Origin of the sequence: Vibrio sp. Sgm 5 (assembly GCF_026241575.1) — a bacterium.
In the GTDB taxonomy this organism is placed as follows: domain Bacteria; phylum Pseudomonadota; class Gammaproteobacteria; order Enterobacterales; family Vibrionaceae; genus Vibrio; species Vibrio jasicida.
The window spans coordinates 1-50686 of the sequence record NZ_JAPHPY010000043.1 but is presented as its reverse complement, the minus strand read 5'-3'; the positions used below and the strand labels follow the sequence as shown (position 1 = coordinate 50686).

Annotated in this window: 44 protein-coding genes and 1 tRNA gene; 22 read left to right on the top strand and 23 right to left on the bottom strand. The window is 45.8% G+C overall.

Annotated elements, in window-relative coordinates; translation table 11 throughout:
- Positions 1-120: 120 nt before the first annotated feature.
- Positions 121-795 carry a pyrimidine 5'-nucleotidase gene (gene yjjG, locus OQJ86_RS20235; RefSeq protein WP_041054186.1) on the bottom strand — a complete coding sequence of 225 codons (675 nt, stop codon included), beginning with the start codon at positions 793-795 and terminating at the stop codon, positions 121-123.
- Positions 796-932: 137 nt separating this feature from the next.
- Between yjjG and OQJ86_RS20230 the strand changes: the two genes are divergently transcribed.
- Entirely contained in the window at positions 933-1841 is a 909-nt protein-coding gene (locus OQJ86_RS20230; RefSeq protein ID WP_265989753.1) for a LysR family transcriptional regulator, read from the top strand.
- A gap of 131 nt (positions 1842-1972) precedes the next feature.
- Complete coding sequence (locus tag OQJ86_RS20225; RefSeq protein ID WP_005445428.1) at positions 1973-2155, top strand: hypothetical protein; 183 nt, start codon at positions 1973-1975, stop codon at positions 2153-2155.
- 67 nt (positions 2156-2222) lie between these two features.
- Here the strand turns inward: OQJ86_RS20225 and OQJ86_RS20220 are convergent, their stop codons facing one another.
- The 3 genes from OQJ86_RS20220 to OQJ86_RS20210 form a co-directional block, all read right to left on the bottom strand.
- Positions 2223-2456, bottom strand: coding sequence for a hypothetical protein (locus OQJ86_RS20220; RefSeq protein ID WP_038868564.1), 234 nt, complete (start codon positions 2454-2456; stop codon positions 2223-2225).
- Positions 2457-2607: 151 nt separating this feature from the next.
- Complete coding sequence (locus OQJ86_RS20215; protein ID WP_265989744.1) at positions 2608-3159, bottom strand: sugar O-acetyltransferase; 552 nt, start codon at positions 3157-3159, stop codon at positions 2608-2610.
- 111 nt (positions 3160-3270) lie between these two features.
- Complete coding sequence (locus OQJ86_RS20210) at positions 3271-3669, bottom strand: OsmC family protein (RefSeq protein ID WP_038868562.1); 399 nt, start codon at positions 3667-3669, stop codon at positions 3271-3273.
- Positions 3670-3854: 185 nt separating this feature from the next.
- On the opposite strand from OQJ86_RS20210, the gene msrB reads away from it, so the two are divergent.
- Positions 3855-4997, top strand: coding sequence for a peptide-methionine (R)-S-oxide reductase MsrB (gene msrB, locus OQJ86_RS20205; RefSeq protein WP_265989741.1), 1143 nt, complete (start codon positions 3855-3857; stop codon positions 4995-4997).
- A 37-nt stretch (positions 4998-5034) separates the two neighbouring features.
- Positions 5035-5181 carry a DUF2256 domain-containing protein gene (locus OQJ86_RS20200; RefSeq protein ID WP_005374142.1) on the top strand — a complete coding sequence of 49 codons (147 nt, stop codon included), beginning with the start codon at positions 5035-5037 and terminating at the stop codon, positions 5179-5181.
- A gap of 61 nt (positions 5182-5242) precedes the next feature.
- Here the strand turns inward: OQJ86_RS20200 and OQJ86_RS20195 are convergent, their stop codons facing one another.
- From OQJ86_RS20195 to OQJ86_RS20185, 3 genes are read right to left on the bottom strand one after another with little or no spacing between them, the layout of a single operon-like run.
- Positions 5243-5950 (bottom strand): SDR family oxidoreductase, encoded by a 708-nt coding sequence (locus OQJ86_RS20195; RefSeq protein ID WP_265989733.1) that lies wholly within the window; start codon positions 5948-5950, stop codon positions 5243-5245.
- Positions 5950-7494 carry a cryptochrome/photolyase family protein gene (locus OQJ86_RS20190; RefSeq protein WP_265989731.1) on the bottom strand — a complete coding sequence of 515 codons (1545 nt, stop codon included), beginning with the start codon at positions 7492-7494 and terminating at the stop codon, positions 5950-5952. Before OQJ86_RS20190 ends, OQJ86_RS20195 begins: the two co-directional genes overlap by 1 nt.
- Complete coding sequence (locus OQJ86_RS20185; RefSeq protein WP_265989705.1) at positions 7494-8846, bottom strand: DASH family cryptochrome; 1353 nt, start codon at positions 8844-8846, stop codon at positions 7494-7496. The genes OQJ86_RS20190 and OQJ86_RS20185 overlap by 1 nt, the downstream gene beginning before the upstream one ends.
- Before the next feature lie 298 nt (positions 8847-9144).
- Between OQJ86_RS20185 and OQJ86_RS20180 the strand changes: the two genes are divergently transcribed.
- The gene (locus OQJ86_RS20180; RefSeq protein WP_038868575.1) at positions 9145-10158 is read left to right on the top strand and encodes a GGDEF domain-containing protein; all 1014 of its coding nucleotides are present in this window, start codon (positions 9145-9147) and stop codon (positions 10156-10158) included.
- 102 nt (positions 10159-10260) lie between these two features.
- Here OQJ86_RS20180 and OQJ86_RS20175 read toward each other — a convergent pair whose 3' ends face one another.
- On the bottom strand, positions 10261-10839 hold the full coding sequence (locus tag OQJ86_RS20175; RefSeq protein WP_038868558.1) for a malate synthase: 579 nt from the start codon (positions 10837-10839) through the stop codon (positions 10261-10263).
- Positions 10840-11013: 174 nt separating this feature from the next.
- Here OQJ86_RS20175 and OQJ86_RS20170 point away from each other — a divergent pair, with 174 nt between their 5' ends.
- The gene (locus tag OQJ86_RS20170; protein WP_080774276.1) at positions 11014-12570 is read left to right on the top strand and encodes a DUF3612 domain-containing protein; all 1557 of its coding nucleotides are present in this window, start codon (positions 11014-11016) and stop codon (positions 12568-12570) included.
- A gap of 372 nt (positions 12571-12942) precedes the next feature.
- Here OQJ86_RS20170 and OQJ86_RS20165 read toward each other — a convergent pair whose 3' ends face one another.
- Complete coding sequence (locus OQJ86_RS20165) at positions 12943-14301, bottom strand: diguanylate cyclase (RefSeq protein WP_038868556.1); 1359 nt, start codon at positions 14299-14301, stop codon at positions 12943-12945.
- 140 nt (positions 14302-14441) lie between these two features.
- On the opposite strand from OQJ86_RS20165, the gene OQJ86_RS20160 reads away from it, so the two are divergent.
- On the top strand, positions 14442-15050 hold the full coding sequence (locus OQJ86_RS20160) for an alpha-ketoglutarate-dependent dioxygenase AlkB family protein (protein ID WP_265989700.1): 609 nt from the start codon (positions 14442-14444) through the stop codon (positions 15048-15050).
- A 69-nt stretch (positions 15051-15119) separates the two neighbouring features.
- Positions 15120-16205 carry a DUF3541 domain-containing protein gene (locus tag OQJ86_RS20155; protein WP_265989698.1) on the top strand — a complete coding sequence of 362 codons (1086 nt, stop codon included), beginning with the start codon at positions 15120-15122 and terminating at the stop codon, positions 16203-16205.
- A gap of 29 nt (positions 16206-16234) precedes the next feature.
- Here the strand turns inward: OQJ86_RS20155 and OQJ86_RS20150 are convergent, their stop codons facing one another.
- From OQJ86_RS20150 to OQJ86_RS20140, 3 genes are all read right to left on the bottom strand, one after another.
- Positions 16235-17032 carry a helix-turn-helix domain-containing protein gene (locus tag OQJ86_RS20150; RefSeq protein WP_265989696.1) on the bottom strand — a complete coding sequence of 266 codons (798 nt, stop codon included), beginning with the start codon at positions 17030-17032 and terminating at the stop codon, positions 16235-16237.
- Between the two features lie 111 nt (positions 17033-17143).
- A complete protein-coding gene (locus OQJ86_RS20145) occupies positions 17144-18418 on the bottom strand; it encodes a sugar phosphate nucleotidyltransferase (protein ID WP_063344395.1) in 1275 nt (424 codons plus the stop codon).
- 207 nt (positions 18419-18625) lie between these two features.
- Positions 18626-19834 carry a NupC/NupG family nucleoside CNT transporter gene (locus OQJ86_RS20140; RefSeq protein WP_038875278.1) on the bottom strand — a complete coding sequence of 403 codons (1209 nt, stop codon included), beginning with the start codon at positions 19832-19834 and terminating at the stop codon, positions 18626-18628.
- 561 nt (positions 19835-20395) lie between these two features.
- On the opposite strand from OQJ86_RS20140, the gene OQJ86_RS20135 reads away from it, so the two are divergent.
- Positions 20396-20479: transfer RNA gene (locus OQJ86_RS20135), tRNA-Leu, on the top strand.
- A 30-nt stretch (positions 20480-20509) separates the two neighbouring features.
- Positions 20510-21121: a DUF2913 family protein gene (locus tag OQJ86_RS20130; protein ID WP_038868549.1), complete on the top strand. Its 612-nt coding sequence runs from the start codon at positions 20510-20512 to the stop codon at positions 21119-21121.
- A gap of 99 nt (positions 21122-21220) precedes the next feature.
- On the opposite strand, the gene OQJ86_RS20125 is transcribed toward OQJ86_RS20130, so the two are convergent.
- The gene (locus tag OQJ86_RS20125; protein ID WP_265989691.1) at positions 21221-22621 is read right to left on the bottom strand and encodes a tryptophanase; all 1401 of its coding nucleotides are present in this window, start codon (positions 22619-22621) and stop codon (positions 21221-21223) included.
- A 294-nt stretch (positions 22622-22915) separates the two neighbouring features.
- Positions 22916-24160: an NADH:ubiquinone reductase (Na(+)-transporting) subunit B gene (locus OQJ86_RS20120; RefSeq protein ID WP_039976045.1), complete on the bottom strand. Its 1245-nt coding sequence runs from the start codon at positions 24158-24160 to the stop codon at positions 22916-22918.
- 169 nt (positions 24161-24329) lie between these two features.
- Between OQJ86_RS20120 and OQJ86_RS20115 the strand changes: the two genes are divergently transcribed.
- Complete coding sequence (locus OQJ86_RS20115; protein ID WP_032802191.1) at positions 24330-24737, top strand: cystatin; 408 nt, start codon at positions 24330-24332, stop codon at positions 24735-24737.
- A 47-nt stretch (positions 24738-24784) separates the two neighbouring features.
- On the opposite strand, the gene lhgO is transcribed toward OQJ86_RS20115, so the two are convergent.
- The 3 genes from lhgO to OQJ86_RS20100 form a co-directional block, all read right to left on the bottom strand.
- On the bottom strand, positions 24785-26011 hold the full coding sequence (gene lhgO / locus OQJ86_RS20110) for an L-2-hydroxyglutarate oxidase (protein ID WP_063344397.1): 1227 nt from the start codon (positions 26009-26011) through the stop codon (positions 24785-24787).
- Between the two features lie 8 nt (positions 26012-26019).
- Positions 26020-28143, bottom strand: coding sequence for a TRAP transporter permease (locus tag OQJ86_RS20105; RefSeq protein WP_042606201.1), 2124 nt, complete (start codon positions 28141-28143; stop codon positions 26020-26022).
- A gap of 88 nt (positions 28144-28231) precedes the next feature.
- Positions 28232-29242, bottom strand: a complete 1011-nt coding sequence (locus OQJ86_RS20100) for a TAXI family TRAP transporter solute-binding subunit (RefSeq protein WP_005374185.1) — start codon at positions 29240-29242, stop codon at positions 28232-28234.
- Between the two features lie 836 nt (positions 29243-30078).
- On the opposite strand from OQJ86_RS20100, the gene brnQ reads away from it, so the two are divergent.
- Complete coding sequence (brnQ, locus tag OQJ86_RS20095; protein WP_265989674.1) at positions 30079-31389, top strand: branched-chain amino acid transport system II carrier protein; 1311 nt, start codon at positions 30079-30081, stop codon at positions 31387-31389.
- 64 nt (positions 31390-31453) lie between these two features.
- On the opposite strand, the gene OQJ86_RS20090 is transcribed toward brnQ, so the two are convergent.
- Positions 31454-32803 (bottom strand): sigma-54-dependent transcriptional regulator, encoded by a 1350-nt coding sequence (locus tag OQJ86_RS20090; RefSeq protein ID WP_265989672.1) that lies wholly within the window; start codon positions 32801-32803, stop codon positions 31454-31456.
- Between the two features lie 178 nt (positions 32804-32981).
- Here OQJ86_RS20090 and OQJ86_RS20085 point away from each other — a divergent pair, with 178 nt between their 5' ends.
- Together OQJ86_RS20085 and OQJ86_RS20080 are read left to right on the top strand one after the other, a co-directional pair.
- Positions 32982-35042, top strand: a complete 2061-nt coding sequence (locus tag OQJ86_RS20085) for a sensor histidine kinase (RefSeq protein WP_265989670.1) — start codon at positions 32982-32984, stop codon at positions 35040-35042.
- Positions 35043-35189: 147 nt separating this feature from the next.
- A complete protein-coding gene (locus OQJ86_RS20080) occupies positions 35190-36581 on the top strand; it encodes a glycoside hydrolase family 1 protein (protein ID WP_265989668.1) in 1392 nt (463 codons plus the stop codon).
- Between the two features lie 106 nt (positions 36582-36687).
- On the opposite strand, the gene OQJ86_RS20075 is transcribed toward OQJ86_RS20080, so the two are convergent.
- Positions 36688-38724 carry a PhoX family protein gene (locus OQJ86_RS20075; RefSeq protein ID WP_265989666.1) on the bottom strand — a complete coding sequence of 679 codons (2037 nt, stop codon included), beginning with the start codon at positions 38722-38724 and terminating at the stop codon, positions 36688-36690.
- Positions 38725-38943: 219 nt separating this feature from the next.
- Here OQJ86_RS20075 and OQJ86_RS20070 point away from each other — a divergent pair, with 219 nt between their 5' ends.
- A complete protein-coding gene (locus tag OQJ86_RS20070) occupies positions 38944-39282 on the top strand; it encodes a YggL family protein (RefSeq protein ID WP_010453251.1) in 339 nt (112 codons plus the stop codon).
- Positions 39283-39970: 688 nt separating this feature from the next.
- Here the strand turns inward: OQJ86_RS20070 and OQJ86_RS20065 are convergent.
- Entirely contained in the window at positions 39971-40837 is an 867-nt protein-coding gene (locus OQJ86_RS20065; RefSeq protein ID WP_265989663.1) for a helix-turn-helix domain-containing protein, read from the bottom strand.
- Positions 40838-41004: 167 nt separating this feature from the next.
- Between OQJ86_RS20065 and OQJ86_RS20060 the strand changes: the two genes are divergently transcribed.
- Positions 41005-41250: a hypothetical protein gene (locus tag OQJ86_RS20060; protein WP_265989661.1), complete on the top strand. Its 246-nt coding sequence runs from the start codon at positions 41005-41007 to the stop codon at positions 41248-41250.
- A 527-nt stretch (positions 41251-41777) separates the two neighbouring features.
- Entirely contained in the window at positions 41778-42677 is a 900-nt protein-coding gene (locus tag OQJ86_RS20055; protein ID WP_038896566.1) for a LysR family transcriptional regulator, read from the top strand.
- On the opposite strand, the gene OQJ86_RS20050 is transcribed toward OQJ86_RS20055, so the two are convergent.
- Together OQJ86_RS20050 and OQJ86_RS20045 are read right to left on the bottom strand one after the other, a co-directional pair.
- Positions 42645-42989, bottom strand: a complete 345-nt coding sequence (locus tag OQJ86_RS20050; protein WP_265989658.1) for a DUF5329 family protein — start codon at positions 42987-42989, stop codon at positions 42645-42647. The two genes, OQJ86_RS20055 and OQJ86_RS20050, sit on opposite strands and share 33 nt — an antisense overlap.
- Positions 42990-43085: 96 nt before the next feature.
- Positions 43086-44099 (bottom strand): MBL fold metallo-hydrolase, encoded by a 1014-nt coding sequence (locus tag OQJ86_RS20045; RefSeq protein ID WP_265989758.1) that lies wholly within the window; start codon positions 44097-44099, stop codon positions 43086-43088.
- A gap of 155 nt (positions 44100-44254) precedes the next feature.
- Here OQJ86_RS20045 and OQJ86_RS20040 point away from each other — a divergent pair, with 155 nt between their 5' ends.
- From OQJ86_RS20040 to OQJ86_RS20030, 3 genes are all read left to right on the top strand, one after another.
- The gene (locus tag OQJ86_RS20040) at positions 44255-44869 is read left to right on the top strand and encodes a TetR/AcrR family transcriptional regulator (protein WP_265989656.1); all 615 of its coding nucleotides are present in this window, start codon (positions 44255-44257) and stop codon (positions 44867-44869) included.
- Positions 44870-45192: 323 nt separating this feature from the next.
- Positions 45193-46098, top strand: coding sequence for a 30S ribosomal protein S6--L-glutamate ligase (rimK, locus tag OQJ86_RS20035; RefSeq protein WP_005438260.1), 906 nt, complete (start codon positions 45193-45195; stop codon positions 46096-46098).
- A 61-nt stretch (positions 46099-46159) separates the two neighbouring features.
- Positions 46160-46588 carry an ATP-dependent zinc protease gene (locus OQJ86_RS20030; protein WP_005432588.1) on the top strand — a complete coding sequence of 143 codons (429 nt, stop codon included), beginning with the start codon at positions 46160-46162 and terminating at the stop codon, positions 46586-46588.
- Between the two features lie 59 nt (positions 46589-46647).
- Here the strand turns inward: OQJ86_RS20030 and OQJ86_RS20025 are convergent, their stop codons facing one another.
- On the bottom strand, positions 46648-47397 hold the full coding sequence (locus OQJ86_RS20025) for an MBL fold metallo-hydrolase (RefSeq protein ID WP_265989756.1): 750 nt from the start codon (positions 47395-47397) through the stop codon (positions 46648-46650).
- Between the two features lie 336 nt (positions 47398-47733).
- On the opposite strand from OQJ86_RS20025, the gene speA reads away from it, so the two are divergent.
- The gene (gene speA / locus OQJ86_RS20020) at positions 47734-49644 is read left to right on the top strand and encodes an arginine decarboxylase (RefSeq protein WP_265989649.1); all 1911 of its coding nucleotides are present in this window, start codon (positions 47734-47736) and stop codon (positions 49642-49644) included.
- Between the two features lies 1 nt (position 49645).
- Positions 49646-50566 carry an agmatinase gene (speB, locus tag OQJ86_RS20015; protein ID WP_039976066.1) on the top strand — a complete coding sequence of 307 codons (921 nt, stop codon included), beginning with the start codon at positions 49646-49648 and terminating at the stop codon, positions 50564-50566.
- Positions 50567-50686: the final 120 nt, after the last annotated feature.

Sequence of the window (50686 nt, the reverse complement as noted above, 5' to 3'; positions counted from 1 at the left end):
TAGACATATGGTTCACCTCGTTCTGAGAGCCTACTCTAAGCGTAGGGCTTGAGAGTGAGGCGGACCATATAATTAGCGCTGATAAATCGGCGCTTTTTTCGTTTGTTTGTTCACTAAAGCTTAAGCGACGAGGATGTTCTTGAGTTCGTTCAACGATTCCACCGTGTAGCTTGGCGCAATACGCTCATCCACACTTGCGCCTGTGGTGTTCAACCAACACGTTTCAATGCCAAAGTTGTTGCCACCCAAGATATCGGAATGCAGGTTGTCACCCACCATCAATACGCGCGTCTTACATGGGTTACCCATTTGCGTCATCGCGTATTCAAAGATACCCAGATCCGGCTTAGCAATACCAACTTGTTCAGAAATCACCACGTGCTCGAAGTAATCACTCATGCCAGTGCGCTCTAGGCGAATCGCTTGCAGCTCAGTAAAACCATTAGTAATGATGCCCATCTTCGCTTTACCTTGCAGCGCTTCCATCAACTCTTTCGCACCCGGCAGCAAAGTACAGATGTCAGCCATCGCTTCTAAGAATGCGCTGTTAAGATCCGCCGTTGTGGTATTGAGCTTTTCAGCCCACTCAGTAAAGCGTTTGTGCTTGAGTTCATCTGCCGTCACTTTACCATCTTGGTAATCTACCCAAAGTGGTTTGTTGACCGTTTGGTAGTGCGCAAAATCTTGCTCGGTGAAATCTACGCCTTTGCGAGAAAACATCAGCTGCAAACCTTTGAAGGCATCAAAGTGAAACAAGGTTTCGTCAGCGTCAAACAAGATCCAATCGTATTTCATTTTCTTCTTTCCAATATCCAGGTCGTTTTCTTCCGCATAGTCTAATTGTTTTCTTCTTGAAGATAATCTCTATAATTGGAAAATAATTGTATCGTTTTTCTCAACAATAGATAACCCCAATAACCTAGGAGCACGCCGTGAATGCCATTGCGTCACTGCCAGTATTTGTCGCTGTCGTAGAATGCGGCAGCTTTTCCCTTGCCGCCAAGCAGTTAAACCTCACCAAATCGGCGATAAGCAAACGCATTAACCAACTCGAAGATGACCTCGGCATTCGCTTGCTTAACCGCACCACAAGAAAGCTCAGCCTAACCGAAGCTGGACGTCGATACTTCGAGTACGCTTCTCAAGCAGTGAATCTTGCTCAACAAGGCGTCGATGCCGTTTCTGAGCTGCAAGGCTCACCGCAAGGTCGGCTCAAAATCACAGCTCCCATGTCTTTCGGCATATTACACGTTGCGCCACTTATCAGCGAATTTCTCGCACGTTACCCGAAAATTGAGGTCGATTTACAGCTAGAAGACGCCATGGTGGATTTGGTCGAACAAGGCTTTGATTTGGGGATTCGCATTGGCGAACTTGCGACTTCTAACCTTGTTGCCAAACGCCTTGCTCCGTGTAAAAGCGTACTGTGCGCCTCTCCAGAATACTTAGAGGAGTTTGGCGTACCGACCAAACCAAGCGATTTGGTAACGCACAACTGTTTGCGTTATTCGTATTTCCGAGGTGGCGTCGAGTGGATGTTTATCAACAGCGGCAACGAATACAAGGTACTGCCGAAGGGCAACTTTGTGGTCAACAACAGTGAAGCGATTCGCCAGTTGCTATTACGAGGGTCTGGCATCGCACAATTACCGACTTTTATCGCCGCGAAAGACTTTGCAGCCGGTAACTTAAAACCGCTAATGGAAGAGTTCTCCCTTCCTGAGCATGCCATCTATGCAGTGTTTCCAGAACGCAAACACATGCCATTGAAAGTACGTGTGTTTATTGACTTCATCAGCGAAAAGCTCGGCACCGATACACCGTACTGGGATCGCTATTGATAGGTTCTAATGCTCCATCACATTTGATGCAATAACATTTGGTTAATCTAATGTTTCATTTTTAACAGGTGCGCAACCAGCATTGGAGCGCTAACTTAAGTAGCACGTCAACCACACCGGAGTGTGAAGCTATGAAAGTACTGATTCAATACACCCAAGCGGGTAAATATCGTGACCAAGCGTGGGAATCGCTGACGCTAAAAGCAAAAGGCGAGATTCAAGCCGTAACGCCCTCTTACGCAGCTCAGCTTATCGAGCAAAACAAAGCGACGCTTGTAATGACAGAAGACGAGCAAGTGATCTTCCATTCTTAAAAAACATCGATAAAAATGAGCTCTACACCCGAGCTCATTTTTTTGATTAGTAGGAGAGTTGCTACGCTCAATCTTGAATGATTTTATTTCCGCAGTTTTCGCAGATTAGATGACGAGAGAAGTCATCCATAGAAGCAAGGAAAGCACCAAATACTGTGCTTTTTAGAAAGCCAGAAATGAACTCCTTCTTACTGCGATTCTTATCTCCCTCAAAAGCACTTTTCTTTCTGACCAACACCACAACATGATGCGTTTCCACACCACACGAAGGACACATAACAACTTCCGTCTTATTTGACATATCAGCTCCTGAACTCGCTCTGGTGAATTCATTTTTGTTAAAAACATCATAGCTTTCGATATAAGCACATGAAATTTATAAATTAATGAAACCGATATGTAAACAAGCGCTTATTGATTATGAGAATAAGCGCCGTGAGTATGTGTGATTACTAGTTTTCGTTTAAGCGACGAATCAATTTGGCAGGCGTACCGCCATATAGACAATCTGGTGGAACATCGCTGTTTACCACTGAGTTAGCGGCAATGACTGAGCGAGCACCAATGGTTACCCCTTGGTTGATCACCGAGTTGCCACCAATCCAAACACTATCTTCAATGGTGATTGGTTTACAAAACGTTTCCCACTTAAGTCGGCTACGGTAATCCAACGAATGTGATGCCGTGTAAAGTTGCACACTAGGACCGATAAGTACGTGGCTACCAATGGTGATTTTGGCCCCATCAAGCATGACGACATTCATATTGATGAAGGTCTCTTCACCGATTTCAATCGTCTTACCAAACTCACAATGGAATGGCGCTCGGATCATACTCATCCCAACTTTACCAAACAGATCCTTTTGCAAAGCATCACGTTGAGATTCATCGGTATTGTTATTGAAGGCCTTCAACGCATGAGTTGCGTGAGTACGGATCGCTTCGATCTCTTCGTCTGTACCGTTAAACACTTGGCCAGACATCATTTTTTCTAATTCGGTCACTGGATCATTCCTACAACTTTTGACCACGATAGATTAGCGTAAAAGAGGAATAAAAAAAGAGAAAAGCACGGGCTTTTCTCTTTCCTATTTTGTCGTTGTATCACGTCGGGGTTATACGATTTCCCAGCTGTGAGTCATCTCAACGCCTTCGCCCAACATCAGACATACTGAGCAGTATTTTTCTAATGAGTCCGCCGCTACTTTAGCTACGATTTCTGGGTCCAGTGTTTCACCAGAGACTTCAAAGTGAATGTTCACCTGAGTGAAGATACGTGGAGCCGTTTCACGACGTTCCGTGGTGAGTTTCGCGTTGACAGAAGCCACTTTCTGACCTGCTGTTTTTAGACCATCAACAACGTCCACAGAGCTACAACCACCAGCAGCCATCAATACCATTTCCATTGGGCTTGGTGCCGTTGCACCGCCATTGCCATCCATCACGACTGAGTGACCAGATTGAGACTGACCGAGGAATTTAAAGTCTTCGACCCATTTTACTTCTGCTTGCATGGTTTCCCTCATTATTGCTTTTGCCTCATCGGAAACCTTCTACCAATGAGCGCTTGTTTCGTGCCGTTACTGTAGCCCTGTTGTGAGAAAGGGCAAAGAATTTTTCGTAATCACTGCAATTTTTTCGCTCTTACTTCTGTCTTCTTACGTAACATTCATTGAGAAAAATGACGTTTGAGGAAGTTATGAAGAAAGTATCTAAGCTATTGGTGGGATTCTCATTCACACTCCCTGTACTGTTCATCTTGCTAAGTAAAACAGGTACGGCCGATACCATGGATAAGATGAACGCATCTGGTAAAACTGACATCACAACACTCGCAGGTGGCTGCTTCTGGTGTACGGAATCAGATTTAGAACAATTGCCCGGCGTGTTAGACGTTGTCTCTGGTTACTCAGGCGGTGATTTAGAAAACCCAACTTATCGACAAGTCTCTTCTGGTAAATCAGGCCATATTGAAGTGATTGAGGTGAAGTACGATCCTGCTGTCGTGAACTACGAACAAGTGCTGGACTACTTCTTCCGCCATATCGACCCGACTGACGACAAAGGCTCATTCGTCGACCGTGGTCCTCAATATCGCCCGGCGATCTTCTATCATAATGCGGAGCAAAAGCAGATAGCTGAGCAGTTTATGATGGAAATCGACAAGGCGATGATCTATCCAAAACCGTTGAAAACAGAACTGATCGAGTTTGAAAAGTTCTACCCTGCGGAGTCGTACCATCAGGATTACTACAAAAAGAGTAGCCTGAAGTACAAATACTACCGCTACGCATCAGGTCGCGATAAGTACCTCGACGAAGTGTTTGGTGAAGATCGTAAAGACAACCCAAAAACACTGCGTGAACTTATCAACGAAAAAGAGTTGGTGACGAAAGTGAAGGTATACGAGAAACCTTCAGACAAAGAAATCAAAGCTAAATTGACTGAGCTTCAATACTACGTGACACAAGAAGAAGGTACAGAGCGCCCTTTCAACAACAAGTATTGGGACAACAAAGAAGCAGGCATTTACGTTGATATCGTCACTGGTGAGCCTTTGTTCTCGTCAACGGATAAGTACAAATCGGGTACAGGTTGGCCAAGCTTTACGAGACCAATTAACCCAGGCTACATCGTAGAGAAAACCGACTTTAAACTGGTTTATCCACGCACAGAGATCCGCAGTAAGTTTGGTGATTCGCATATTGGCCATGTATTTAAAGATGGTCCTAAGCCAACAGGATTACGTTACTGCATGAACTCAGCCGCAATGGAGTTTGTACCAGCGAACAAGATGGCGAGTTTAGGCTACGGCGATTATCTGTACCTATTTGATAAGTAGCTAGTTGTAACCAAATTAGGAGTGAACATTCAGCGCAATGAAAGGTTTTAAATCCAACCTTCCCATGAAAGTCTGTCCGGTCTGTCAGCGCCCATTTTCTTGGAGAAAGAAGTGGGCGCGAAATTGGGAGGAAATCGTTTATTGTTCTGAGCGTTGCCGAAGAAATAAATCAACGAAAACGTAGGTCACTCCAACCCTCTATAGAAAACGCTATTTCCTTTGTAATAACGTTTGTACGTGTTCTTTTACCAAGGCAATAACGTCCCATCATAAGCCCAAAACGCCCCGTTATCTTGCGGGGTCGCTTTTTCTATCAAGCCTAATAAATCCTTTGCGACTCGCTCCGGTGTAAACAGCTTTCCCTCTGGCACATTGGTTTGAAAAGGTGCCGACAAAGCAGTGTCCGTAGTACCTGGGTGAAGTGACAGCACCGTGCCATGTTTGACCATTCTTTGCCATTCGATCGACATGGTTTTGAGGAACATGTTTAATGCGGCTTTCGATGCACGATAGCTGTACCAACCACCGAGCTGGTTATCGCTAATGCTGCCAACTTTGGCCGAAATGGTCGCAAATTTAGGTGCAGTACTGCGTTTTAGCTTGGGCGTGAAGTATTTCGCCAACAGTAAACTTGGCAAAGTATTAACCGTGATGGTTTGCTGAAAAAAGTCTGCGTCGAGCGAATTAAGATTCTTCTCAGGGCCTTTCTCTTGGGTGTGCAACATACCAACACAGTTGACCAACCAATCGACGTGTTCAATCTGCTCACTGAGCGCTTTTACCTGCTCGTCTTGCGATACATCCACTTGATGCCAAACGACATTTGGGTGTTGCCAATCTGGTTGCTGCTTACGATAAGTGGCATGCACGCGAGCTTGAGGGAACCGAGCTGCGGCTTCTTGCACCATCGCCAAACCAATGCCACCGTTGCCACCAACAATCAGGATGTCCATCACAAGCTCTCCAATTTTTTCATATAATGCTCTGCGGTTTGTAATATCGCATTCCGCTTTTCTTCTTCCATATTGTCCCAAGAACGAAAAATCATTCCGATACGTGGATTGGTTGCGAGACGTTTATCGTGTTTGTTCATAAAGCGCCAATACAAGCTGTTAAACGGGCACGATCCTTCCCCGCTCCTCGCCTTATTGTCGTAATGGCATCCCTTACAGTAATCGCTCATTTTGTTGATGTAAGAACCACTCGCCGCGTAAGGTTTGGTGCCAACAATGCCGCCATCCGCAAACAATGCCATGCCGCGTGTGTTAGGCATCTCTACCCATTCAATCGCATCGACATAGATACCGAGATACCACTCATCCACTTGGTCTGGGGCGATTTCGGTTAGCAAACAAAAATTGCCAGTGACCATCAAGCGTTGGATGTGGTGTGCGTAGGCATAATCGAGGGACTGACCAATCGCATTGCGCATACAGGCCATTTTGGTTTCACCATTCCAAAAGAAGTCCGGCAAATTTATTTCTGCGTCCAACTCGTTCTTTTTCGGGTAATGAGGCATGTTCGCCCAATAGACGCCTCGGATGTATTCTCGCCATCCTAAGATTTGGCGAATAAACCCTTCGACTTGAGAAATGTCGATGTCCGCGTTGGAATGAAATGCCTTGAGTGATGCATCAATGACTTCTCTCGGGTGCAGCAATTTGCTGTTGAGCGAGAATGAAATTCGGCTGTGATACAAGCTCCACTTAGCATCGTGCTGACCTGTCATGGCGTCTTGAAAACGGCCGAACAACGGTAGACAGACTTGGCAGAAATGCGCGAGTAAAGACAAGCTTTGCGCGCGATTAATCGGCCACAACAAGTCCCCTTCAAGATTTCCGATGGTTTTGATGTCATGTTCTGCCAACCGCTCAACAATGCCGCGGACGTCGGTACTGAACATCAAAGGTTGTGGCAGTTGTTCAATGTCTTTGGCTTTGAGCTTATTACGGTTGTTGGCATCGTAATTCCATTTTCCGCCTACAGGCTTTCCGTCTTGCATCAAGATGTCGAAGCGCTTTCGCATCCGGCGGTAGAAGTGCTCCATCATAATGTGTTTGCCTTGAGGAAACTGCGATTCTATTTCTTCAAACGGCAACAAAAAGTGTTCCGAATCGACACAACGCGTCACAACCCCATCAAGCTTTAGTTTGGCTAACTGCTCTAGTAAACGGTATTCATCGGGGCGTTGATATTCAAACTTACTTGCACCAACCTCGCTCACGTAGTGTTGCAAGACTTGCTCAAGATCGTCGAAGGATTGTGTGTCACCCAACGTGAGATGCAAAACTTGATGCCCCTCGCTCTGACGCTCTTTCGCAAACTGTTCCATTGCAGAAAAGAACGCACAAACTTTCTGAATATGGTGCGTGACGTAAGTATTCTCTTGCTTGAGCTCCGCAATCAGGTAAAGCACTTGCTCATCCGGTTGCTGAAACCAAGAGTGCTCACTGTTGAGTTGATCGCCCAAGATCAATCGTACGGTTTCAAATTGCATTACGGTTTCTCCGATGACGAAGCTTTGTCACTGCTGCCCATCATAATCGGCCAATCGACCATGTCTACACTATCCAAATGCGCGCCAGCGCAACGACCTTGCCACCTATCGATGAACTCCATGTGCGGATCGTACATTTCGGTTTGCTTTTCGAGGTTGAATTGTCGTGAACCACGCGGATCCGCACCGACACCCGCTAGGTATTGCCAATTTCCCCAGTTTGATGCCACATCGTAATCGACCAGTTGTGACTCAAAGTACGCCGCGCCATAACGCCAATCAAGGCCAAGCTCATGCACCAAACAACTGGCGACTAACTGTCTACCACGATTCGACATATAACCGGTTTCATTAAGCTGGTGCATACACGCGTTCACGATAGGAAATGGCGTTTCACCTTTCTTCCATTGCTGGAAACGGTGCGTGTAAAAGCTGGTGAGTGGTGCTTGATTTTGGATGCCACCGAATCGGAAGAGCTGCCGCTTGTATCGACGGGCATACCAATAAAAGTACTCACGCCAAAGCAGTTCGAAGTAAATCCAATAGGTTGAATCATTTGCACCATTCGCGGCTTCATAACGTTTAAGCATGGCATAAATGGTTTTCGGAGAAAGACACCCATGAGCTAACCAAGGAGAGAACTTGGTGGAGTAATCCATACCATCTAAACCGTTGCGCGTTTGTTTGTATTCACTTGCTAATGTTGAGGCAAAATACTGACGACAATGTTCAAGCCCTGCTCGCTCACCACCATTAAACAGGCTTCGCTGGACATCTCGGGTCAAACTCAACGTCGGCAGTACGAGTTCGTCTGGCAGTGAAGGCAACGTTGTTACTGCTTCTACAGGTTCAGCTAGAGCAAGGTTCTCAACCTTTTTTCGGAACTTGGTGAAGGTGTCAGGAAGCGCTTCAAGCTCAAACGGTAAATCTTCGACACAGAACAAGCTGCGAACTTCACTTTGGACAACAGCCAAATGCGGCGCTTCTGCTTGAATCTTATCGACCACATCTTGCTCATCTGATCCAGAGACCGCATCTACAAAGAGATGGGTCACATCAAGCTTGTCAGTAACATATTTGATTGCTTGGTAAGGAGGTAAGTCAACGACCTGTAAACGTTGATTAAGTGCATTCAAAGACAAGCTAAGGCAATGCACTGACTCGTCCAAAAACTGTTGTTTGGCGGACCCAAATTCCGGAGTTTGTGCGTATTGCTTTAGGTAGGGCGACATTTTTGGATAGCAGTATATACAAATGAGCTCTTCGACCTCAGCAGAGGCTCGGAGCAGGAGCGGATTGTCATGCAATCTCAAATCGTTGGTAAACCAATACAATCCTATAGTCTTGTTCAAGTGACGCTCCTTACTACTCTATTCTGGTATGTGCATGCCAAGTTTTACGCATCACCATTGGTCACGATCATCGCATCATTTAGATTGCTGAAATCTTCATCAAACAAACTTCTTTAGTAAACAAAATGTTATAGATAAATTTATAAGTTATGAAAGATTAAGTAAGAATTCATGAAACCGTTTGATTGTTCGCTCAAGTTTTTTAAAAAAACCGTACAAAAATGACAAAAATTAAAGCGATATTGTTTTATATCCGTTACCCTTAGCCCAATTGCATTTTGCTTGTAACACCGCAGAAATGACCGACGAATTTAAAAAATCGACCGCTAATTTAAAAAAAGCGGTGCCCTTAATGATCAAAAACCACGTAGCGGCAACACCAGCCAACTACGCGCTTTGGTATACCTACGTAGATAAGACCATTCCAGAGTTGAACCAAGAAATGGATATGGTTCTGGAAAATTACGACGTATGCCCTCCTGCTATGCACAAACTGCTCTACAACAACTATGTAGCAAGCAAAGCAGAGACCAGCATAGAAGATCTTAAAACCAACGTAGAAGTGCTGTTGGGTGAGGTCTCCAGCTCTATGACAGACACCATCACTGATACGTCCTCCTTTTCTGACATGGTCGACAAAAGCTTTAATAAGCTAGAGAAAGTCGAAGACAGCAGCCTCAGCATTGAAGAAGTCATGAATGTTGTGCGACAGCTTGTTGTTGAGTCTCGTGAAATTCGCCATTCAACCAAGTTTCTCAACAGCCAACTGACCAATGCGAGCGAAGAAATTTCTCGTCTCAAAAATCAGCTTGCTGAAGTACAGAAAGACGCCTTATTTGACGGCCTCTCCAAGCTGTATAATCGTCGTGCCTTCGATAACGACCTACGTATGCTGATTGACAGCAAACAGGCAATGACACTGATTATGCTTGATATCGACCATTTCAAAGCATTTAACGACAATTATGGTCACTTATTCGGTGATACGGTGATCAAAGCGATTGCACGTCGCTTACAACAAAGCTGTCGAGATGGCATCAGTGCCTACCGTTTTGGTGGAGAAGAGTTTGCGGTGATTGTGCCAAACAAATCATTGAGAATCTCTCGTCAATACGCGGATACGTTGAGACGAATGATTGAGAAGCTGCGTGTCCGCGACAAACGCTCAGGTAGCCAAGTGCACAGTATTACTGCCTCGTTTGGAGTTGCGGAATTTGAAATCGGCGATACGCCAGAAAGCTTGGTCAACAAAGCCGACAAACAACTTTACGAAGCGAAGCAACTCGGCCGCAACCGTGTCATGCCGCTGTAAGACTGATTTCCCGGTAAATAAAACACTCAAACAAAACCCCAAGCACGTGCTTGGGGTTTTGCTTTCTTGGGCTGGATCGTTATTTTTTCGCTTCTTAAAGCATCAGTCAATGCTGTAACAGTAACTTAAGAAGTAATCTTCACCATTTTTCGCGGTAAATTCTTTATCTTCACTGCACGCCATTGGTTTGCCTTTTTTGTCGCCTTTGATCAAGCTGATCCAATGACGCATGGCTGTTGGGGCGTTACCCGTCAGCTCAGGGCTAAACGTGGTACGGGTTTCGAGTTGGATATCGTCGATGTCCATCAACTCAACACAACCTGTGCCTTTGTGACAACCAAACAGCACTTCAGCGTGGCTTCCAGATTCGTCTTTAAACAGAATCGATTTCGGATCTTCTTTCTCACCAGTGTACGCTACGAAGTGCTTTGGACTTTTAAGGCCACTGTGCGTACCGTCTTTGAAGTAAGCCATTACATGTCGGTAGTCGATAACGTAACTGGATACATCTTGGTGTGACCCATTCTCTAGTGGAAACATTCGGTCTAGTAATTGCTTCGCCTTAATTTGCTTTTCGCTTTGCTGCTCAGCACTTACCGCCTCGACGGCAAATACGGCTTCAGCGATAATTGGGCGTTGTTGTTCTTGGATGTCTTTTTTATCGAAGTTCAGCATATTCATCGTCGTTTCCTCTCACTTAAACACTCTTCCTAGAGTAAAAACTTAAAACCTCTGTTTAAGTTTCAGGCAAATTTGTGAAGTTGATGGTTAATTTCCTTGCCTGCTCAGTATGTAGACTAGCGAAATATTGACTACAATTTCACAACAAAAATTTTACAATGTGAATTTTACAAAATGTCTGTGTCAAAAAGTCTTATCCGCCAATCTCATTTCTTGGGTACGAAAATTCGCAACCTAAGGAAAAACAACCATTTAACGATGGAGGATTTGTCTGCGCGTTGTGTAAGGATAAATCCAGAGTACGCGCCTTCCGTTTCTTACCTATCGATGATCGAACGTGGAAAACGCGTACCGAGCATCGATATGTTGGAAGTGATCGCCGAAGTTTTCCAAAAAGAACCCGCTTGGTTTTTGGACGATGAGCCAGAGCTCGAAGCCATCACGCCCAATAAAGGCAACCGTGGCGGCATTAATGGCATGGCGCTCGAACCCAGCTTCTTGTTCTCTAACGATATCCTGCAAATCGCGATACCAGAGATGCTCTCCCAAACGGGGATCACAGGGCGTCAGTTTGCTCATCTTTTGATTCGTGCTCACCAAGAAAATCATCAAAACCACTTTCCAGACTTAGAAAGAGCGGCAGAAGAAGTCGGCTTAAAACGTTTGAATCTATCGGTTGAAGACTTAATCGACATTGCCAAAAGCTTGGGATTGGACATTCGTTGGATTGATCGCGCCCCTCAAGATGTGGTTGATGAACTGGGGGTCAGCGCCAAACAACTCGTGACTTCTTTTATGGAAGCCCCTGGCACGATTTACCTGAATAAACGCATGCGTGATTACCCCACTCGCTTAAAGTACGACTTGGCTGTGTATATTGGTCACAGGGTGCTACACAGCAGTGATGGTATGAGCAATGTGCTCTCTATTGGTCACCAGAACAATTGGGAACAGACAGACAGCCCGGTGTCGAACTCAGAGCTAAACTCTCAAGATATCCTCCAGGCATGGCGCGATTTTGAGTCGAGTTTCTTTGCAGGTGCATTACTCTGTCCAAAAGTGCCATTTCGCCAATTACTCGATCGCTCAGGTTATGAAATCGATGTTCACAAAAAAGCGGGCGTCTCCCCTTCTGTCGCAATGCGCCGCATGACGGTGGTATCGCCGTACCCACATTGGCATTACTTTGATGCTTATGGACCAGGTAAGCTCAAAGCGGTTTATCGTGGTAATGGTATTCCACTCCCTTGGGGGAACATGCGCAAAGTGAATGACCCTTGTCAACACTGGGCAGTCTTCCGTCGTCTGTCACAGCCGCTAGATACCAGCTCAGCACAGATCTCGATTCTCAATGTTGGTAATGAACCACGCATCTACTGTTGTGAATCAGTCAATGTATTTGATCCAGCAGGAAACAATCGCGTGCTTTGTGCTGGCATAGACCTCAACCCGGCTATTTCTGCACAGGGTGGGGATGCGATTGCAATTGCAGAAGAGCTAAAATCGCTGTGTGTCTCTTCTGGGGGCAGCACGGTGATTCCACAGCACATCAAAAAGGATCTGACGACGATAGCTAAGATCCTCAATATCAATTGGATTGAACGAGGAATTCAAACTCAAGCAAGATTGATTTGTTCAAGAGGCGCGGTATGTCCAAGACAACCGAGTTGCTATAACAAGTGTGGTGATTCAGGAGATACTGGAGACGAGGTGCAAGTTCTTGACCTATAGAAAGAAAAAACGCCAATCACAATAAAGGTGATTGGCGGTATATACTTGTGAACAATGTGTATTCACTAACAACGTCAGTTGGCTAGGTGACCCTCGGCTTAATAAGGGTCAATCTGTATAAAGCACGATGCGTGCCAACTTTTAAAACACCATTTTTTCTTCGATCCTGATGCATATTGATGATTTATTGAGCACACATTTTGCAAATCGCATTTGCAAAATGCAAAGAACTGCAAAATATGCTACAGATCGCATTGCTACTAATCCCTTTATCAGCAATAGCCTCGTTGATGAGTACACCCCTTTAAAATGAAAATCAGTCAAAAGCGGGAAGACACTGACTGTGTTTAAAGCACTATCAACGTTTAAGTATTACCCGCCATAATGCTTTTGCTGATACATCCGCTCATCTGCAATTTTCATCATTTGTTCTGGCGATGTCATGACAGGATCAAACATCGCGTAACCCATGCTAGTGCGCAGATAAATCAGTTCTCCGTCATAGATAACTGGTGTGGAGCACAATGCCGTTCTTAACTTTTTCAAAAGTGTTTGGATATTTTCTTCTGTTTTCGGGTTATGGACCACTACCAAAAACTCGTCCCCGCCCATACGTGCGACAATATCAGAGCGACGCAAGCTGCTTTTGATTCGCTCTGCACAGGCAACAAGTACTTTGTCTCCAGCATCATGTCCATGAGTGTCATTGATGTGCTTGAAATGATCTAAATCGATGTTCACAAGAGCGAAGCGATAACGTTTTTTATAACGCTTTGCGATTTCAAACTGATGCTTGTACGACTGCATAAAGTAACGTCGATTTGGCAACTGAGTCAGCTCGTCATGCAGCGCACGGCTATCTGCCACAATGTACAAACGATAAATCACCATCAATGCGATGCTCATCGCTAGTACAATGGGATAACCGACGAGTCGTGCAATATGAAGTCGGTGCCAAGACACTTGTTTTTCCAACTCTCCGTTGGCATAGACCGTAATACTCCAACCGCCATAAGGGAAATGCACTTGCTCTTTGGCATACACTTGGCCGTTTTCGCTTGTTTGACCAAAGAAAACATCGCCAAGTTCGCCACCACTATCATAGCCACGAATCGTCATGTAATAACGATATGAAAACTCGATAACCCCCGTATCTCTCAGCAAACCGTCAAAGTCGATGACGGTACTGATCACGCCCCAATAATCATTGTTTATCGGTGGATCACGAAAGACAGGGACACGCACAATCAACCCTTTCCCACCTTGCACTAGCTCGATAGGGCCAGCGATAAAGATTTCTTCAATTTCCTTAGCTTTTTGAACTTGTACCCATTGTTCTGGCACAGTCCGATAATCCAAGCCAACCACGGCTTCATTCCCTTTTAAGGGAAAGATATGGCTGACCACGTCGTTTTCGGCCATGCCAATCACTGTGATGTGCTTGCTTTTGTTTAGGATTCGATTGGCTGCAAGATTAAGCTTGCGCTCCTCATCTTTAGGCAGCAAAGTAATGAGTGTAGCAAGGGTGCTGGCTTTATAGATATCAGCCATAAGTTCCGCTTCCAAATTGGAACGGAGAATAGAAAGTTGTTCTTTGGCCTCAACTTGAACTCGCTCTTGGTAGAGGCTTTGCTGATTCCGATGTAACAGCTCAATCACCCCAATACACAAGGCAAAAAAAGTGAGAAAGAACAATGCAAAATAGCCCTGCTTTCTGGGTGAATAGCGCATTTGTTCCTCACTATCTCGTCCTGACTACAACGAGACTTATTCATTATTGTTAAAATGCTTATTTACCTTAAGAATAACCAATAGCTATCGTAAAGGTAATAAATATCGACCATTTTTATAAATGAGAAAGGTAAAGTGAGATGCAAGTACAAGGTGATTTATTTAAAAGCTCATTTTGGCAAGAAGTAGCACAGGGCAGAATTTACTATGACCCTAACTTTCTCAGTAACTTAGAAGCTGATCGTTATTTCTCTAACCTTCGCTCTACTCTCCCATGGCAACAAGAGCGCATCACCATGTTCGGCCGCTCAGTACTGCAACCTCGGTTACAAGCTTGGCATGGCGATGTTGCCTATACATATTCAGGGTTAACCATGTCGCCACACCCTTGGACACCGGATCTCAATGAGCTAAAAGCGCGCTGTGAAGCCATTGCCAGCGTTCAATTCAACTCGGTCTTAGCAAACCTATATCGTCATGGACAGGACTCCATGGGATGGCACCAAGATAATGAGCCAGAGCTTGGTAGAAATCCGGTTATCGCTTCTGTAAACCTTGGCGAAACTCGACGCTTTTTACTGCGGAATTTACATTGTAAAACTCAGCTAGAGTATGAACTTAGCCATGGTGCCTTGTTAATTATGGCAGGAGAACTGCAGCATCATTGGAAACACGCGGTGCCCAAAACGGCAAAACCGAAAGGTGAACGTATCAACCTGACCTTCCGCCATATCGTGACCAACTATTGACTGAGGCATTACATAGCAAAGAAGCATTGATGCTAGGTTTGAATTCTGGGCTTTTTGTGGAATGTAATTATGCGTATCAAACCTCTCAACTTAGCTATCTTGCTCTCTTGTTCGTTGGTCTTTAACGTTCAAGCCGACCAGGACTCACCCGTGTTGAGCTACCCTCAATCTGCACAGTTAATAAAAGATACGTTTGAGTCGCAGCTTTATTCCCTACCAGCATTTAAAGAAGGCCACTTTGGGTTGCGCATGTACCGCCAAACTCTAGATGATAAATACCTTCCTGCGGTGTGGACAGACATGGCTCAAGTCGCCAGCCGTTTGAATCACTTTGCCAGTGATGTGAATACGCCAGAACAAATCATATTGTATTCAGAAGAACGCCTTGCCAATTACCATGACCAAGAAGACGAACGAGGCCAGCGCCGCTATACCGTGACCAAGCATCAACCTGAGTATTTTTATCTAGGGGTCGATTTGCTGGGTGCAATGGCAAGAGCTGACGAATACGGCCTTAAACACAAACACGATAAGACCTTAAGAAGCGTCATTCGACGTTATGATTTCACCAAATACGCGACCGATCCTGAAATGATCGAGGCATGGGCAGCGCAACTGGCCAATCAAGTTTATTGGCTACGCCAACTGGGTGAGCAAGATGTCGTCAATGACTTCACCAAAGCGTTTAAAAGCACCTATCCAGATTCACAGGATAAGAAGTTGTCACCGCAGCAATACAGCAACAAAATCTACGGCATGACACACATTATTTTTGGTGATTCTCAGTACTATCAAAAACAGGTCAATGAATCTGACCATCAATGGATATACGATTACTTCCGCGACAATATCGATACGATTATCTTACGCTCTAAAGAAGATGTGATTGCCGAAGTGGGTATTACGTTTCTTCTTGCGGGGCTAGAGAATGACCCAGTCGTCGAGAAAACACGTCAAGCGATTCAAGGCTCAATCAATCTCGAACAAGGCATGATCTCATCGGTCGATGGCGACTTCGACTTAAAATATGGAGAGCATAGAAATGTCTTGGCTATCATGTTATTGGACTGGAAGGGTGTTCACCAAGCTCCGACGGTTGCCAATCAGCCATTCGCTTTTCAATCGTTACCCTACGGGCTGGTTCCGAAATCGTAATATGGTGCTATTTAAATTAAACAATAAGGTTAGACCTTCTGCTTTTTCTGTACTTGTTCATAACGGACTAAACGAAAATCTTGATAGCCTTCCATCACACTGAGAATCATCGGGTTATCAAAAAACTGTTCACTGGTTCCAGCATAAAAGGTGACGCTGCGGCTATAACAGCACTTTTCTAGGAAGCAGTCACTCATAAACTGCTTGAGGCTGCGGTCTCGAATCGGAAAATACACCATCAAACCTCGGCTGATCTCCGCGATATGATTAAGTAATGCGGTTCGAATGGTTTTAGTGAGAAAGACCACACTGATCAGATAAATCGCCCCTTGCTTTAGCTCATACAATACATGACCAACCAACATCTTCTTATAGTAAAAGCAAAACACTTTAGGCTGGGTCAAACATAAGGCATCAAACGTATCTGTGACTGCATTGCCATTTTGCCTGAAATGAGAATCGAAGATCAGCTGTTTATCGTCCTCGTCCAGCTTATCAAAAGCAACATGACTGCGATGCGTGATTTCATAGTCATACACCGTATTCAGATTTTGGAAATTCACAGGATGTTGCAGTGCTTTTTTGACACTTTTTAGCTCTTGTTCATCATAGTGATAAGGCTGCTGAAAGAAATGAGCAATCCCGAGGCGGCGCAATAGAGTGGGTTCAATCTTCCCCCTTTCCCACTGGCTCAATGTAGCTTGGTTGAAACTAGAAAAAACACGATGAGCGGAGGAGAGTAGTTCGGCCAACCCATCCTGCGAGTAATTTGATTTTTTTCGGTAATGCTTCAATGCATTTGCAAAATGAAGACGATCGAACTTCATCCTCTCTCCTAGCCAACTGGGCTCAATATCAATGTGTTATAAATCTTTTAATTAAAATAGATAAGATTTCAGTATTTCGTAAAATGAAAAACACAATAAACCTTACCGGACTTAAATCGTATTCGCTGTAACGTCTTCAGGGTAATTGTCATGCAGTGACGTCAGTGGTTGTTCAAAACCGACTCGACTGCCTTTGGGAATCACGACCAATCCCCCCTCCGTTACGAAAAACCGCTCACTGTCTTTCTCAAGTTTCTCACCAATGACTGTCCCTGGAGCGATATGGACATCCTCTTCAATAATGGCACGTGTAATGCGGCTGTTTGCTCCAATCTTACAGCGCGCCATCAGTACCGCCTCATGCAACATGCTGTTTCTACCTAAATCACAATCAACCCCAATCACAGAGCGGATAGAGCACGCCCCTTCAATTCGGCAGCCTGAAGCGATATAGCTGTCTTTAATGCGAACTTTAATGCCTCCCGCATCATTACATAAGCTCGATCGCTGCGAGACGATTTCTTTACTAAGCAATGGCTTTGAACTTTTCTTTTGCGTATCATTTTGCTCAACCAACATCGCCATTTGCACCGACCAATAGTCATCAACACTATTCAAACCATGCCAATACAAAGGGGCTTGGTCTGAATCAACGGCTCCCAAATCGAATAGTGCCACTTTGACCTTCTGAACCAGTTTACCAATCACATCACAAGTTAAATCATGTCGTCCGTCTAAGTTTTTTGCATTGGTGAACAAGCCTTTGACTAAGGCCGCACGCTTAAGCACATAGTTCTCGGTAAGCACAAGAGAGAGGCCTGGCTTATTTGGTATCTCTGCAGGTTGCTGTGGCTGGTGCTGAATGCTTGTTACTTGGTTTTGCTCATCCAGTTCCACAACATGATAAGCAGACGCTCGCTCGGTAGGAACTTGAGCTACAACAAGCGTTAACTCAGACGCTTGGATTCTGTGGTATTGCAGCAATGAAGAAAGGTAGCGCCGATGAATTTGTTCTCCACCAACTAACAGCACATGCTCATCAGTCGGACGGTTAATGGCCTCTAGGTTTTGCAGCAAAGCATCCGTCCAATTGTACTGCAACGCAGGCAAAAACTTATTATGGGGGTATGCCGGCTCAAGAATGTCGATGCTCGCTTCGTACTTGCTCCAAGCACGCTTAATGTGTTCATTTAAAGCAGGGCAATGAAATCGACTTAAGACAAGATTACGCTTGATGCCAGATTGAATTAGATTGCTCAACGCAAAGTCAATCAAACGATGGGCACCCGCGAATGGGGTAATCGATTTACAGCACGTTCCTGAGAGCGGCTCTAACCCACCACTCTCCTTATCGGCTAACACGATCGATACTACTTTTGACGTCATGTTTCACTTCCTTGTCTTATTTATAGTTTAGAAAGTAAACGTAAACCGTACGGCATTACTATTCAATATTGGGGGCAATGTGCTCAAAAAATAATATTACAGAGCAATGTTCTCTTAAATATTTAAGCAATCTCTCATTCAAGCGTTTTATAAACAAAAACCCGCTATGGAAGCGGGTTTTGATTTATTTTTATGTGCGGGCATCCCTTAAAGAGAAATAAAGATACCGGCTAAACAAGCGCTCATTAGGTTTGCTAGGGTACCTGCTGCTACCGCTTTCAGTCCCATATTTGCTACGTCTTTACGACGCTCTGGTGCCATCACACCAATTGAACCAAGTTGAATCGCAATCGAACCGATGTTGGCAAAGCCACACAAAGCAAAAGTAATGATAATTTGCGTGTGCTCAGTCAGTGTCGCTTTATGTTGTACGAAGTCGATAAATGCGACGAATTCGTTCATTACGATTTTCTGACCGATATAAGAGCCCGCTGCAAGTACTTCGTGGCCCGGAACGCCAATCAACCATGCTAGAGGTGCAAATAGGTAACCGAAAATAGCCTGCAGCGTGATGCCAGCAAAACCGAACATTTCACCTAAGTTTTCTAAACCCGTGTTTACCATCGCAATCACACTCACGAAGGCAATAAGCATCGTACCGACCGCAACGGCAACTTTCATACCGCCCATCGCACCGCTTGCTAGCGCATCGATTACGTTGCTTTCTTCTGATTTATCCAGCTCGATGTTGTTGTAATCACTTGGGGTTTGACGCTCAGGCACGATGATTTTTGCCATCAACAAGCTACCTGGTGCTGCCATGAAGCTTGCTGCGATTAGGTATTTCAACTCTACACCTAGACCTGCGTAACCACCCAAAACACTACCTGCGACTGACGCCATACCACCAGCCATTACCGCAAACAGCTCAGAGCGGGTCATGTTTTGTAGAAATGGACGGATAAGAAGTGGTGATTCGCCTTGGGATAGGAAGATGTTACCTGTTGCAACCAAGGATTCTGCTTTGCTGGTACCCAAAAACTTTTGGATAGCACCGCCAATAAATTGAATCACTTTTTGCATGATACCCAAGTAGTAAAGGGCAGAGATAAGAGCGCTGAAGAAAATGATGATAGGAAGAACGCGGACAGCAAAGATAAAACCAGTAGAAGCAAGGTCACCAAAGAGGAATTTGATCCCTTCATCAGCAAAACTTAAAAGACCCGCAACGCCACTACTCAAACTGGCCAACGCGGCTTGCCCCCAAGGGAAGTAAAGCACTAGAGCAGCAAAACCCATTTGGAGCAACAAAGCACGAGATACGGTTTTCCAATTGATTGAAGAACGGCTCTCTGACAGTAGGAACGCACAACCTAGTAGTGCAACAATACCAAATAAACTAAATAGAACACTCATGAACCAGACCTACTGAACGTTGAAAAAGAAAGAAACACCAAAGGAATTGGCAAAAGAAAGGGACAACGTGTCGAGTGACAAGGCACTCGTAGATCTAACATGGCGACAGAACGGATAGTTCGACATCTTATTTTTACCTTATACAAGCAATTGAACTTAGCTGGTCCGGTCCGTGGGGTCATTCACTGCTGGAGAGTATTCGACTCATCCCGCTCCATGTGACGGCTTGTATGGGTAAGGGTCCTGAACAACGAACCCTAATTCCCGCTTAAACGGGTCGCAAGTATAGCCATCAAAACGAGAGTTTCATCACATTTATTTACGCAAACGTTCAAGCGTTCATTTTTTGCGCAAGAATGCCAATTTGTGTTCATACTTGTAGTGAAAATAGGGGTATTAAGAGGGGAACGCATGGTGAAACGGCCAAAAACGGACAATAAATGTTCAATCGAACACCAAAGTCCAAAAATGAGTAATTTTGCTCTCGCCAATCTATGGATTTTGGATATACAATTTGAAACGCTTCTTTCCGAAGCCTCTGTGTATTCAGAGCATCATGATGCCGAGATGGTGAAATTGGTAGACACGCTAGCATGAGGTGCTAGTGCCTTAGGTGTGAGGGTTCGAGTCCCTCTCTCGGCACCATTATTCTTCCTATAAGAAATTTAGAGTGTAATGCAAAGTTCTAAGCAGGCAAGACAATCCGCTGATGCTAACCAACTTCTAAGCGAGCTTGCAGTGCACGCCCTATTACACCTGCACTTCAAACTCCATGCGTCCTCGCGACCTATTCCCTTAAAAGAACGTAACGACTTACTGCAAAAATGGCTTAAGCCTAAGCTTAAAAGTAACCGCTACAAACTGATTAAAAAGCCGTTAAAGTCTCTGACTCAACAGGCCAAAGGGGAAAATGGCAACCTTGAAGCTTTGCTTGAACGCTGTGTGGGTGCGAATAAACCGAGCAATCCGCAACCTCACCTCGATAGTTACTTGCTACTGATTAACGAAGTAGAGAAAAAACTCGGTACGACCGTACTGCTCTCGCGTCCTGAAGATGTCGATTTATCACACGACCAGCATGGCTGCTTGCTGTGTGTTCTCTCTGACAACTTAAACCAACACTTCGATGATAATAACGCCATGATCGCACCTATTTCGATGCTTTTCCGTGGCCCAATGAGTCAACGTTCACTGTTCTTAGGTAGCATTTATGCCAGCAACACCTTCAATTATGAAGTTCAATATCAAGACGAACAATTTGTACGTATCTCACTCGAGTTAGCGTAAGTTTGATTGATATAAACATACCATTAACGTTGTAAGCCAAGTTCTAAAAGGCCGCGAATTTCGCGGCCTTTTGCTTATCGAAACATAACGTTTTCTCGATCAATCCAGCTCGCGAAAGCGTGCCGTAAAGTGACGAAGTACCGGAGGCTCATAATCAAAGGTGAGTCCCTTTAACTCATGCGAGCGGTTCTTCAATTCAATAATGGCATCGGCGATATAATCCATATGGTCGTTGGTATATACACGACGCGGGATGGTCAAGCGCATCAATTCGAGTTCTGATGCTTTCTGTTCACCTGTTTCCGGATCTCGACCAAGCAACAGTGAACCAATCTCTACTGCACGAATCCCCGCTTCTAAGTACAAAGCATTACACAACACTTGTGCTGGAAATTGATCCGCGGGTATATGAGGTAATATTTTCGCTGCGTCAACAAACACGGCATGACCACCCGTTGGATATTGAATTGGAATGCCACCCTCGCGTAGACGCTCACCCAAGTATTGCACTTGGCTGATGCGGTAGTGAAGGTAATCCTCATCCGCACCTTCATATAGACCACGAGCCAAGGCTTCCATATCACGGCCAGCCATACCACCGTAAGTCACAAAGCCTTCCATCGGTACACATCGTGTTTGAACCGCTTGGAACAGCTCTTGATGGTCGCGAATACAACACATACCACCAATGTTTACCATTGGGTCCTTCTTCGCTGACATAGTGAGCATGTCGCCGTATTGGTACATCTCGCGGATGATTTCAAGAATCGATTTGGTCTCGTAGCCCGCTTTGCGTTGCTTGATAAAGTAAGCGTTCTCACAGTAACGAGCCGAATCAATCACCACTGGAATGTCGTACTTGGTTGCGATTTCGTACACGCTGCGCATGTTTTCCATCGACACAGGCTGACCACCTGAACTGTTACACGTAACCGTTGTGATGATCGCACAGATGTTGTGAGAACCATGCTCTTCAATCGTTGCCACCAGCTTATTAAGGTCAAAGTTCCCCTTCCAGTCGTATGGCGTGGTAGTGTCGAATGCTTCTTCTGTTACCACGTTAATCGCTTTACCGCCATTGAGCTCAATGTGACCCGCTGTGGTGTCGAAGTGGTAATTTGATATAAACACTGGTGTCTCACCACCGCGAACCTGACGCATACGTTCAATCAAGGCTGGGAATAAGATTTGCTCCGCCCCACGACCTTGGTGCGCCGGCACTGTCAGCTTGTAACCAAAGAAGTGCTCTACCGCATCACACAAGTTGTAGTAGTTGCGGCTACCCGCGTAGGACTCATCACCCATCATGATCCCCGCCCACTGATTGTCACTCATAGCACCAGTGCCAGAGTCGGTCAGCAGGTCGATATAAACATCATCACTACGAAGAAGAAATGGGTTAAAACCCGCTTGCTTGAGGGCAACTTCTCGGTCAGCCAAGGTCGTCATTTTGATTGGCTCAACCATTTTGATACGGAACGGTTCTGGGATACGTTTCATTGTTAATTTCCTTATACGCATGACCCTACGCACTTAAGCGAAGAGTAAAACAAACAGATAAATTGCTTTTCAATGCGAGAGCATTGAGGAAATTAACGACCAGAAATTTTACTAAGAAGAGACAGGCAGAAGTCTAGGTTGTACCAGAACGACAGCACCAAACGGCTATCAAGAATATTCTTGACTCTCATCGTCTTCGTCCTCCTGATAAAAAGAAAAGCCAGAAACCCCATGTCCCTGACCTTTTCAATATAGTGCAGTTTTCAATCAAATTTCAGTGAAGCTCACCTCATTTCACGAAGGTCTTGCCCTTTTCATTCTGCGCTTAATGCTGCTCTCTTTGACCATGTAGTCGAACAATGGAGCAAACAAGTTGGCAAACAAAATCGCTAGCATGATGCCTTCCGGATAGGCTGGGTTGAGCACTCGAATAAATATCGTCATCACGCCAATTAATATACCGTAAGCCCACTTGCCACCGTTTGTGAATGCAGCCGATACGGGGTCTGTCGCCATAAAGAAAGTACCGAACGCGACGCCACCAATCACGAAGTGCCAATAGAAAGGCATAGAGAACATGGGATTGGTATTCGATCCAATTGCATTAAGCAGTAGCGACGTCACGGCTAAGCCAACAAAGACACCCGCAACAATCCGCCACGACGCGATCTTCATAAAGATCAGCACCAGACCTGTAAGCGCGATCAGCAGGGTCGAGACTTCTCCCATAGACCCCGGCAAATTACCGACGAAAGCGTCCATCCAAGAGATAGGCTGGCCTGTCATATTGTTGGTCAAAGCGCTCTGACCACCTTCGTACCATTGGCTAAGAGGGGTTGCACCAGAGTAGCCATCAGCCGAAACCCAAACGGCGCCGCCAGACATATTGGCTGGATAAGCGAAGTACAAGAATGCACGCCCTGCCAATGCAGGATTTAAGAAGTTACGCCCCGTACCACCGAAGATCTCTTTCGCTACCACGATACCAAAAGTGATACCTAACGCGGCTTGCCACAACGGAATGGTGGGCGGGAGAATTAACGCAAACAGAATGGAGCTAACAAAGAAGCCTTCATTCACCTCGTGCTTGCGGACGATAGCAAACAGCACTTCCCAGAACCCACCAACCACAAACACAGTCGCATAGACAGGCAGAAAGTAGGTTGCGCCAACCAACATTTTGCTCGCCCAACCTGCTTGGCTCGCTGCTTCTACTGAGCCCCAAACCCAACTCAGCCCCCAAGAGGCATCGATCGCTTGTTGCGCGGCAGCTTGGTCAAGACCATAAAGCAGAGCATCGCTGGATTGCTGACCGATGTTATACATGCCCCAAAACATCGCGGGGAATACAGCTAACCACACCATGATCATGATGCGCTTCAAATCGATGCTGTCTCGAACATGGGTGACGCCGTGGTTCACTTTACCCGGCGTATAAAAAAGGGTTTCAACAGCTTCGAAGAGTGGGTAGAACTTGTGGTATTGGCCTCCCGGTTCAAACTTTGGTGAGACCTTTTCAAAATAATGCTTCAGACTCATAACGTCTCCTCCTCTAAAGAATGTTACGAGCTGCTATCAAAAGCGATCGTTTTTAGCCTGTTTAACTCCCCCATTACGTATTTATCTGCTGGCACAGAAGACCTTGCTATTATGTAAACCGTGAAAGGCGTGCTTATACTCAATCAATAACAAAACAATGGAGTGGATTATGAAGTTAAGGATGATGTGGACCGCGATGATGTCGTTGGCCGCTTTTTCATTTGCAGGTAACGCATTGGCCGTGGACAAGCAAATGTCTCCTGGTCTGAAGAAGAAAATGCAAGCCATCTGCGGTTCGAAAGGTGGTGTCCCTGGAGGTTGGCAAGTGGCGAAAGTGACACCGGATGCCGAACGCTCGCTCAGCATGATTCTGCATCAAATGAATGCGACAGATAAGTTAAAGCAAATCAATGATGTCAGAACTCAAATCGTCGGCGGTACACACTATGCGATGGAGTTTGAGCTAAAAGATGGTGAAGTCTGGAACGCGATAGTCCTGCACAGTGCTCGCGGCGATTACATGATAGAAAGGCACGCCAAGAAGGGCGAACTCTGCCCGAAAGACGGCAACTCCTAATTCCCAGATTCAAATACAATAAAGGCGACAGTTTAGTCGCCTTTGTTTTATACCGTTTTCGCCTCTATCTTCTCATTCACTTTATCGCAAATGTATTCCCCAATCGGCATTGCAGATGTCGCTGCTGGAGAGGGTGCGTTGCAAACGTGTAAGCTTCTTGCGCTCTCGGCAAACAAGAAGTCATGAACCAAGGTTCCGTCGGATAACACTGCTTGCGCACGAATACCCGCAGGATATGGTTTGAGATCGTCGACCTTGATGCTTGGGCAATATTTGTTGACCAACTTGAGGTAGCCCGGCTTCCACCACGAGTTCTTAAACTCATCCAGTCCAGTTTTTAGATGCTTTTGTGTCACCTTCCAAAAGCCGGAGAAACTGAGCATTTGCATGGTATCTTGCAGGCTGAAGTTAACCTTGTCGTACCCTTCTCGCTTCCAGCCTTGCACCGCATTTGGACCAACGGTCACACTGCCATCAATCATGCGAGTCAGGTGGACGCCCAAGAATGGCAAATCAGGGTCTGGAATTGGATAAATAAGATGATTCACCACTTGGTCGTGTTTGCTATCTAAACGGTAGTATTCGCCGCGATAAGGGATTATTTGGAAATCGGTTGGAATAGACATCATCTTAGTCATGCGATCCGCCATCAAGCCGCTGCAAGTGACCAAGAACTTGGCATTGAGCTGCATGGTTTGCCCGTCTGAAATGCAGGTCAGTTGGACTTCTTCATCCTTCTCTTCGGCAGCCACCACTTTGGTTCTCAAGCTAATTTGCCCGCCGAGCTTTTGGAACTCTTCCGCCATCTGCTCAGTGACCAAACGATAATCGACAATACTGGTAGTTTTGACATAAATCGCGCCTAAGCCAGTGATGTTTGGCTCAGCCAGCTTGAGTTGAACTTCATCGAGTAGCTTTACGTCGATGCCGTTGACATGACAGCGCTCATAGAGGGCATTCATGCGTTCGACTTCTTGCTCATTGGTCGCAACCAGTAACTTGCCACAGTTCTCCACCGGAATATCGTGCTCGGCACAGAACGAAATGGTTCGCTCTACCCCACGCTTACAAAAATCCGCTTTTAAGCTGCCCGGAGCGTAGTACACCCCGGCATGAATCACGCCGCTATTGTGTCCGGTTTGGTGCTTGGCAAAACCGGACTCTTTCTCAACCAATAAAATGGATTTGTCTGGATGACGTTGCTGCAGTTGCCATGCCGTCGACACACCAACGATACCGCCACCAACAATGATGTAGTCATAGACTGATTTCATACGACCTCTTATAAAACCGATAGTTGAGATTGTTGCAATTTGAACTTGCGACCACTGTAAATGAACACCGCGACAAATACCGCGCAGCTTGCCACACGAACCAACATTGGTATGTCGTGCCAAACCAGCAATGTACCCACCACTACCAACAAGAGACGCGTCAGAATGTTTAGAGGACCTTCCAAGTAGCCTTCAATAGCACCAATCAATGCATAGGTACCGATGATGGCAAAGAAACCTACAGTGATCACCGATGTCACATCCCAACTCACCAAGCCTGTGTAAGCAATCAACAGCGGTACAAGATACAAACCTTTGGCGATTTTCCACGCCATCAAACCAGTGCGCATTGGCGGTGTTTTGGCGATGGTTGCTGCTGCAAATGCGGTCAAACACACTGGAGGAGTAACGTTACTGTCTTGCGATAACCAGAAGATGATGAGATGAGCAGCCAGCAATGCCAAACCTACCGCTTCCATACCCAGACTTTGCTCTAGTAGGGTTTCCATAAAGTCCGCAGGCACTAACGCCACCATTTCTTTCGCGGTTTCCAACGCCATTGGTGCATTAAGCAGTTCCAGCTTTTCTGGCGCCGCCAACATAAAGATGGCTTTTGCTTGTTCAGGCAGTTGACCCGACACCATCAATTCAAGCAATTGGTTTTCCGCAATCAACTTGTAAAGCGCAGGGGCAGACAATGTACCCAATACAATATACGCCGCTGTCACGGGTAACCCCATGCCCAATACCAGAGAAGCGAGCGCAATCAGAACGATCATGATGAACAAGTCACCATTCGCCCAACCGTCGATCATCAATGAGAACGTATTACCAATGCCCGTGGTGCTGATCACGTTGACCACCAAACCTATACCTACCAGCAATACGGCGGTTGTCGCCATGTTTTTAGCACCTTGCGAAAGTGCTTCGATGATCGCTTTTGGCCCCATCTTATGATCTTTCGAAAACCAAGAAGCCACCACCACTGAAATGATCGACAAGCCCGCAGCGTAAGTCGGCGTAAACCCTTGAACCAACAAAGTGACCAATACCGCCAGTGGGATAAGGTTGTGCCATCCGCTGATCACTACTTTTAGTAGAGACTCATCACTGGTCGTGATCTTTTGAACGCCGCTGCGTTTGGCTTCGATACGCACAAAGAACGCCACAGACAAGAAATAAATAAGAGCAGGAATAAAAGAAACCGCGATGATATCAACATAAGGAATTTGCGTGTAAGACGCCATGATGAAAGCACCCGCCCCCATCACTGGTGGCATCAACTGACCACCTGTTGACGCTGCGGCTTCAACGCCCGCAGCAAAGCGCGAAGGGAAACCTGCTTTCTGCATTAAAGGAATACTGATAACACCGGTTGAAACCGTATTTGCCACACTAGAGCCCGATACTGAGCCCATCAAACCCGAGCCAATCACCGCAATAAAACCGGGACCGCCGATGATTTTGCCAGCCGCAGCACGTGCCACATTGATGATGTAATCACCAACACCAGAGCGAACGAGAAACGCACCAAACAGAATGAACATGAATACGAAAGTCCAACTGATGCGCGAGATAGAACCAAACATGCCCTCAGAAGAATAAAAGCTGCGGTAGAGCAAGGTTTCCATGCTCAAACCCGGGAAGTGGAAAATGCCTGTCGCCCACTTACCCCAAAACACAACGTAACTCAGACACACCACAATCAACACTGGAATAAACCAGCCCATGGTGCGTCGAATCAGTTCGATAACAATCAAAATTGCCATGATGGCGAAGACCCAATCGCTGGTCACGAACTTCACACCGCGTTCGTACAGCGCATCTTCGGCATAAGGAATGTAGAGCAAACACGCGACCGCGCCCATAGCAATCAACACATCGATACCGAGTGCAACCTTACTCTGCTTGAGAGAGATATGAGCCGGATACCAAAGCGCACAAATCACCGCGAAGCCAGCAAAGTGGGTCGCGGAAATCCATAACTCTGGTAAGGTCGATAAGGTATTAAACCAAATGTGCAAAGCAGACAACACCACGCCAAACACTGTAATTGTGGTGGTTACCCACGGAAAGTCAGTGCGCGTGGGCAGCTCAAACTTCTGCAATTCCTTTTCTATTGAGTCGCTCATCTCATACTCCAAGCTCTAGCGGCTTTTTCCATCTTAGAAATCGGTAGGGATAAAATGCCCCGAGTCAAAACTCGGGGCGAAGTAGGCGTTATTTCGCCATTAGGTCTGATGGGATTTCGATGCCCATTTCTTTGTAATAACGCGCCGCACCTGGGTGAAGAGGCACTGGCAAGCCAGCGATCGCTTTCTCAATCGCCATTGCTTTTGTTGCTTTGTGGATGCCTTGTAGGAAAGGCAGATTCTCGTAGATCGCTTTGGTTAGTTGGTAAACGTCTTCTTCCGAGATATCTTCACGAACTGCCAAGAAGTTTGGCTGTGCAATGGTGGTGATCGGCTTATCTAAACCCGGGTACGTGTTCGCAGGAATTTCGTACTTCGTCCATAGGTTGTAGTTGCCGTTCGCCTCTTTGATTTGCTCATCAGTAAACGAAAGAATCGAAATATCTTTGCCTAGCGCAGCAAAAGCTTGAGTAACCGCACCAACAGGCACACCCGCAGGCGTGTTCATGCCGTCAATGGTGCCGTTTTGAAGTGCGCTCGCACTGCCGCCGTAGCCCATGTAAGCAAGATTGAATTTATCAGGGTCTACCTTCAGACCTTTCATGATTTGGCGACCAGAGTTTTCAGTACCTGAGTTCTTCTTACCGATAGAAAACTTCTTGCCATCTAGGTTGTTCAGGTCAGTCACTGTGCCCGTTTTTGCTAAGTCAGAACGAACAATAAAGTGCTCAACGTTTTGCCACAACATAGAGACCGAACGCAGCTGCTCTTGGCGACCGCTTTTCTCATAAGGACCTTCGCCAGACCAAGCCCACGCACCGTAAAGACCTTGTAGAATCGCGAACTGTGCTTCGTTTTCGTTCAGCAGTTTAACGTTTTCACCAGAGCCCGCAGAGCTGATTGCAGAAAGGGAGAAGTGGTGCTTTGGTGCCAATTTCACTTTGCTTAACGTCGCCAGTGCTACGCCCACAGGGTAGTAAGTACCACCTGTCGATGCCGTTGCAAGAATGTAGCTACGATCTTCTGCCGCAGCGTTAGCAGCAATACCAAAAGAAGTCACAGCGACAGCCAAAGCTTTTACCAGCTTATTCATTTTCATTATTACTCTCCGTGTAGTCGTTTCACGATTGGGGATTTACATCATGTTAAATCTTTATTAACAACACATTCCCTAGGGCAATTGAAATGCCAACTTTTAACCCTTTGTATTTATTGAACTAAGTGCTGAAAGATATCAAGAATGAGCAAAATCATGCTGATTTGATAGCAAAGTAATGAGCAAGATCTTGCTCATTGAAGAGAAGAAGGTTGCACGCCTAGATCGCAAAAGGTTAATAAAATGTGATCAAGACAAAATAAATGCACTATTCACTAATAAGCAATATTTTGCCGATGCAATTTTGGATTGAACTGCAACTAATGAGCGTCTTAACAATAAGAAGAAAAAGCGCATCATTCTAAACTGCTCACTTTATCAGCAGAGGTTTATAGCCTAAACGACTACAAATAGCACAAAAATACAGCAAAACAAGCCATGTTACAGAAATGAAAAGTCATTTATTCTAATTTTGAATTTAAAAAGCAGTTCGATCCACCAGTTCAGAAACAAACATTGACCGTATCAACTTATTTTCTACTTCGGGGTTGTGCCAATAGCCCTATGTTCGTTAGGGTAACCACACACCAAGGCAAACGTATTCCTTGGTATTTTTTCGTCATTAAGGATCACCCATGTCAGCAACTGCGCAATTACAATTCGCTTTAAAACGCCCATCTGGCGTTGCTGCTGCGATCCTCCTGCTCTCTCTGAAACTGATTCAGAGCTGACAGGCTATATCTAAACTTTCTGTCAGCTTGAGAAGAAGCTGACGGGAACACCACATACTCCTCCCATTCCTTTCAGTTTCTTCCAAGCGAAACATAAGAGGAATAACAATGTTAAGCGCACGCAATATCGCCGCTTTGGGCTTCATGACTTTTGCCATGTACTTAGGCGCGGGTAACCTGATCTTCCCTCCATTTTTGGGCTACCAAGCAGGTGAAAACTTTCTGAGCGGGATGTCTGGCTTCCTCTTAACGGGTGTAGGTCTGCCTGCGATGGCACTGGTGATGGTGGCTATCGTGAACGGTTCAGACAAATTAACCGCTGCCCTACCTAAACCTTTGGCGACCAGTTTTTGGGTGATGGTGTTTATCGTGATCGGTCCTGCGTTCGTGATTCCGCGCGCAATTACCGTGGCTTACCAATTCAGCTTTGCGCCAATGTTTGGTGATGCCGCTTTGGTACCTTTCACTATTGCCTTCTGTGCTATCACCATCTTGTTTGCGCTATACCCGGGCAAATTGGTCGACAACCTAGGCAAGATCTTAACGCCTGCATTAATGGCAATCTTGATCATCATGTCTGTGACTGCTTTGATTTCTCCTGCAGGTGAGCTAACTACCGCAACAGGACCATACGTATCTGGTGCATTTGCTGAAGGCTTGACCCAAGGCTACATGACCATGGATGCACTAGGCTCTATCGGTTTTGGTTGGATCATCTTCCGCGCGATTCGTAGCATGGGTGTGGATTGTCCGAAAGCCACCGCAAAATACACGCTTATCGCAGCTTTGATGTACGCGGTTGCCATGGCATTTGTTTACATCTCATTGGCTTACATTGGCTCGACAAGCTCGTACTTGGGTTCTGAGTTCAGCAATGGTGGCGACATCTTAACAGCATTCACCTTCAGCCACTTCGGCGCATTTGGCTCACTATTACTAGGTGCCGTGATTGTATTGGCGTGTTTGACTACTGCTATCGGCGTAACCACCGCAGGCAGTGAGTTCTACGACAACACTTTCAGCAAAGTGAACTACAAAGGCTGCGTTATCACGACCATGGTATTGGCTGGTTTGATCGCCAACGTAGGTCTAGAGCAACTATTGGCTATCACATTGCCAGCGGTTGTGGCGCTTCACCCAGTAGCAATTGCGTTGATGATCATGGCACCAGTGCGCAACAAGATGTCGCAAATCATGGTGGTCGCGACCGCATTCACTGCTCTAACGTTTGGCTGCGTTGATGCGCTGCACATCCTAGGTTACATGCCAGAAGCCGCAAACCAATGGTTAGACAGCAACATGCCGCTGTACCACTACTTTGCAAGCTGGATTGTTCCAACGGTTGCTATGGTGATTGTGGGTGTAGTCTTTACCCGCAAGGCAAGCCAACAACAAACCGAGTTGGTAAACCAAGCCTAGATTGGCAAGTACCTTAACAAATAAGTACCTCAACAAAAAACGGCTTCCTCAGAAGCCGTTTTTTCTATGTATAATCAGAGCGATTTAGACCAAACTTCTGCATCTTTTGGTTGAGGGTTCGGCGCGGTAAATCTAACTCGACCATCACATCCGTAATTCGTCCTTGGTGTCGAACTAGCGAGTCATGCAGCACTTTACGCTCAAAATTATGTAGCTGAATCGCCAACGGCACGCCTGCTTGTGTCTCTTCGGTTGTAGAAGTTGGTCGACTGGAGAGAATTTCCATTACGGAGACGGTTTCATCCAGTGCAAAACGCATCGCGACATTCCTTAGCTCACGGACGTTACCGGGCCAAGCGTAAGCAAGAATGGCTTTTCTATCAGCTTCACTCAGCGGACGACCCTCAGGATTACTTTTCAGAGCAAAGTGTTCGAACAAGATCAACGCATCTTCTTCTCGTTCACGTAGCGGTGGCAAATAGATCTGCGCTACATTGAGTCGATAATACAAATCCTGACGAAACTTATCATGATCATTGAGATCTTCTTTCGCAGCGGCGATCACTCTCAAATCAACCGAGATCTGCTGATTACCCCCAACGCGCTCAACCGTATGTTCCTGCAATGAACGCAACACTTTCACCTGCATAGACAGCGGCATACTCTCGATTTCATCAAAAAATAAGGTGCCTTTATCCGCGTATTCCAATTTACCAATGCGCTTTTTACCCGCTCCAGTAAATGCCCCAGCTTCGTGCCCAAACAGCTCACTTTCAAACAGGTTCTCAGGAATCGCGCCACAGTTGATTGGCACAAAATGATGGGTTCTACGTTGGCTTTCATTATGCAAACTGGTCGCCACCAGCTCTTTACCACAACCGGTTTCACCGTAAATGATCACATTGGTATCAATGCGCGCTAACTTGGCAACTTGTTCTCTAAGCTGTTGCATTACTCGGCTTCGCCCAATCAACACTTCTTCTAAGCCGCTAACGCTAGATAGGTACTCTTGGCGATCTTGAGTAGACGTTTGTGCGCGATAACTCTCGACCGCTTCGGTCACACGTTGAGATAAGCGCTCAGGTTGGAAAGGTTTCTCGATAAAATCAAACGCACCGTTTTGTAATGCGCCTACCGCCATATCGACATCACCATGTCCGGTGATCAAGATAACTGGTGTTGGAATATGATTGGCAATCAGGCTTTCTAGTATCGACAAGCCGTCGGTGTCCGGCAGACGAACATCACTGACAATCGCATCAAATTCTTGGCTAAGAATGGCGGCTTTGCCCTCCTCCCCCAAACTAAATGCGGTCACATCGAACCCAGCCAGTTGCAGCCATTGGCTGGTAGCCTGACGAACAATGTCATCGTCTTCGATAAGTACAATTTTAGGGGTGTCGTCAAAAGCCATGAGTTACTGCCTGCTTTATGGGGTGGGAAAGAAATCGCTCTCTATTAACGGTAGCAAAAACCACTGAGGAGAAAAGGAGCTAGATCTCACTTCTTGCTTACAAGTCTTTAACATCCAACCAGTTAGGCGCACTCTTTAATGACTGTCGGTGAGAACGCATTAGCTGAATGGAGTCAGTATGCAGCGCAAAAGGAATGGCAAAACATGGCTTATGGTCGCAGTTGCGGCAGTGCTGATGTTGTCTTGTTATAGCGCCAGCAGAGAGGTTGCCCGTCAGTGGTTGAGTGTACAAACTCAAACCGAAGCTCAACAAAAGCTGCTCGACTATATTGGTGAAGTTCGCCGTGCACTCAAACGCTTCTACCACTTACCTTACCTCGTCACCAATAACCCAGAAACCATCGCGTTTGTGAAAGGGAATCTGACTTATTACGAGCCATTGCAAACCCAACTGACTCAACTCGATAAAGCCGCCAATACCGAAGGTTGGCTAATCCTGTCTAACTCTGGCGAAGTATTGGTCTCGAGTTTAATCGAAGAGCGCTTTAGCCTGTCTGACCGAAAAGCCATTGTGGAACAAATTCACAATCAAGGCGGCGGTGTTTCCTTGGTAAACAAAACCAAAGGTTCGAGCCCGTTGTATTACCTTGCAGCCCCGATCTACGACGGTCTGGATATCGCAGGCATTGTGGTGGTGCAAATTAATCTAAGCTTGTTGACCGAACAAACCATTACCAGCCAAGACATCATTACGTTGCAAAATCGTCAGCAACGCTTTTTCCTATCAAGCAGCTCGCTCTATAACGCAGACTGGTTTAACGAACCGAGCAACACCGTTCAGTTAGAAACGCAGCGCTTATACGACAACACCAATATCAGTGTGTGGACGCTCAACCAACAACGTTATTTTGCGCACACCGTTAAATTGGATGATTTGAATTGGTACGTCAGCTACCTCACCCCTTCTAAGCCGATTCAACAAACCATAAACGTGATTGGTTGGAGCGTAGCAGCGCTGCTCTTATTGGTTGTATTACTCGTCATCATTGGTCTACAACGTCGCCAAAAGCACATCAACCAACAGCGAATTCAAGCCCTGTTGGAAGAGTCCCAACGCCGCTTGAAACAGATGATCAATAAGACCCACGTTGGTTTGCTATTGATTGATGAACAAGGTCAACTGTTCGATCTAAACCCAATGGCGAAGCGCTTGTTCTGTTTGCCAGAAAGCGTCAATCGACACGTTTTTGCTTGGGAGTTATTCGATGCAGGCAATCCCAATTCCACAACACTTAAGTTACTAAAGGACTTGCCTAAGCATAAAGAGCTCGCAGAGATCAGCACGGTCGAAACCATTGCCAGACGCAGTGACGGTAGCGTCTTTCCTGTCCTCTTCTCGCTGACCAGTTTCCCTTGGCATGGCGAGCAGTATTTCCTTGCAACAATCATCGACATCAGTAAGCGGAAAAAAGCTGAGCAATCGTTGCAACAAGTAAACCAAGAGCTGGCGCAGCGGGTAGAAGAGCGTACTCAAGCGCTAAAAGAAGCACAAAGCCAGTTAATTGAATCGAGCAAAATGGCCGCATTGGGTCGCATGTCGAGCGCGATCACTCATGAACTCAATCAGCCACTGACAGGCTTGCGTACCCTGCTCACAACAAACGAACTGTTAGCAGAACGTGGCGAAACCGAGATGATGAAAGCCAACAACGTATTGGTACAGAAGCTGATTGATCGCATGGCAAGCATGACCAGTCAGTTAAAGACGTTCGCCTACAACAAACCAGAAAGCCTACAAGCGATTTCTCTTACCTCCGCACTCGAAGAGACCTTACGCGTTTATCAATCCCAATTAGACAAGGTGGATGTGCGTGTTCGAGTTCCTCATGATTTACCTAACATCATGGGTGAAGAACAACGACTGCTTCAGGTGCTCGGTAATCTTGTCTCGAATGCGCTAGACGCAATGAACAATACCACCAACCCGCAGCTCAGCTTGATCGTCAACCCAACCGGCAATCAGGTCGAACTGATCGTCAGTGATAATGGCTGCGGCGTGTCGAATGAGATGCTTGAATCCATGTTCGAGCCATTCCAAACCTCAAAGAAAATTGGTGAAGGATTGGGGCTGGGGCTAGCGATTACGGCCAATAATATGCGTGATATGAACGGACAAATTACCGTGCATAAAAATGAACAAAATGGGCTGACTTTCACTTTATTGTTCAAATCAGCCTAAGGTGATATTGATTACAAAATCATCATTAGAACTAGGCATCCCCGCTGTTTGAGAAAAACACGATCTCGATACAAGAATCCCTCCTTGACCTACACTATTCTCAAGCAAATAAAACGAATAACTTCCGAACGATAAAGAGTGAGAAACATGATTAAGTTTCCTGAACATTTTCTTTGGGGCGGTGCTATTGCTGCAAACCAAGTAGAAGGGTCGTACAACCTTGGGGGTAAAGGGTTATCGACATCAGACATGCTGCCAAACGGTATTTTGAGTCCGCATCAAACCCGTGAAGAACGTACGCCGGGTATCAAAGACGTGGCGATCGACTTCTACAATCGCTACCCAGAAGACATCGCGCTGTTCAAAGAGATGGGCTTTAACTGTCTGCGCCTGTCTTTGGCTTGGAGCCGTATCTTCCCGAACGGTGACGAGCTAGAACCTAACGAAGAAGGTTTGGCGTTCTACGATAAAATTTTTGACGAACTTGCCGAGCACAACATCCAGCCTTTCGTGACCTTATCTCACTACGAAATGCCATACGCACTGGTTGAAAACTACGGCGGCTGGGGTGATCGTCGCGTCATCGAATTCTTCGAACGTTATGCTCGCACTGTGCTGGAACGCTATAAAGACAAAGTAAAACTGTGGTTAACGTTCAACGAAATTAACATGTCTCTACACGCACCATTTACTGGTGTTGGTTTGCAAGAAGACGCCAGTGAACAAGAGATTTACCAAGCGATTCACCACCAACTAGTCGCCAACGCAAAAGCGGTAAAACTGTGTCAGCAAATCGTACCAAACGGCAAGATTGGTAACATGCTGCTTGGCGCAATCAACTACCCATACACCTGTAACCCTGATGACGTACTTGCTGCAATGCATGAAAACAACAAGTGGTTGTTCTTCGGTGATGTACAAACACGTGGTCAGTACCCTGGCTACATGAAACGTTACTTCCGTAAAAATGGCATTGAAATTCAGATGGAAGCAGGCGATTTAGAAGAGATCGCATCGGCAAGTGTCGATTTCATCTCATTCAGCTACTACGCAAGTGGCTGTGCAAGTGCAGACCCGAAACAGAAGGAAGTGGGTAACATTGTCGATAGCGTACCAAACCCATATCTTGAGAAGAGCCAATGGGGTTGGTTAATCGATCCAAAAGGCCTGCGCGTTCTGCTGAACTTCCTTCACGATCGCTACCAAAAGCCACTGTTTGTCGTAGAAAACGGCTTAGGCGCACGTGATGAAATCGATGAAAACGGTGAGATTCAAGATGATTACCGCATCGCTTACTTGAACGACCATCTTGTACAAGCACATGAAGCAATTTTGGATGGCGTTGAGCTGATGGGCTTCACCAGTTGGGGACCAATCGATTTGGTCGCGAACTCAACCGCTGAAATGAGCAAACGTTACGGTTACATCTACGTTGATCGCCACAACGATGGTCAAGGTACGTTAGAACGTAAACGTAAGAAGAGCTTCTTCTGGTATCAAGATGTGATTCGCACTGCGGGCGGCTCGCTCAAAAACTAAGTTACTTGTCTAGATATAAAGTGCATGTGTATTTAGATAGAAAAAACAAAGCCCTGCAAACGCAGGGCTTTTCTTATTCCCGATATTCAGTCGTATGACCTATTGGTTAAACACCAATTTCACCACCGTCTTCACGGCGAATAACCACTGTTGCTGCACGTGGACGCAGTGTCATCCCCGCAGGTGTTTCTTCTGCTGCATTGTCGCTGTAAGGCCAGTTGCCTGGGTGCTGAATGTTCACGAACAGAGACTTGTAATCTGGGCTAATGGTAAAGCCCGTCACTTCACAGCCGTTAGGGCCAACAAAGAAACGTTTCAACTCAGCTTGGTTTTCTGCACCGATCACTTCTTGTGTACCGTTCTCATCCGTCAGTTTTGAAGGTACAACCGCAAGCATTTGGTCATTGGTGTAAGACGTCACTTCATCTGCACCGTTGTCCGTTTGAATCCAGAGAATGCCACGAGGATCAAACGCTAAGCCGTCTGGACTCGCAAATTGGTTAAGCTCGGTCAAGCTCGAACGGTTAGTATCCGCATCACCGTTTGCCGGAGAGCCAAATACGAAGATATCCCACGTGAAGTCTGTTGCTGCTTCGCCTTCATCCCAACGGATTACGTGACCAAACTTATTATTCAAACGTGGGTTTGCAGGGTTAGTTTCCTCTGTACGCTTGGTGTTGTTCGTTAGCGTCAGGTAAACCGAGCCTGTGAATGGATCAACAGTACACCACTCTGGGCGATCCATTGGCGTCGCACCAACAAGGTCGGCTGCGCCAGCCGTATTCAGGATGATTTCTGCTAGAGAATTGAAGCTATCAGCCAAAGTACCACCAGAAACTGTCGTGCTGTCTAGTGTCAGTGGTAGCCAAGTACCAGAGCTGTCTTCGTTGAAGCGCGCCACATACAGTGTGCCTTCATCCATATACTTGTCACCCATCGCCAAGCGGTTTTCAGGGTTAGCATCCGCAGGATCCCAAGCAGCCGCAGATTCAAATTTGTATAGGTACTCAAAGCGAGAGTCGTGACCAGAGTAAAATACTACTGGTTTGCCTTCTTCAAGCTTGCCGAATGTACAGCCTTCATGGCGGAAACGACCCAGTGCAGTACGCTTCTTCGCACGCGAATTTTGCGTGTAAGGGTCAATTTCAACAATGTAACCATGGCCGTTCGCCTCATTACGGTAATCGTCCAATGCACTTGCGCCTGTTGGTTCTACATTGAATCGCGTGAACTCGTCCAAACGCTCTTCGACATTACCTGCTAACGTTTCCCATAGGTAACGGGTGTGCTCATCGTCAACACCTATACGGTCTTGCTCTTCAGTACGAACGCCAGCATTGACGAAATAACCCGGCCAGTTTTCTTCACACGTTAGGTAAGTCCCCCAAGGCGTGAAACCATTACCACAGTTGTTTAATGTGCCGCGTGCTTGGCTGCCATCTTGCGAGAAGCGAGTCACTGTCAGATCCGTATTAGCAACTGGACCAGATAAATCCATAACCGTTGCACCAGTGTAGCGTCGGTTTAGTGGATCGGTATCGACTAACTTCCACATATTGTCTTCGAGCTGTATGCGAACCACAGACACGCCGTGTGCATTAATTTCCTTACGAACTTCATCGACGATAGTACGCACACCACCCACAACTGTTGGGCCACTTGGGTGCAGAGCTGAAGTATCAATGTACTCGTGGTTGATACACAACAAGCCGTCCGTGTCGCTATCGTTTAGTGAGAAGAAATGCATGCCGTCATGGTGCATACCAAGTGCATTGATTTGATCGGTGCTTGTATTGCTGCCGTCGTCTTTCCATGCATTACCTTGTGTGTTTAGAGGCGTACCCCATGGCACCAATACTTGTGCTACGTAACCTTGCGGAATCGATACTGCATCCGTCAGTGAGCCCGGAATCGAATCAAAATTGAGGACTGCACTTGAAACGCCAGAGCCGCCACCAGCAGAAGTGCCTGAACTAGAAGAGTTGCACCCAGATAGACCAAATGCGCCAAAAGCGGTCATCGCACTGATACCTAGGCCACCTTTCAGGATACTGCGTCGAGATAGGCTCGCTTCCAGTACTTCTTCAAAAGGCTTGTTATTACTCTGGTTGTAACGCGTCGCGTCGAAGGTTTCCTTACTCATGGTGTTGCTTTCCCAGTGTTAGGTTGAATTATAGGTTTGTAAATCATTGAGCGAGGGGAAGTTTGGAAGAGAAAAGTGACAGAACTAGTCTATCTTTATGAACTTTGTGTTTAGAAAATGTTATAAAGCACCCATCTATTCTATGTACTCCCGATTTTACTTGGGCTAAGCCAGATTTGGGGGTATAAGGTGTACTCAAATCATCCACGAGAGATAATCATGAAACTAGATAAAATCGATAACAAAAATCGTCGTCTGCGTAAAAAGCTATTCCTAGGTGAATTCGCGATCCTAGGCTTTGAAATCAGCTGTGAAACAGACATCAACGACTTCGACCGTTACGATGCATTCGTTGATGAGTTTATCGACTACATTGATGGTCTAAACCTATGCTTTGGCGGCGGCGGTCTAGAGCTGTTTGAAGGCTTCCTATGTTCAACAGGGCGTTACGAAAGCGCAACTGAAGAACAAAAAGCACAGGTTCTAGCTTGGCTACAAGCTCGCCCAGAAGTAAGCAGCGCAAAAGCTGGCGAATTGGTTGACGCAAACTACCTGTAATTACGGAATCACTCTGTAATAAACAGAGTTGAGCAAGTAATGAGAAAGCTGGTCTTCGGACTGGCTTTTTTGCATTTAAGGCTATGGTTTTGTGCTGAAATGTTGAATCTAGAAAGAGTGGAACGTTTGGTTGTTTTGGAAGCTTTGTTTAGGAAGGCAGGAGTCTTGGAAAGTATGGATGTGCTAGATAATTTTAGAGCTGGCATTTTATGGAAGGTTATCCGTCCATTGCCAGCTCAGTGCCATTGAGTATGGTTTACTATGCTTTTTTAGCAGTCTCAGTCTTTGTGTCTTTCCAGTATTGGATACGAACACGATGTAGCTGAGCTCTTCTCATCTTTTTCATAGCAATCTCCCTCATCTATATAGGTAACGCTCATCTTGAGCTTATTGTCTAAGGTTGTATTCCTCTTCAATCTATCGAGGAACGAATCAATTAACCGTGACTAATTTCACAACATAATGATAAAAGTAGAAGCGTTGCAGTCATTTTTTGACCAGTAAAACTGCTTTTATCTTGTTGATACGGTCAACTTACTCATCACTTATGACAGAAATATGGCAATCAAGTTCCCTATTTAACCTGTCATCGAATCTTAATAACGATTCTTAGATAACCTAGCAAATAATATACCAGTTGCACATAAATTCCAGTTCAGTACACAACAAAAGTACGCACATGTTCAAACTAAGGTTGGATTCGCTGCTGGTAATGCTGTCGGTAATCTCTCGGAGTCAGCCCCTTGTAGGTCTTGAAATGGCGATTAAACAAAGCTTGATTGCGATAGCCTACTCGTTCAAACACAATTCCTATTGGTAACTCCGTCGATTGCAACAAATCCGCGGCATGGTTGATACGTAGCTTCATCAAGCGTTGGCTAAACGGCTCTTTGAAGTGCTTTTGAAACAACCGTGTGACCGCACTTTCACTCAACGACAAGTAATTGGCTAAATCGGCCAATGTCACTTTGCTGGCAAAATGCTGCTCAAGATACGCGCTCACACTTGCGACGCGCTCTCTTTCTTGTTGCTCGTGTTCACTCATCGAAAGGTATGAATGGGTCATCAAGGTTTTTGCTGCTTCGTCATGGGCAACCAAAGATAAGATATGAATGAATCTCGACAATTGTTCCATCGCAGGCACTTTCATCAACTCTTGCAGAAGATCCACGACTTGCTGAGCCGTTCGCTCAGAGAACACCACTCCTTTATTTGCGGCTTTCAACAACGGGTCTAGTTTGCGTAGCTCGGTACAATAGAACATTAGGTTCGCGATCCACTCACGCTTAAACCAAATCACATGAGTCTCGCAGTTGCTTTCTACTGAAGTGGAGTGAATAGAGTGAGGCACACCCGGCGCAATTAGCAGTATCTGATTGTGGGTCACCTCTAGCTCGTGATGCCCAATGTGCAAAGCCCCCGTAAAGTGGCGGTGGATGACCAACTCAAAAACGTCATCGTGAAAATGAAAATCGTATTCTTTCGCTGGTTCATCAATACGACGGTAGCGCCAAGAAAAACCAGGCCTTTGCGGTACTTTTTCGATGTGCGCCATTTGATACCCCACAAGATAGTATTGTTTCACGCGCAAATAATATCAGTATTACCGACATATTCTTCATCACGCCTCAATAGTATTGATATTGAGCGGCATACTATCAACTGAGCCTCATCACGCTCCTTATTCTTCTCTTGTAAAGATAAGCTAACTAAGGAGCTTTTATGAGTAACTTTAAAACCAAGCTACGCCAGATCATGCAAAAAACTCGTGATGAGTGGGCTGCGTTTGCGATAAAAGAAATGGGGATTTCATCCAATACCATCGCCAAATCTTATGGCTACAAGTCGAGTTGTGATCTTGAGCAAACTCTTAAACAAGACGAAAAAGACGCCGATTCGTACATTCGCTCGGCATCTTGTGCGAGATCTCTCACAAGCGATGTAAGCAAAACGACCATTTTTGACTAAGAACAAATCGAACAACAAACCTAAACAACTGAAAATTAATAACTATCCTTTTTTAAGCAATATTCGCTGCCAAAGTTTTTTTACCTAGCTGATTGAGAGTAATCAGCAAAACAACAATACTAAGTGTGTCGACAGGATGTTGGCGGGAACAGGAAAAAAGCCTAAAGGATTGGGTATCTTCAGGATGAAGATTTGATAGCTTAGGATGAGTTGTCAGCAAGGATGTAGTTAAGCTCTAGGAAAGAGTTCGCCCGTCAGGATGATAGGCAAGAATGGACACCGCTAGGAAGGCGATGAACAAGGAACTCGGTTAAAGGACTTAGCCACAATCAAGGATAGATGCAGGGAGCACCTATTAGTAGCCGGATTGCTGCGAAAAAGAATAAGCCCCGTCTGGGAAACCAGGCGGGGTTTTATTTTGCCTGTCATTTAGCATCCTCCTCTGCGTTATTCCACGCATCATGCTATTATTTCTACACTTTCTCTCGAAACGCTTTCTTTAATAAACGCTGAGCAAACAACGTCCTATGCTTAATCCAGTTTGGTTACACACATTCAAAACTCTTGTCGAAGTCGGCCACTTTACTCAGACAGCAGAAAAGCTCTATATGACCCAGCCCGGTGTCAGTCAGCACATCAAAAAGCTAGAGCAAGCTTGTCAGCACCCATTGATTAAGCGCGAGAACAAAAGCTTTGAACTGACAGAGCAAGGCCGAATGGTGTATGCCTACGCATTAGAGTTGGAAGAGAAAGAGAAAAACTTACTGGAAGATCTGAGCTTCGATGATCCCTTTGCAGGTCATTGCAAGCTGGCTTGTTCCGGAGCACTTGCCTTGATGCTGTTTGATCCACTGCTTGAAAAACAAACCCAGCATCGCGGATTGTCGATTCACTTGGAAGCGGCACCAAACCAGTCGATTCTAAACGGGGTTGCTGATGGCCGTATTGATATGGGCATCGTGACTTACTCTCCCAACAAGAGTGTTTTCCAAAGTGAACAAATTGGCAGAGAAGCGCTGTGTTTGATCTTACCAAAGTCCTATCATGGAAAAACGTTAACGCCTGAACTGCTTCGAAGTTGCGGCGTGATTGGTCACCCAGATGCTGAACATTATATGACGTTGTTTTTCGACCAATGTGCAGAACCTTTACTCAAAGAGATCAAGGTCAGTGACATGCCATTATCGGGCTACGTTAACCAACTCAGTCAGATTCTATTGCCCGTCAGCAAAGGGCTGGGTTTTACCGTTTTGCCCTACAGTGCGGTGGAAAGCTTCCCATTAAGAGAAGAGTTGTATGTGGCTGAGTTAAAACAACCGGTGTACGAAGATTTGTTTTTGGTGAGAAAACGCAGCCGCACTCTGCCGCTGCGATACCAGACCATCAAAGAAGTATTATTGGATGTGATTGGTGGGGCTCATCAATGATGTTAGCCACTCTTCGCTGGTAATGCGTTTATCTTGGCAATCCACCCAATAGGGTTTGCCAGATAACCAGCTCTTTGATGCGACCTCTTTTATAAACACTTCTAAAGAATCAACGTCATCTTTGGCGTAATCCCATTTATTGCGCATGTGTTCTGCCGCTTCTTGATTAGTGTACGCCTTGCCGTTGCGGATAAAGGTGCAAGAGGATTGCTCAACTCGCTTTATCAACGTCGAGATGTCTTGCTCTACCCCTGCTAGTGCAAAGGTAGGCAGAATGCTTAATGTAAGTAACAGCGCCCACTTTGCTTTCATTGCATCTTTATCCTTATCCCTGACCACGTAACTAATAGCAAGTAACTACTAATAAGTGACTTAACTATTCTGGTGTTTGGCTGTTTAGCTCAGACATTATTGCCACCATGCCTTAGCAGGCTGAGGCTCTGCAATCGCCAAGCGTTGACCAATCTCAGGGCTCACTAACGTTACACCGCGCTCTTCACTGATGTCTAACGCGCGTTGCATCGGTTCATTCCAATCATGCATCGACAGATCAAACGTACTGTTGTGAATTGGCATCATCACTTTGCCCTGCACATCAATGTGTGCTTGAACGCTTTGCTCTGGGAACATGTGAATGTCTGACCAAAGTTCGTTGTATGCGCCAGTTTCAATCATAGTGAAATCAAACGGACCGTACTTTTCACCAATCTCTTTAAAGCCATTGAAGTAACCAGAGTCTCCACTGAAGAACACTTTGTGTTGTTGTGCATTAATAACCCAACTGCCCCACAGTGTCGTATCGCGGTCTGTCAAACCTCGACCGGAGAAATGCTGAGTCGGAGTCAATGTATATTCAATGCCGTCGACAGAATGTGACTCCCACCAATCTAGCTCGATCACTTTCTCCTTAGGCACACCCCAGTTGACTAGCAACTGACCGACTTTTAACGGCACTAAGAAAGTGCCCACTTTGTCGCCTAGCACTTTAATAGAAGCTTTATCTAGGTGATCGTAATGGTCATGGCTGATCACCACCACATCGATACTTGGTAAATCTTCTAGCGTGATTGGTGTTTGGTGAAAACGTTTTGGCCCCGCCCATTGCACAGGAGACGCGCGATCACTGAATACAGGATCAGTCATCACCAGTTTGTCATCGAGCTTCATTAACACGCTTGAATGACCTAAACGGTAGATAACGTCATCTTGCTCTTCTAACAGTTGATTCGCAGTCATTGCATGAACCGGAATTTCAATCGTTGGCGTTGGATTGAGGCGCTCAGTCGTAAAGTAGGCTTTCATGATGCCGAACATGTCACCCAAGCTGCTTTTGTATTCCAACTCTGTATTTGCAAATTTGTCCGGGTATGTTGGCGCTTTTTCAGTATCAACATTAGAACAAGAAATCATTGATGTACCCATCGCGAACGCTCCTACTGTGGCTAGCAAAGTTTTTTTCATAAAAAGTTAACCCGAACAAAAGTAAACTACACGGTGCAGTTTACATTCTAATTATCAAAAGTAAACTACTTAGTGTAAAATAGATCCAGAAATGATCTTCTTAACTCGGCAAGTTTATGAATGTAAAAAGAAAAGGTCGCAGTGAGACCAAAAGAGAAGCCATCCTGTGCGCAGCAAAGCAAGCGTTCCAAGAGTTTGGGGTGCAAAACACCAGCATGGATAAGCTCTCTGCTATTGCGCAAGTCTCTAAGCGCACGGTCTACAACCACTTCCCTTCTAAAGAAGCGATCGTGACAGAGTTACTAACGGAACTATGGCGTTCTTCAATGATGGATAGCGACATTGAACATTTACCAACACTCCCTCTCAAAGATCAACTGGTCGAATTGCTGTACAGCGAAATTATCGTGGTAACCGCACCTGACTATATTGAATTGGCGAAAGTGGCTTTCGGACATTTCTTGTTTAAGCCGGAAGATCTCAAAGAACAAGCGGAACACATGTCGAAGCAAGAAACGGCCTTGTACCGTTGGCTCACTCAACAATCAGAGAAAAACACATTGAAGGTTGATGATGTGGACGTGGCAAGCATTCAATTGCACAACTTAATTAAAGGCAGCGCATTCTGGCCACAATTGATGGGGATGCGAGCTTCGCTAACCTTGGAAGAATCTAGGGTTTTAGCCACCCAAACGGCAGAACTCTTCCTAAGTCATTACTTAGTTCAATAACAAAAAGCGGCTGAATGGCCGCTTTTTTGTGATTTGTGCCATAGTAAATTGATGAAATTTTGACTCATTTTTCTTTTTCATTCCCTTGACAGTCGCATGCAGCAAGGCGTGAGAGTTCGATAAATTATTTTTGTCGTATCGACGATATTTTTTCGTTTTCATCTACTGAGAAAACGCCCTAAGGTTCGCACCTCTGACGACGTGGTTGTCCAACCACAATTCTAAGTCGCTGAAGAGAGTGGATTCTGTCACATCAATTACACCCACTCACTATACTCTATACTTACATTTTTAATTTGGTACTGACTTACTAAGGAATTGCCATGCGTATTGCTATTCTTTCTCGTAATGAGAATCTATATTCAACCATGCGCCTAAAGCAGGCGGGTGAAGAGCGCGGACATCAAGTTGATGTTATCGATACTCTGCACTGTTATATGGATATTACGAGTAACAACCCTAAGATCCGTTACATGGGTGAAGAATTGCCAAAGTACGACGCGGTTATTCCACGCATCGGTGCATCTATCACTTTCTACGGTACAGCGGTTGTACGTCAGTTTGAAATGATGGGCACATTCTGTGTGAACGAGTCAGTAGCAATCAGCCGCTCTCGTGACAAGCTACGCTCTATGCAGCTGCTATCACGTAAAGGCATTGGTCTACCTCGCACAGGTTTTGCTCACCACCCTGACAACATTCAGGACGTGATCAAAAACGTTGGCGGCGCACCATTGGTTATCAAGCTACTTGAAGGTACTCAAGGTATCGGTGTTGTTCTTGCTGAGACAACGAAAGCAGCAGAAAGCGTGATCGAAGCATTCATGGGCCTAAAAGCAAACATCATGGTGCAAGAGTTCATTGAAGAAGCAAACGGCGCAGACATCCGTTGTTTCGTAGTGGGTAACAAAGTTATCGCAGCAATGAAACGCCAAGCAAAAGAAGGCGAGTTCCGCTCTAACCTTCACCGTGGTGGTTCTGCTCAGCTTGTAAAACTAAGCAAAGAAGAGCGCGCAACAGCAATCAACGCAGCGAAAGTGATGGGTCTAAACCTATGTGGTGTTGATATTCTTCAATCGAAGAACGGTCCTGTGGTAATGGAAGTGAACTCTTCTCCAGGTCTTGAAGGTATCGAATCAGCAACTGAAAAAGACGTTGCTGGCATGATCTTCGACTTCATCGAGAAGAACGCAAAACCAAACGCTAACCGTACTCGCGGTAAAGGCTGATAATTGTTTGAGTGAGAGCCTGATAAAGGGCTCTCTTTTGACTCATCGCTAGGATGACACTATGAATCAGAAAATGATCATTGGGAACGCCGAAGCAATTTGCTTACCTGAGTTAGGGATTACTCACCTTGAAGCGCGTATTGATACAGGCGCACAGACTTCTTCTCTGCACGTAGATAACCTAGAGTGCACAGAACAAGACGGTCAGTCATACGTAGAGTTCGATCTACACCCAGATGTTTACCACTTAGAGCAAGTCGTTCGCTGTAAAGCTCCACTGAAGGCGAACCGCAAAGTGAAATCATCAAACGGTACTTTCGAACACCGCTGCGTGATCACAACGATGCTACGCATGGGCGACCAAGAGTGGCCAATCGACATCACGCTAACTAACCGTGAAAAGATGACTTACATGATGTTGTTAGGTCGTCAGGGTATGGCAGACAAAGTTCTGGTAGACCCGAGCCAATCTCATTTATTGGCTCCATAATCCCCGTAGCTTCAGATGAGCGAACTCCGTGGTCGCTCATCTGGCTCTTCTCTGCTTTTCTAGCTGCCCTTCTCCTGTCTATCGTTCTTCCTTTTCAGAACAGAACGCATTAATCCTTTAAGTTTTATCTTCGTTACTCGCCAATGCGTAATGGGTCTAACCGGTGCGGTATTGATGATGTGTTGATACGCGTTTTCATCAAACTCAACCTCTCCCCCATGTGCCGCCAATAAACAGCTTGGTTTCATCTCAAAAACGCGCTTTAACGAACTACGATATTGGTTGGGATGAAAGATAGGAAATGGCGCTATCAAATGGCTTTTTACCTGCACCATTAAATCCGCTACGTACAACACACTCTGTTCGGCGTGATAAACCGATAAATCCCTGTCGGTATGCCCTGGTGTTTCCAATATCTGCCAATCAGAAAAACCGGGAATCACCTCTCCATCCACCAGCTCAATATCCGGTCTTAGTTTTCGCGAATACCATAAGTTGCGCTTGGGTTTGCGCATTCGGTTCGCCATCCAACGTGCCAAAATCAAATCCGTTAGATGCATTAGCCAACCATCAAAGCCGCCATACCAATGCGTGTCTCGTTTTGCTGCCAATAGCTTGCAGCCCGTCAAATCTCTTAGTTTGTGCGCCGCGCCAGCGTGGTCTGGGTGCATGTGGGTAACGACAACCAATTTTAGGTCTGTGAACGGGCGATTGAGCTGATGCTCGATAAAATCTTTGAGGTGAGGAATATCCGCTCGACTTGCGCCATCAAGCAGCATCAATTTGTCTGGATACTCGGCAAGATACATGGTTTGGATGTATCCCTGAATTCTGTGCAGCTGCAAAACATGTCCTTGTTTTGTTGAGTCTTTGTTCTTATTTTGCGTCGACCAAACCCTTACTGGTCAGACCAACCATAACAGCAGAATGGACAGTCTGTTAAATAAATGTTTACACCAGCCATCAACAACAGTTGTTAATCGAAAGCACAAATTTTAATCATTAGACTCTGGTTGGGTTTTATCCGTTAATGCGCGCACACGGAGTTCGTGTCAGGGTATGAGGTTAGCGCCTCATGATTTGCTTTTTTGTATTTCCTCCTCCTATTTCAGCGAGGGTTTAAATACATTTTTGTGAGAATCGAGTTGGAAAAAGCAACTAAATTAGACCGCATCCGCGCGGACTACAACGTTCACTACTGGAGCCAAGGCTTCTACGGAATTGATGACCAAGGCGAGGTTTACGTATCTCCTCGTAGTGACCGTGCACACCAAATCCCTTTCAGTGCGATTGTAAAAGAGCTAGAAGCTAAGCAGTTGAACCTGCCTGTGCTAGTGCGCTTCCCGCAAATCGTGCACCAACGCGTGCATGGCATTTGCCAAGCTTTCAACCAAGCGATTGAAGAATACCAATATCCAAACAAATACCTGTTGGTGTACCCAATTAAAGTAAACCAACAGCGTGAAGTGGTTGATGAAATCTTAGCGAGCCAAGCGCAGCTAGAAAATAAACAGCTGGGTCTAGAGGCAGGCAGCAAGCCAGAACTATTGGCGGTACTGGCATTGGCTCAACAAGGCAGCTCCGTGATCGTGTGTAATGGCTACAAAGACCGTGAATATGTGCGTCTAGCACTGATCGGTGAAAAGCTAGGTCACAAAGTATTTATCGTACTAGAGAAGCTATCTGAGCTTGATCTAGTACTTGAAGAAGCGAAAAGCTTGGGTGTAACTCCACGTCTTGGCTTGCGTATCCGCCTTGCATCTCAAGGTGCGGGTAAATGGCAAGCAAGCGGCGGTGAAAAATCGAAATTCGGTCTATCTGCATCTCAAGTATTGAGCGTGATTGATCGTCTAAAACGCGAAGACAAACTGGACACCATGCAATTGGTTCACTTCCACCTTGGCTCACAGATGGCAAACATCCGTGACGTGCGTAATGGTGTGAATGAATCCGCACGTTTCTACTGTGAATTACGTGCCATGGGTGCAAACATTGATTACTTCGATGTTGGCGGTGGTTTAGCAGTAGACTACGACGGCACACGCAGCCAGTCTTCGAACTCGATGAACTACGGCCTTGCAGAATACGCACGCAACATCGTGAACACGGTAGGCGATGTATGTCAGCAGTACGAACAACCGATGCCAGTGATCATCTCTGAATCGGGTCGTTCTTTGACTGCACACCACGCAGTGTTGATTTCTAACGTTATTGGTACTGAAACATACCAACCGGAAGAAGTGTTCGAGCCAGCTGCAGACGCTCCATTCTTGCTACAAAACATGTGGCGAAACTGGGAGAACCTGCAAGATGGTACGGATGCGCGTGCATTAATTGAAATTTACAACGATACCCAAAGCGATTTGGTAGAGGTTCACTCACAATTCGCGACTGGCGTACTAAACCTTGAACAACGTGCGTGGGCAGAACAACTGTCGCTACGCATTTACTTCGAGCTAAGTCGCCAAATGAGTACTAAGAACCGTTTCCACCGTCCTATTTTGGATGAGTTGAGCGAACGTCTTGCAGACAAGTTCTTCGTGAACTTCTCTCTTTTCCAATCCCTGCCAGACGCATGGGGTATTGATCAGGTATTCCCTGTTCTGCCGCTTTCTGGTCTTGGTGATGTGGAAGAGCGTCGTGCGGTGATGTTGGACATCACTTGTGACTCCGATGGCGTAATTGACCACTACGTTGATGGCCAAGGCATTGAGAGCACGCTACCAGTACCAGCATGGAGCAAAGACAAACCGTACCTAATGGGCTTCTTCCTAGTAGGCGCATACCAAGAGATCCTTGGCGACATGCACAACCTATTTGGAGATACCCACAGTGCAGTAGTCAACGTTGATGAAGAAGGTCAGTTTGAGATCAGCTACATCAACGAAGGTGATAGCGTAGAAGACATGATGCGCTACGTTCACATCGACGTAGATGCGATTCGTGACAATTACAAACAATTGGTTTCAGCACGTGTTGAAGCCAGTGAACAAGAACAAATCCTAGCTGAACTAGAACAAGGTTTGGCAGGCTACACCTATTTAGAGGACTTCTGATATGAATGATTTGTTTACTAAAACCGATTATTCGCTTTACTCCAACTCTATGTCATTTCTACGTCGACCGTACATCAAAAATCCAGTATCGGCTGACGCAGACGTTGTAGTGTTAGGGGTTCCTCTGGACATGGCGACTTCTGGTCGTCCTGGTGCACGTATGGGTCCAGATGCGATCCGTCGTGCGTCAGTAAACCTTGCTTGGGAAGGCAAGAAGTTCCCTTGGGACTTCAACGTATTTGATAAATTGAAAGTGATCGACGCAGGTGACCTTGTGTTCGATTGTGGTGATGCTGAAGATTTCACTTACCGCCTAGAAGCGGCAACAAGTGAGATTCTAAAGAGCGGCAAGACAATGCTAGGCTTGGGTGGTGACCACTTCATCACCCTACCAATCCTACGTGCTTACGCAAAACACCATGGTCAAATGGCACTGATTCACTTCGATGCGCACACTGACACGTACGCAAACGGCAGTTCTTACGACCACGGTACTATGTTCTACCATGCACCAAAAGAAGGTCTGATTTCTGCGAAGAACTCAGTTCAAATTGGTATTCGTACTGAATATGACCAACAAGATCACGGCTTCAATGTGATCAACGCAATGCAAGCGAACGACATGTCTGTAGAAGAGATTCTGGCAGAGGTTCGTCGCACGGTTGCGGATAAGCCTGTGTATGTCACTTTTGACATCGACTGTCTGGATCCGGCGTTTGCACCGGGTACGGGTACACCAGTTTGTGGCGGTCTGAACTCAGATAAAATTCTGAAGATCATTCGTGGTTTCGCTGGCATGAACATCGTAGGTATGGACGTAGTGGAAGTCTCCCCTCCTTACGACCACAGCGATGTAACGGCATTGGCTGGCGCAACTGTCGCACTTGAATTGCTTTACGCCTACGCTTCAGGTCGCGAATAACAAAAGTTGTTTTCAGTAAACGCTGTTTTTTAAAGGGAGTCTCGGCCTGTCTCTTATACACAAATCCCCAAGCTTGTAGTTTGGGGATTTTTTTTGAACTCTTTCACGTGTGTGCGATCT

Coding starts and splice junctions, on each gene's coding strand:
- yjjG (WP_041054186.1), bottom strand. CDS start 795: ATGAAATACGATTGGATCTTGTTTGACGCTGACGAAACCTTGTTTCAC.
- OQJ86_RS20030 (WP_005432588.1), top strand. CDS start 46,160: ATGAATCAGAAAATGATCATTGGGAACGCCGAAGCAATTTGCTTACCT.
- OQJ86_RS20180 (WP_038868575.1), top strand. CDS start 9,145: ATGACCGACGAATTTAAAAAATCGACCGCTAATTTAAAAAAAGCGGTG.
- lhgO (WP_063344397.1), bottom strand. CDS start 26,011: ATGAAATCAGTCTATGACTACATCATTGTTGGTGGCGGTATCGTTGGT.
- OQJ86_RS20190 (WP_265989731.1), bottom strand. CDS start 7,494: ATGCAATTTGAAACCGTACGATTGATCTTGGGCGATCAACTCAACAGT.
- OQJ86_RS20075 (WP_265989666.1), bottom strand. CDS start 38,724: ATGAGTAAGGAAACCTTCGACGCGACGCGTTACAACCAGAGTAATAAC.
- brnQ (WP_265989674.1), top strand. CDS start 30,079: ATGTTAAGCGCACGCAATATCGCCGCTTTGGGCTTCATGACTTTTGCC.
- OQJ86_RS20090 (WP_265989672.1), bottom strand. CDS start 32,803: ATGGCTTTTGACGACACCCCTAAAATTGTACTTATCGAAGACGATGAC.
- OQJ86_RS20225 (WP_005445428.1), top strand. CDS start 1,973: ATGAAAGTACTGATTCAATACACCCAAGCGGGTAAATATCGTGACCAA.
- OQJ86_RS20055 (WP_038896566.1), top strand. CDS start 41,778: ATGCTTAATCCAGTTTGGTTACACACATTCAAAACTCTTGTCGAAGTC.
- OQJ86_RS20155 (WP_265989698.1), top strand. CDS start 15,120: ATGCGTATCAAACCTCTCAACTTAGCTATCTTGCTCTCTTGTTCGTTG.
- OQJ86_RS20170 (WP_080774276.1), top strand. CDS start 11,014: ATGTCTGTGTCAAAAAGTCTTATCCGCCAATCTCATTTCTTGGGTACG.
- OQJ86_RS20085 (WP_265989670.1), top strand. CDS start 32,982: ATGCAGCGCAAAAGGAATGGCAAAACATGGCTTATGGTCGCAGTTGCG.
- OQJ86_RS20165 (WP_038868556.1), bottom strand. CDS start 14,301: ATGCGCTATTCACCCAGAAAGCAGGGCTATTTTGCATTGTTCTTTCTC.
- OQJ86_RS20050 (WP_265989658.1), bottom strand. CDS start 42,989: ATGAAAGCAAAGTGGGCGCTGTTACTTACATTAAGCATTCTGCCTACC.
- OQJ86_RS20105 (WP_042606201.1), bottom strand. CDS start 28,143: ATGAGCGACTCAATAGAAAAGGAATTGCAGAAGTTTGAGCTGCCCACG.
- OQJ86_RS20160 (WP_265989700.1), top strand. CDS start 14,442: ATGCAAGTACAAGGTGATTTATTTAAAAGCTCATTTTGGCAAGAAGTA.
- speB (WP_039976066.1), top strand. CDS start 49,646: ATGAATGATTTGTTTACTAAAACCGATTATTCGCTTTACTCCAACTCT.
- OQJ86_RS20060 (WP_265989661.1), top strand. CDS start 41,005: ATGAGTAACTTTAAAACCAAGCTACGCCAGATCATGCAAAAAACTCGT.
- OQJ86_RS20150 (WP_265989696.1), bottom strand. CDS start 17,032: ATGAAGTTCGATCGTCTTCATTTTGCAAATGCATTGAAGCATTACCGA.
- OQJ86_RS20175 (WP_038868558.1), bottom strand. CDS start 10,839: ATGAATATGCTGAACTTCGATAAAAAAGACATCCAAGAACAACAACGC.
- OQJ86_RS20140 (WP_038875278.1), bottom strand. CDS start 19,834: ATGAGTGTTCTATTTAGTTTATTTGGTATTGTTGCACTACTAGGTTGT.
- OQJ86_RS20045 (WP_265989758.1), bottom strand. CDS start 44,099: ATGGGTACATCAATGATTTCTTGTTCTAATGTTGATACTGAAAAAGCG.
- OQJ86_RS20025 (WP_265989756.1), bottom strand. CDS start 47,397: ATGTATCTTGCCGAGTATCCAGACAAATTGATGCTGCTTGATGGCGCA.
- OQJ86_RS20100 (WP_005374185.1), bottom strand. CDS start 29,242: ATGAAAATGAATAAGCTGGTAAAAGCTTTGGCTGTCGCTGTGACTTCT.
- OQJ86_RS20080 (WP_265989668.1), top strand. CDS start 35,190: ATGATTAAGTTTCCTGAACATTTTCTTTGGGGCGGTGCTATTGCTGCA.
- rimK (WP_005438260.1), top strand. CDS start 45,193: ATGCGTATTGCTATTCTTTCTCGTAATGAGAATCTATATTCAACCATG.
- msrB (WP_265989741.1), top strand. CDS start 3,855: ATGAAGAAAGTATCTAAGCTATTGGTGGGATTCTCATTCACACTCCCT.
- OQJ86_RS20210 (WP_038868562.1), bottom strand. CDS start 3,669: ATGCAAGCAGAAGTAAAATGGGTCGAAGACTTTAAATTCCTCGGTCAG.
- OQJ86_RS20130 (WP_038868549.1), top strand. CDS start 20,510: ATGCAAAGTTCTAAGCAGGCAAGACAATCCGCTGATGCTAACCAACTT.
- OQJ86_RS20120 (WP_039976045.1), bottom strand. CDS start 24,160: ATGAGTCTGAAGCATTATTTTGAAAAGGTCTCACCAAAGTTTGAACCG.
- OQJ86_RS20200 (WP_005374142.1), top strand. CDS start 5,035: ATGAAAGGTTTTAAATCCAACCTTCCCATGAAAGTCTGTCCGGTCTGT.
- OQJ86_RS20065 (WP_265989663.1), bottom strand. CDS start 40,837: ATGGCGCACATCGAAAAAGTACCGCAAAGGCCTGGTTTTTCTTGGCGC.
- OQJ86_RS20145 (WP_063344395.1), bottom strand. CDS start 18,418: ATGACGTCAAAAGTAGTATCGATCGTGTTAGCCGATAAGGAGAGTGGT.
- OQJ86_RS20070 (WP_010453251.1), top strand. CDS start 38,944: ATGAAACTAGATAAAATCGATAACAAAAATCGTCGTCTGCGTAAAAAG.
- OQJ86_RS20040 (WP_265989656.1), top strand. CDS start 44,255: ATGAATGTAAAAAGAAAAGGTCGCAGTGAGACCAAAAGAGAAGCCATC.
- OQJ86_RS20115 (WP_032802191.1), top strand. CDS start 24,330: ATGAAGTTAAGGATGATGTGGACCGCGATGATGTCGTTGGCCGCTTTT.
- OQJ86_RS20220 (WP_038868564.1), bottom strand. CDS start 2,456: ATGTCAAATAAGACGGAAGTTGTTATGTGTCCTTCGTGTGGTGTGGAA.
- OQJ86_RS20195 (WP_265989733.1), bottom strand. CDS start 5,950: ATGGACATCCTGATTGTTGGTGGCAACGGTGGCATTGGTTTGGCGATG.
- OQJ86_RS20125 (WP_265989691.1), bottom strand. CDS start 22,621: ATGAAACGTATCCCAGAACCGTTCCGTATCAAAATGGTTGAGCCAATC.